The sequence below is a fragment of the Nocardioides sp. NPDC023903 genome (genome assembly GCF_040639295.1).
Classification (GTDB): Bacteria; Actinomycetota; Actinomycetes; order Propionibacteriales; family Nocardioidaceae; genus Nocardioides.
This window is the reverse complement of record NZ_JBEZZS010000007.1, coordinates 1-56467: the sequence shown is the minus strand read 5'-3', so window position 1 is coordinate 56467 and position 56467 is coordinate 1. Positions and strand designations below refer to the sequence as shown.

54 protein-coding genes and 2 tRNA genes (1 of these 56 cut by a window edge) are annotated in these 56467 nt (G+C 69.0%); 26 read left to right on the top strand and 30 right to left on the bottom strand.

The window, feature by feature from the left end:
• The 3 genes in view from AB0F44_RS10330 to AB0F44_RS10320 are tightly spaced (at most 16 nt apart) and all read right to left on the bottom strand, a layout consistent with a single transcriptional unit that may run on beyond the window.
• Positions 1–541, bottom strand: the 5' portion of a protein-coding gene (locus AB0F44_RS10330) for an ABC transporter ATP-binding protein (protein ID WP_357355065.1). The gene continues 215 nt to the left of window position 1, outside the view; only the first 541 of its 756 coding nucleotides appear in the window; its start codon is at positions 539–541; the stop codon falls past the left edge of the window.
• The gene (locus tag AB0F44_RS10325; protein WP_357355063.1) at positions 538–1506 is read right to left on the bottom strand and encodes an ABC transporter substrate-binding protein; all 969 of its coding nucleotides are present in this window, start codon (positions 1504–1506) and stop codon (positions 538–540) included. Before AB0F44_RS10325 ends, AB0F44_RS10330 begins: the two co-directional genes overlap by 4 nt.
• A 16-nt stretch (positions 1507–1522) precedes the next feature.
• Positions 1523–2581 (bottom strand): iron ABC transporter permease, encoded by a 1059-nt coding sequence (locus tag AB0F44_RS10320; RefSeq protein WP_357355061.1) that lies wholly within the window; start codon positions 2579–2581, stop codon positions 1523–1525.
• 126 nt (positions 2582–2707) lie between these two features.
• Here AB0F44_RS10320 and AB0F44_RS10315 point away from each other — a divergent pair, with 126 nt between their 5' ends.
• Both AB0F44_RS10315 and AB0F44_RS10310 read left to right on the top strand, forming a co-directional pair.
• Complete coding sequence (locus AB0F44_RS10315; protein ID WP_357355059.1) at positions 2708–3940, top strand: geranylgeranyl reductase family protein; 1233 nt, start codon at positions 2708–2710, stop codon at positions 3938–3940.
• A gap of 59 nt (positions 3941–3999) precedes the next feature.
• The gene (locus AB0F44_RS10310; RefSeq protein WP_357355057.1) at positions 4000–4884 is read left to right on the top strand and encodes an NUDIX domain-containing protein; all 885 of its coding nucleotides are present in this window, start codon (positions 4000–4002) and stop codon (positions 4882–4884) included.
• Between the two features lie 153 nt (positions 4885–5037).
• Here AB0F44_RS10310 and AB0F44_RS10305 read toward each other — a convergent pair whose 3' ends face one another.
• Together AB0F44_RS10305 and AB0F44_RS10300 are read right to left on the bottom strand one after the other, a co-directional pair.
• On the bottom strand, positions 5038–5997 hold the full coding sequence (locus AB0F44_RS10305) for an ornithine cyclodeaminase family protein (RefSeq protein WP_357355055.1): 960 nt from the start codon (positions 5995–5997) through the stop codon (positions 5038–5040).
• A gap of 17 nt (positions 5998–6014) precedes the next feature.
• The gene (locus tag AB0F44_RS10300) at positions 6015–7373 is read right to left on the bottom strand and encodes an MFS transporter (RefSeq protein ID WP_357355053.1); all 1359 of its coding nucleotides are present in this window, start codon (positions 7371–7373) and stop codon (positions 6015–6017) included.
• A 151-nt stretch (positions 7374–7524) separates the two neighbouring features.
• Between AB0F44_RS10300 and AB0F44_RS10295 the strand changes: the two genes are divergently transcribed.
• Complete coding sequence (locus tag AB0F44_RS10295) at positions 7525–10323, top strand: FAD-binding and (Fe-S)-binding domain-containing protein (RefSeq protein WP_357355051.1); 2799 nt, start codon at positions 7525–7527, stop codon at positions 10321–10323.
• Positions 10324–10335: 12 nt separating this feature from the next.
• On the opposite strand, the gene AB0F44_RS10290 is transcribed toward AB0F44_RS10295, so the two are convergent.
• The gene (locus AB0F44_RS10290; RefSeq protein ID WP_357355049.1) at positions 10336–10707 is read right to left on the bottom strand and encodes a DUF4267 domain-containing protein; all 372 of its coding nucleotides are present in this window, start codon (positions 10705–10707) and stop codon (positions 10336–10338) included.
• Positions 10708–10964: 257 nt separating this feature from the next.
• On the opposite strand from AB0F44_RS10290, the gene AB0F44_RS10285 reads away from it, so the two are divergent.
• Positions 10965–12176, top strand: a complete 1212-nt coding sequence (locus AB0F44_RS10285; RefSeq protein WP_357355047.1) for an SAM-dependent methyltransferase — start codon at positions 10965–10967, stop codon at positions 12174–12176.
• Between the two features lie 10 nt (positions 12177–12186).
• Complete coding sequence (locus AB0F44_RS10280; RefSeq protein WP_357355045.1) at positions 12187–13143, top strand: hypothetical protein; 957 nt, start codon at positions 12187–12189, stop codon at positions 13141–13143.
• 100 nt (positions 13144–13243) lie between these two features.
• Here the strand turns inward: AB0F44_RS10280 and serC are convergent, their stop codons facing one another.
• Positions 13244–14359, bottom strand: coding sequence for a phosphoserine transaminase (gene serC, locus AB0F44_RS10275; RefSeq protein ID WP_357355043.1), 1116 nt, complete (start codon positions 14357–14359; stop codon positions 13244–13246).
• Between the two features lie 43 nt (positions 14360–14402).
• Between serC and AB0F44_RS10270 the strand changes: the two genes are divergently transcribed.
• Positions 14403–14882 carry a GNAT family N-acetyltransferase gene (locus AB0F44_RS10270; RefSeq protein ID WP_357355041.1) on the top strand — a complete coding sequence of 160 codons (480 nt, stop codon included), beginning with the start codon at positions 14403–14405 and terminating at the stop codon, positions 14880–14882.
• 67 nt (positions 14883–14949) lie between these two features.
• Here the strand turns inward: AB0F44_RS10270 and AB0F44_RS10265 are convergent, their stop codons facing one another.
• A complete protein-coding gene (locus tag AB0F44_RS10265; RefSeq protein WP_350663400.1) occupies positions 14950–16053 on the bottom strand; it encodes a citrate synthase 2 in 1104 nt (367 codons plus the stop codon).
• Between the two features lie 69 nt (positions 16054–16122).
• On the opposite strand from AB0F44_RS10265, the gene pdxH reads away from it, so the two are divergent.
• Complete coding sequence (gene pdxH, locus AB0F44_RS10260; protein WP_357355038.1) at positions 16123–16770, top strand: pyridoxamine 5'-phosphate oxidase; 648 nt, start codon at positions 16123–16125, stop codon at positions 16768–16770.
• On the top strand, positions 16767–18776 hold the full coding sequence (locus AB0F44_RS10255) for a beta-galactosidase (protein WP_357355036.1): 2010 nt from the start codon (positions 16767–16769) through the stop codon (positions 18774–18776). Before pdxH ends, AB0F44_RS10255 begins: the two co-directional genes overlap by 4 nt.
• On the opposite strand, the gene AB0F44_RS10250 is transcribed toward AB0F44_RS10255, so the two are convergent.
• The 8 genes from AB0F44_RS10250 to AB0F44_RS10215 form a co-directional block, all read right to left on the bottom strand.
• Positions 18760–20124, bottom strand: coding sequence for an AMP-binding protein (locus AB0F44_RS10250; RefSeq protein WP_357355034.1), 1365 nt, complete (start codon positions 20122–20124; stop codon positions 18760–18762). The two genes, AB0F44_RS10255 and AB0F44_RS10250, sit on opposite strands and share 17 nt — an antisense overlap.
• Before the next feature lie 2 nt (positions 20125–20126).
• Positions 20127–20753: a hypothetical protein gene (locus AB0F44_RS10245; protein WP_357355032.1), complete on the bottom strand. Its 627-nt coding sequence runs from the start codon at positions 20751–20753 to the stop codon at positions 20127–20129.
• Positions 20746–22593 carry a vWA domain-containing protein gene (locus AB0F44_RS10240; protein WP_357355030.1) on the bottom strand — a complete coding sequence of 616 codons (1848 nt, stop codon included), beginning with the start codon at positions 22591–22593 and terminating at the stop codon, positions 20746–20748. Before AB0F44_RS10240 ends, AB0F44_RS10245 begins: the two co-directional genes overlap by 8 nt.
• Positions 22590–23261, bottom strand: a complete 672-nt coding sequence (locus AB0F44_RS10235; RefSeq protein WP_357355028.1) for a hypothetical protein — start codon at positions 23259–23261, stop codon at positions 22590–22592. The genes AB0F44_RS10240 and AB0F44_RS10235 overlap by 4 nt, the downstream gene beginning before the upstream one ends.
• A complete protein-coding gene (locus AB0F44_RS10230) occupies positions 23258–24823 on the bottom strand; it encodes a MoxR family ATPase (protein ID WP_357355026.1) in 1566 nt (521 codons plus the stop codon). Before AB0F44_RS10230 ends, AB0F44_RS10235 begins: the two co-directional genes overlap by 4 nt.
• On the bottom strand, positions 24820–25854 hold the full coding sequence (locus AB0F44_RS10225) for an AAA family ATPase (protein ID WP_357355024.1): 1035 nt from the start codon (positions 25852–25854) through the stop codon (positions 24820–24822). Before AB0F44_RS10225 ends, AB0F44_RS10230 begins: the two co-directional genes overlap by 4 nt.
• Positions 25847–26470 (bottom strand): nicotinamide riboside transporter PnuC, encoded by a 624-nt coding sequence (pnuC, locus tag AB0F44_RS10220; protein WP_357355022.1) that lies wholly within the window; start codon positions 26468–26470, stop codon positions 25847–25849. The genes AB0F44_RS10225 and pnuC overlap by 8 nt, the downstream gene beginning before the upstream one ends.
• 165 nt (positions 26471–26635) lie before the next feature.
• Positions 26636–28348, bottom strand: coding sequence for a S8 family serine peptidase (locus AB0F44_RS10215; RefSeq protein ID WP_357355019.1), 1713 nt, complete (start codon positions 28346–28348; stop codon positions 26636–26638).
• Positions 28349–28529: 181 nt separating this feature from the next.
• On the opposite strand from AB0F44_RS10215, the gene AB0F44_RS10210 reads away from it, so the two are divergent.
• From AB0F44_RS10210 to AB0F44_RS10180, 7 genes are all read left to right on the top strand, one after another.
• Entirely contained in the window at positions 28530–29174 is a 645-nt protein-coding gene (locus tag AB0F44_RS10210) for a helix-turn-helix domain-containing protein (RefSeq protein WP_357355017.1), read from the top strand.
• On the top strand, positions 29175–30923 hold the full coding sequence (locus tag AB0F44_RS10205) for an ABC transporter ATP-binding protein (RefSeq protein ID WP_357355015.1): 1749 nt from the start codon (positions 29175–29177) through the stop codon (positions 30921–30923). It abuts the gene before it with no gap.
• Positions 30920–32911: an ABC transporter ATP-binding protein gene (locus tag AB0F44_RS10200; protein WP_357355013.1), complete on the top strand. Its 1992-nt coding sequence runs from the start codon at positions 30920–30922 to the stop codon at positions 32909–32911. The genes AB0F44_RS10205 and AB0F44_RS10200 overlap by 4 nt, the downstream gene beginning before the upstream one ends.
• A gap of 321 nt (positions 32912–33232) precedes the next feature.
• Positions 33233–34858, top strand: a complete 1626-nt coding sequence (locus AB0F44_RS10195; RefSeq protein ID WP_357355012.1) for an MDR family MFS transporter — start codon at positions 33233–33235, stop codon at positions 34856–34858.
• Between the two features lie 5 nt (positions 34859–34863).
• Complete coding sequence (locus AB0F44_RS10190) at positions 34864–35355, top strand: MarR family winged helix-turn-helix transcriptional regulator (RefSeq protein WP_357355010.1); 492 nt, start codon at positions 34864–34866, stop codon at positions 35353–35355.
• 98 nt (positions 35356–35453) lie between these two features.
• Positions 35454–36140, top strand: coding sequence for a metal-dependent transcriptional regulator (locus tag AB0F44_RS10185; RefSeq protein ID WP_350663433.1), 687 nt, complete (start codon positions 35454–35456; stop codon positions 36138–36140).
• A gap of 228 nt (positions 36141–36368) precedes the next feature.
• Positions 36369–36635, top strand: coding sequence for a hypothetical protein (locus AB0F44_RS10180; protein WP_091042652.1), 267 nt, complete (start codon positions 36369–36371; stop codon positions 36633–36635).
• Here the strand turns inward: AB0F44_RS10180 and AB0F44_RS10175 are convergent.
• The 3 genes from AB0F44_RS10175 to AB0F44_RS10165 all read right to left on the bottom strand — a co-directional run bounded on the left by AB0F44_RS10175 (position 36621) and on the right by AB0F44_RS10165 (position 38731).
• A complete protein-coding gene (locus AB0F44_RS10175) occupies positions 36621–37583 on the bottom strand; it encodes a Sir2 family NAD-dependent protein deacetylase (RefSeq protein WP_357355007.1) in 963 nt (320 codons plus the stop codon). The genes AB0F44_RS10180 and AB0F44_RS10175 overlap by 15 nt on opposite strands.
• An 85-nt stretch (positions 37584–37668) precedes the next feature.
• Complete coding sequence (locus AB0F44_RS10170) at positions 37669–37938, bottom strand: DUF2277 domain-containing protein (protein WP_183542027.1); 270 nt, start codon at positions 37936–37938, stop codon at positions 37669–37671.
• 31 nt (positions 37939–37969) lie between these two features.
• The gene (locus AB0F44_RS10165; protein ID WP_357355004.1) at positions 37970–38731 is read right to left on the bottom strand and encodes a response regulator transcription factor; all 762 of its coding nucleotides are present in this window, start codon (positions 38729–38731) and stop codon (positions 37970–37972) included.
• A gap of 176 nt (positions 38732–38907) precedes the next feature.
• Here AB0F44_RS10165 and AB0F44_RS10160 point away from each other — a divergent pair, with 176 nt between their 5' ends.
• On the top strand, positions 38908–40083 hold the full coding sequence (locus tag AB0F44_RS10160) for a saccharopine dehydrogenase NADP-binding domain-containing protein (protein ID WP_357355003.1): 1176 nt from the start codon (positions 38908–38910) through the stop codon (positions 40081–40083).
• Here the strand turns inward: AB0F44_RS10160 and AB0F44_RS10155 are convergent.
• From AB0F44_RS10155 to AB0F44_RS10145, 3 genes are all read right to left on the bottom strand, one after another.
• Entirely contained in the window at positions 40080–41135 is a 1056-nt protein-coding gene (locus AB0F44_RS10155) for a LacI family DNA-binding transcriptional regulator (protein WP_357355001.1), read from the bottom strand. The two genes, AB0F44_RS10160 and AB0F44_RS10155, sit on opposite strands and share 4 nt — an antisense overlap.
• A gap of 111 nt (positions 41136–41246) precedes the next feature.
• Complete coding sequence (locus AB0F44_RS10150; protein ID WP_357354999.1) at positions 41247–42455, bottom strand: Nramp family divalent metal transporter; 1209 nt, start codon at positions 42453–42455, stop codon at positions 41247–41249.
• Between the two features lie 393 nt (positions 42456–42848).
• Positions 42849–43763, bottom strand: a complete 915-nt coding sequence (locus tag AB0F44_RS10145) for a dihydrodipicolinate synthase family protein (RefSeq protein WP_357354997.1) — start codon at positions 43761–43763, stop codon at positions 42849–42851.
• Positions 43764–44031: 268 nt separating this feature from the next.
• Between AB0F44_RS10145 and AB0F44_RS10140 the strand changes: the two genes are divergently transcribed.
• Positions 44032–44274 (top strand): hypothetical protein, encoded by a 243-nt coding sequence (locus AB0F44_RS10140; protein ID WP_357354995.1) that lies wholly within the window; start codon positions 44032–44034, stop codon positions 44272–44274.
• A 30-nt stretch (positions 44275–44304) separates the two neighbouring features.
• On the opposite strand, the gene AB0F44_RS10135 is transcribed toward AB0F44_RS10140, so the two are convergent.
• A tRNA-Arg gene (locus AB0F44_RS10135) sits at positions 44305–44380 on the bottom strand.
• 554 nt (positions 44381–44934) lie between these two features.
• Here AB0F44_RS10135 and AB0F44_RS10130 point away from each other — a divergent pair.
• Positions 44935–46650 carry an LCP family protein gene (locus AB0F44_RS10130; RefSeq protein WP_357354993.1) on the top strand — a complete coding sequence of 572 codons (1716 nt, stop codon included), beginning with the start codon at positions 44935–44937 and terminating at the stop codon, positions 46648–46650.
• Positions 46650–46853 carry a hypothetical protein gene (locus AB0F44_RS10125; protein ID WP_357354991.1) on the top strand — a complete coding sequence of 68 codons (204 nt, stop codon included), beginning with the start codon at positions 46650–46652 and terminating at the stop codon, positions 46851–46853. Before AB0F44_RS10130 ends, AB0F44_RS10125 begins: the two co-directional genes overlap by 1 nt.
• A gap of 23 nt (positions 46854–46876) precedes the next feature.
• Here AB0F44_RS10125 and AB0F44_RS10120 read toward each other — a convergent pair whose 3' ends face one another.
• The 4 genes from AB0F44_RS10120 to AB0F44_RS10105 all read right to left on the bottom strand — a co-directional run bounded on the left by AB0F44_RS10120 (position 46877) and on the right by AB0F44_RS10105 (position 48949).
• Positions 46877–47227: an MscL family protein gene (locus tag AB0F44_RS10120; protein ID WP_357354989.1), complete on the bottom strand. Its 351-nt coding sequence runs from the start codon at positions 47225–47227 to the stop codon at positions 46877–46879.
• A gap of 67 nt (positions 47228–47294) precedes the next feature.
• A complete protein-coding gene (locus AB0F44_RS10115) occupies positions 47295–47954 on the bottom strand; it encodes an SAF domain-containing protein (RefSeq protein WP_357354987.1) in 660 nt (219 codons plus the stop codon).
• Positions 47955–48056: 102 nt separating this feature from the next.
• Positions 48057–48326, bottom strand: a complete 270-nt coding sequence (locus AB0F44_RS10110) for an FmdB family zinc ribbon protein (protein ID WP_160025529.1) — start codon at positions 48324–48326, stop codon at positions 48057–48059.
• Positions 48327–48385: 59 nt separating this feature from the next.
• Positions 48386–48949 (bottom strand): 5-formyltetrahydrofolate cyclo-ligase, encoded by a 564-nt coding sequence (locus AB0F44_RS10105; protein ID WP_357355331.1) that lies wholly within the window; start codon positions 48947–48949, stop codon positions 48386–48388.
• 77 nt (positions 48950–49026) lie between these two features.
• Between AB0F44_RS10105 and AB0F44_RS10100 the strand changes: the two genes are divergently transcribed.
• From AB0F44_RS10100 to AB0F44_RS10070, 7 genes are all read left to right on the top strand, one after another.
• Positions 49027–50403, top strand: coding sequence for a UTP--glucose-1-phosphate uridylyltransferase (locus AB0F44_RS10100; protein ID WP_357354984.1), 1377 nt, complete (start codon positions 49027–49029; stop codon positions 50401–50403).
• Positions 50404–50413: 10 nt separating this feature from the next.
• On the top strand, positions 50414–51622 hold the full coding sequence (gene glp, locus AB0F44_RS10095; RefSeq protein WP_357354982.1) for a gephyrin-like molybdotransferase Glp: 1209 nt from the start codon (positions 50414–50416) through the stop codon (positions 51620–51622).
• Entirely contained in the window at positions 51622–52107 is a 486-nt protein-coding gene (gene moaC / locus AB0F44_RS10090; protein WP_350663459.1) for a cyclic pyranopterin monophosphate synthase MoaC, read from the top strand. Before glp ends, moaC begins: the two co-directional genes overlap by 1 nt.
• Positions 52104–52583 carry a MogA/MoaB family molybdenum cofactor biosynthesis protein gene (locus AB0F44_RS10085; protein ID WP_357354980.1) on the top strand — a complete coding sequence of 160 codons (480 nt, stop codon included), beginning with the start codon at positions 52104–52106 and terminating at the stop codon, positions 52581–52583. The genes moaC and AB0F44_RS10085 overlap by 4 nt, the downstream gene beginning before the upstream one ends.
• Entirely contained in the window at positions 52580–53179 is a 600-nt protein-coding gene (locus AB0F44_RS10080) for a GNAT family protein (protein WP_357354978.1), read from the top strand. Before AB0F44_RS10085 ends, AB0F44_RS10080 begins: the two co-directional genes overlap by 4 nt.
• A 100-nt stretch (positions 53180–53279) precedes the next feature.
• Positions 53280–54098, top strand: coding sequence for a hypothetical protein (locus AB0F44_RS10075; RefSeq protein ID WP_357354976.1), 819 nt, complete (start codon positions 53280–53282; stop codon positions 54096–54098).
• Between the two features lie 54 nt (positions 54099–54152).
• Positions 54153–54228: transfer RNA gene (locus AB0F44_RS10070), tRNA-Ala, on the top strand.
• Between the two features lie 69 nt (positions 54229–54297).
• Here AB0F44_RS10070 and AB0F44_RS10065 read toward each other — a convergent pair.
• The 3 genes from AB0F44_RS10065 to AB0F44_RS10055 all read right to left on the bottom strand — a co-directional run.
• The gene (locus tag AB0F44_RS10065) at positions 54298–55416 is read right to left on the bottom strand and encodes a site-specific integrase (protein ID WP_357354974.1); all 1119 of its coding nucleotides are present in this window, start codon (positions 55414–55416) and stop codon (positions 54298–54300) included.
• Positions 55413–55652: a helix-turn-helix domain-containing protein gene (locus AB0F44_RS10060; RefSeq protein WP_357354972.1), complete on the bottom strand. Its 240-nt coding sequence runs from the start codon at positions 55650–55652 to the stop codon at positions 55413–55415. The genes AB0F44_RS10065 and AB0F44_RS10060 overlap by 4 nt, the downstream gene beginning before the upstream one ends.
• A 307-nt stretch (positions 55653–55959) precedes the next feature.
• Positions 55960–56467 (bottom strand): DUF3631 domain-containing protein (locus tag AB0F44_RS10055; RefSeq protein WP_357354970.1); only part of this gene is annotated, 508 nt, incomplete at its 5' end.

Here is a 56467-nt window from a genome sequence, read left to right as displayed (position 1 = left end):
TCCGGACCAGGGAGAGGATCTCGTGCTGGTAGCGGATGTCTAGGTGGTTGGTCGGCTCGTCGAGGAGCAGGTGGGTCGCCTCCTGGGCCAGCGCCCTTGCGATGAGCACCCGTTGTCTCTCGCCCCCGGAGAGAGCAGCGAACGAGCGCGGACCGAGGTGGGTTCCGCCGACCCGCTCCAGGCACTCCGCCGCGACGGCCAGGTCGTGCTCACCGGCTCTGGCGAAGGCGGACAGGTGCGGGGTACGTCCCAGCAGGACCATCTCACCGGCGGTCAACGTGGTGTCGGTGCCGGACTCCTGGACCACCACTGCCAGGCGCCGGGCGACCTGCTTGGCGGGGAGCCCGGCGAGGTCGTCGCCGTCGATCTCGACGGTGCCGCTGCCCCGCAGCGCGCCGTAGAGCAGCCGGAGCAGCGTCGTCTTGCCGCTCCCGTTCGGGCCGATCAGACCGAGCACCCGGCCCTCGTGGGAGGCGACATCGACGTCCTCGAGGATCGTCGTGGTGCCGTACGTCCAGGACAGGCCCGCTGCCTCGATCACCGGCCGAACCTGTCGATGATCCGCTCGAGGCCGTCGACGGAGAGGGCTGAAGGCGGCTCGGTGAAGTTGAACAGCTGCGCCATCACGTCGCCGTTCTTGATCGCGGTGAGGTCCTCCGCGCCGGCGAGCTGGGTGATCGACTCCTCGACCTTCGCAGGGTCGCCGGCGTTGTGGAGCAGGATGATGACGTCGGGGTCGCGCTCCAGGAGTTCCTCGGTCGAGACCTCGAAGACGCGCTCGTCGACGTCGGCGAAGACGTCCTCGAACCCGGCCGCCTCCAGCTGCGGATGGGCCATCGACCTGGTGCCGTAGGCGTAGGTCACACCGCCGCCGACGGTGGGGTAGAGCACCGCCGCCGTACGTCCCTCGCCGACCTTCTCCTTCGCCAGATCCGTGACGCGTTTGCGCAGGTCAGCGACAGCCTTGGCGGCTTCGTCCTTGCGGTCGAAGACCTTGCCGTAGGCCTCCAGTTGGCGGTAGACGTCGTCGAAGCCGGGGTCGTCGACGCCGTCGGGGCACATCGCCGGCTCCTCGAGGAGGTCGATGTCGACGGCGTCGAGGGTGTCCCGGGAGAGGTTGTCGACCTCGCCGAGGACCAGGTCGGGCTCCTCGGCGATCACGATCTCCTTGGAGATCTGCAGGTGACCGCCGGTGTCCATCTCGTCAGTGAGCAGCGGGATGTCGTCGAGCTCCGCCTGGGTCTCGGCGTCGTAGTAGTCGGCCGGATAATCGCCGGCCCTGGCCACGACCTGGTCCATCACGCCGAGCGCGTGCAGGTAGGGCACCGCCGAGCTCTTCAGCATCACGACGCGTTCCGGCGGAGCGTCGAAGGTGACCTCGGCGCCGCAATTCTCGATGGTGACCGGGAAGCCGGCGGTTGCGGGCCCGTCGCCGGCCGCGTCGGCGCCGCACGCGGTCGTCGTGGCCAGCACGAGGGCGGCGGTGGCGAGCATGGGGCGGATCATTTCGGCTCCTTGATGGTCAGACGTCGCGCGCCGAGAAGCGCCGGATGAGGACGATGAGGAACGGGGCGCCCAGGAGCGCGGTGACGATCCCGATCGGGATCTCCTGGGGCTGGAGGAGCACCCGGGCGAGCACGTCGGCCCAGACCAGCAGGACCGCGCCCATGAGGGCGGCGGCCGGGATCGCCACGGAGTGGGCGGAGCCGACCGCACGGCGGGCCAGGTGGGGCACGACTAGGCCGACGAAGCCGATGCTGCCTGCGGCGGAGACGACCACTCCCACGGTCAGCGCCACGAGGACCAGCAGCAGGGTGCGGAAGCGGTCGGGGGAGATGCCGAGGGTGTGCGCGGTCTCGTCGCCGATCGCGAGCGCGTCGAGGCCGCGTCCGGACAGGGTCAGCAAGACGGTGGTGGCGAGCACGGCGACGGCGACGACGGCCAGCAGGCCGTCCCACTGGGCCAGGCCGAGCGAGCCGAGCAGCCAGAACATCACCGACCGCGCCCCCTCGGCCGAGCCCGAGGCGAAGATCAGGAAGCTGGTCAGGCCGTAGAGGAGGTAGCCGACCGCGACACCGGAGAGCAGCAGCCGCAGCGAGGTGACCCGGCCACCGCTGCGAGCGAGGGCGAACACCAGGAACGAGGCTGCGAGGGCGCCGAGGAAGGCGGAGCCGGGCAGGGCGTACGCCCCCAGGCCGGTGCCCGCGCCGAAGAGGATCGCCGCCGCGGCGCCGCTGGAGGCGCCGGAGTTGATCCCGAGCAGGTAGGGGTCGGCGAGCATGTTGCGGACCATCGCCTGCAATGCCATGCCGGTGATGGCCAGGCCCGCGCCGACCAGGGCGCCGAGGAGCACGCGGGGGAGGCGTACCTTCCACACGATCGCCTCCTCGGTGGCCTTCCAGCCGGCCTCGGGCAGGCCGAGGAGGTGGTGGCCGAGGATCCGGGCGACCGTCCCCGGAGAGACGTACGCAGCACCCAGCCCGACCGCGACGACGACCGTCACCATGGCGGCTGCGAGGAGGCCCAGGAGCCAGATGACGGCGCGCCGGCGACGGCGGCGTACGCCGAGAGGGTCGTGCACGTGGGGGCCTTCCGAGACTGCTTCGGGACTAATGCGAAGAACTTGCAATAACGTAGCAGAGGCTGGCTTCGACCGGAGGTGAGGGTTCTTTCGCGGGCCGCTGGCCGGTTCTGGGAAGATATGCGCATGACATCGTCCCTTCCGCAGTCAGCTGACGTGCTCGTCGTGGGGGCAGGGCCTGCGGGCTCGGCCGCGGCGGCCTGGCTGGCGCGCGCCGGGGTCGATGTCCTGCTGACCGACGCGGCCGTCTTCCCGCGCGACAAGACCTGCGGCGACGGGCTGACCCCGCGTGCGACGCACGAGCTGGTCCGGCTCGGGCTGGAGGACTGGCTGCGTGCGCACCCGGTCTCGAAGGGCCTGCGTGCGCACGGCTTCGGGCAGACGCTGCACCTGCCGTGGCCCGGCGGAACGCTGCCGTCGTGGGGCTCGGCTGTGCCGCGGACCGAGCTCGACGATCACCTGCGCACGGTTGCCATCAAGTCGGGCGCGATCGCTGTCGACGGCGTACGCGCGGTTGATGTGCGATGGGATGGGGAACGGATCGCCGCTGTCGTCTTCGAGGGCGGCCACGAGGTCGTCTGCCGGTCGGTCGTGGTCGCCGACGGCGTGCGCTCGCCGCTCGGCAAGGTGCTGGGCCGGGAGTGGCACCGCGACACCGTCTACGGCGTCGCCGGGCGGGCCTACATCGCCTCCGACCAGGCCGATGACGAGTGGATCTCCTCCCACCTCGAGCTGCGTGACGAGTCCGGTGAGGCGCTGCCGGGATACGGCTGGATCTTCCCGCTGGGATCGGGCGAGGTGAACATCGGCGCGGGTGCGCTGGCCACCTCGAAGCGGCCGGCTGATGTCGCGATCAAGCCACTGATGAGGCACTACACCGAGCAGTGCCGCGAGCAGTTCGGGCTCACCGGCGAGCTGCGGGCGGAGAAGTCCGCCCTGCTGCCGATGGGTGGTGCGGTCTCCGGTGTCGCCGGCGCCAACTGGGCGCTGATCGGCGATGCCGCCGGGTGCGTGAACCCGCTCAACGGTGAAGGGATCGACTACGGCCTCGAGACCGGACGGATGGTCGCCGACGCACTGATCGCAGGTGAGGACCTGGCCACCGCCTGGCCGGCGACCCTGCGTGAGCACTACGGCGAGGCGTTCTCCATCGCCCGCCGTCTGGCCGGGATCGCGACCCGTCCGCGCCTGGTAGCCACCCTCGGACCTGCGGGAATGCGCTCCGACTGGCTGATGACGCTGGCCCTGCGGTGGATGGGCAACCTGGTCACCGACGACGACCGCGACCGGGCCGCCAAGGTGTGGCGCTGGGCCGGTCGCCGCTCGCTGGCTCTCGACTCCCGACCCCCGTTCAGCTGATGGCGACGCGGAATCGGGGCCGCAGTGGGCGGCGACGCAAGCTTCCGAAGGTGCAGCGGGTGGGGGCGTACGCCGTCATCATCCGGGCGGGTGCGGCCGCTGAGCCGGAGATCCTGCTCAGCCGGCTCTCGGAGAAGGTCACGCCGGAGGAGCGGTGGACGCTGCCCGGAGGCGGGATCGACCACGGCGAGGACCCGCGCGACGCGGTCGTGCGCGAGGTCTACGAGGAGGCCGGGGTGCCGGTCGAGGTCGGCATCGAGGCGCGGGTCTACTCCGTCCATCAGGCCAAGGCCTGGCGGCTGGGCCGTCGGGTCAACTCCCACGCGATCCGGATCGTCTACGACGGCTGGGTGCCTCATGACGCTCCGGAGCCGCAGACGATGGAGGTCGACGGGTCCACCGCGGAGGCGGCCTGGCTGCCCCTGGCCGCGGTGACGAGCGGCGAGATCCCGACGTCTCCGCTGGTCACCGATGCCCTCGAGGTGCACAAGCCGTCGCGGATGCAGCGGTTGGCGGCGTACGCCTTCATCACCCGCCCCTCCGACGACGCGATCCTGCTCACCCGGATCTCACCGCTCGGCTACCACTCGGGCACGTGGACGCTGCCTGGTGGCGGGGTCGACTTCGGCGAGCAGCCGCGGGAGGCGCTGATCCGCGAGGTGGTCGAGGAGTGCGGTCTCACCTGCGAGGTCGGTGCCCTGCTCGACGTGCACGACGTGAACATCACCGGCACGGCCCCCAGCGGTCGTCACGAGGAGTTCCACGGCGTCCACCTGATCTTCGCGGCGACAGTCCCCAACGGCGCCAGCCCCACGGTGGTCGAGCAGAACGGCACCACCGACGACGTCCGCTGGGTGACCCGTGACGAACTGACGAGCCTCCCCCTCCTGGACGTGGTGCAGGCAGCCCTAGTCGCCGAAGCGTCGAAATCTGGCGCCGAGTAGTCGATGTCTGACGCCGAGGCGTCGATTTCTGGCGGTGAAAGGTCAATCCTTGCCGCCGAGTGGCATGGGAAAATCGACTTATCGACGGCATAAATCGACATCTCGACGCCAAGAACTGACGTCTCGGCGTCAGATTCTGACTTCTCGACGGGGTTAATCCAGGGCGGCCTGGGTGCCTACGTTCTGCTTCTCGGCTGTGGTCAGGATTACCTCGGCGGCGGCTGCGTCTTGGACGCCTACGCCTACAGAGAGGTAGGTGACGACGTTCGCCGGGCTGCGGTCGAGGGCGGCGTTGCCGGTCAGGAGCGAGCCGAGGTCGGTGATCCGGTCCGGGTCGACCAAACCCGAGGCGACGGCCTCGACCACGGGGCCGGAGTCGGTCAGTGCCGAGGGGCGGTAGTCGACGACGACGGTGGAGCGGCCCAGCAGCGATGGTGGCAGCTCGACGCGGTCGGGGGCGAAGGAGCCGACGCTGGCAACGGTGGTGCCCTCGGCGATCCAGGCGTCCTCGATCACCGGGGTGAGGGATGAGGTGCAGAGGACGACGATGTCGGCGCTGCGTACGGCCTGTTCCAGGTCTGGCTTCGCGGTGGCGCCGTGCTCGGCGGCGATCTCGGTGGCGGCGGCCGGGTTCCGGCCGAAGACCCAGAGCTCGGCTTCGGGATGGGTCACGGCGAAGGCTGCGAGGTGGGCCCGGGCCTGGGCGCCGGTGCCGACGACGAGCATGCTCTGGGCCTCGGGGGCGACCTGCTGCATCGCGAGGGTTGTCGCGGCCGAGGTACGCAAGCCGGTGACGCTGTCGCCGTTGATGATCGCGCGCGGCGCGCCGGTCTCGGCGTCGAGGACCGTGATGACCGAGTGCACAGCGCCGAGGCCGCGGGCGGCGTTGGCCGGGTTGACGCTGCCGAACTTGCTCACCGCCGGGGCGTCGGGGGCGATCCGGGACGAGTAGCAGAAGGAGACCGACTCGTCCGGTCCAGATACCAGGAGCCGGGGAGGCTGGACGGCCTCCCCGGCTCCTAGTCGGGTGAACGCCTCGCGCTGGGACTCCAGCGCGAGGCGGGGCGTGAAGATGCTGCGTACGTCTGTGGCGGAGAGGATTCTGACGGTCACCCCGCCACGGTAGACGGTCAGACGGTGGTCTTCTCCGGGGTCTCCTCGAGCGCCACGTCCTTGGTCTCCTTGCCGATGACCAGCGAGATCAGGGTGATCACGGCCATCACGGAGAGGTAGACGCCGACCAGGACGGGCGAGCCGTCGGCCTGCTTCCACAGCGCGACCGCGATGAACGGCGCGACCGCGGCGCCGAGGATCGAGGCGACGTTGTAGGAGATGCCGGAGCCGGTGTAGCGCACGCTGGTCGGGAAGAGCTCCGGCAGCAGCGCGCCCATCGGGCCGAAGGTGAGGCCCATCAGGGAGAAGCCGAGGACGAGCCAGAGGAGTACGCCGACGGTGCCGGCGTTGACCAGCGGCACCCAGGCCAGGCCGAAGACGATGATCCCGAGGGTGACCGCGATCAGCAGCCGGCGGCGGCCGTAGCGCTCGGCCAGCGGCCCGGAGACCGTGGTGAAGATGCCGAAGAAGATCACGCCGAAGATCAGCATCAGCACGAAGGTCGTGTAGCCGTAGCCCAGGCCGGGCACCGGGAGGTCCTTGGCGGCGGTGCCGAACGACAGCGAGAACGCGGTCATCAGATAGAAGAGGACGTACGTCGCCAGCATGAAGAAGGTGCCGAGGACCAGCTGCTTGCCCTGGTTGCGCACGACCGAGGCCAGCGGGACCTTGCGGACCAGGCCGGCGTCCTGGCTCTTGGTGAACACGTCGCTCTCGACCAGGCGCAGTCGGACCCACAGGCCGACGATGACCATGACCGCGGAGAAGAGGAACGGCACCCGCCAGCCCCACGCCAGGAAGGCGTCGGAGGGCTTGGTCGGGTCGGCGCCCTCGGCGGAGAGCAGCGCCGCGATGGCCAGGAACAGGCCGTTGGAGAGGATGAAGCCCAGCGGGGCGCCGAGCTGCGGGAACGTACCGAAGATCGCGCGCTTGCCCTCGGGGGCGTTCTCGGTCGCGACCAGCGCGGCACCGCTCCACTCGCCGCCGAGCGCGAAGCCCTGGGCCAGTCGCATCAGCACGAGCAGCGCGGTGGCGACCCAGCCGACGGTCTCGTACGTCGGGAGCGCGCCGATCAGGAAGGTCGCGATGCCCATGGTGAGCAGCGAGATGACCAAGGTCGTCTTGCGGCCGAGCCGGTCGCCGAGGTGGCCGAAGAAGATCGCGCCGACGGGGCGGGCGACCATCGCGGCGCCGAAGACCGCGAAGCTCGCCAGGAGCGCGGTGGTCGGGTCGCCGGCCGGGAAGAAGAGGGCGGGGAAGACGAGGACGGCTGCCGTCGCGTACGCGTAGAAGTCGTAGAACTCGATCGTCGTCCCGATGAGACTGGCGACGAGCACGCGCGAGCGCGGGTTGGCCGGTGCGGGGGTGGCGGACATGGTCTCTCTCCGAGGTCTGGAAGTGCCCGCGCTCTCGCGGGCTGTCCCATTATATGAGAGTCGAATATCGCTCACTGAGACGGGTTCGCGTTGTGGTCGTCGACGGTGGGCGCTGACCGGTGACCGCGCCGAGGTCTGTGACAATGTGCAGGTGAATGCGACTGCCTCGGATCTGGCGAATGAGCTGCGCAACCAGGGGATCAGCAGGGTCGACGACTCGCCGCTGGCCCGGGCGCTCTACTCCAGCGACGCGAGCCTCTACCGGGTCGTGCCCTCCGTCGTCGTTCGGCCGCAGTCCCGCGACGAGCTGCTCGCGGTGCACGCGGTGTCCCGTTCGACCGGGGCGCCGGTGACGATGCGAGGTGCGGGCACCTCGATCGCCGGCAATGCCGTCGGGTCCGGGATCGTCGTGGACACGCGCGACCTGCGAACCATCTACGAGATCGACCCGGAGGCGCGGACCGCGCGGATCGACCCCGGTGTCGTGCACGCCGACCTGCAGCGGGCGGCGGCGCCGCACGGGTTGCGCTTCGGGCCCGACCCGTCCACCCACACCCGCTGCACCATCGGCGGAATGATCGGCAACAACGCATGCGGCAACCGCGCGCTGGGGTACGGCCGTACCGTCGACAACATCGAGGCGCTGACCGTGCTCTTCGGCAACGGCGAGCAGGCGAGCTATGCGGATGGCGTCTCCACGGGGGAGACCGCAGAGCGGCTCCAGGCGCTCGTCGGCGCCAACCTCGGGCACGTGCGGACCGAGTTCGGCCGGTTCGGGCGCCAGGTCTCCGGCTACTCGCTCGAGCACCTGCTGCCCGAGAAGGGCGGTCGGGTCGACCGGTTCCTGGCCGGCACCGAGGGCACCCTGGCGACCATCCTGGAGACGACGGTGCGGCTCGTTGAGGACTCGCCCGGTCGGCTGCTGCTGGTGCTCGGCTACCCGACGATGGCAGACGCCGCCGACGCGGTGCCTGCGCTCCTGCAGGTGGCGCCGGGGCGACTGATCGCGTGCGAGGGGATGGACGCCCGGATCGCCGACCTGGTCCGCGCCAAGGGCCGCGCGGTCCCGGAACTCCCCAAGGGAGCCGGCTGGCTGATGGTCGAGGTCGCCGGACAGGACGCTCCTGACCTGGTGAAACGTATCGCCGCCGAGTCTGGCGCGCTCGAGTCGCGGGTGGTCATCGATCCCCTCGAAGCGGCCGCGCTGTGGCGGATCCGCGAGGACGGCGCCGGCCTGGCCGGGGTCTCGCTTCCTACGCCGGCCCACTCCGGCTGGGAGGACGCCGCGGTTCCGCCGGAGCATCTCGGTGCCTGGCTGCGCGACTTCGAGGGGATCCTGGAGTCCTTTGGTCTGCACGGCTACCCCTACGGCCACTTCGGCGACGGCTGCATCCACTGCCGCATCGACTTCCCGTTCGCGCCGGACGCGCCGGAGTCGGCCCAGGTGTTCCGGGAGTTCATGACCGCGTGCGCCACGCAGCTGGTGACCTACGGCGGCTCGCTATCGGGTGAGCACGGCGATGGGCGGGTGCGCTCGGAGCTGCTGCCTCTCATGTACGACTCGACCTCCATCGACCTCTTCGAGCAGGTCAAGGGCATCTGTGACCCCTCGGAGCTGCTCAACCCGGGCAACATCGTGCGGCCCGCGTCGATCACCGACGACCTGCGTCCGGTGCGGCCGCGTGCCCTTCCCCGGACCGGCCTGCGGCTGATCCACGACTCCGGTGACCTCGGCGCTGCCGTGCACCGCTGCACCGGCGTCGGCAAGTGCGTCGCCCCGAAGACCGTGGGGGTGATGTGCCCCTCCTACCTCGCGACCCGCGAGGAGAAGGACGCCACTCGTGGGCGTGCGCGGGTGCTGCAGGAGGCGCTCGACGGGTCGCTCGTCGGCGGGCTCGGCGACCCGGCGGTGAGCGAGGCGCTCGACCTGTGCCTGGCCTGCAAGGGGTGTGCGTCCGACTGCCCCACGGGCATCGACATGGCGACGTACAAGTCCGAGGCGCTCTACCAGAAGCACGACGTCCTCGGGGAGCGGCGGCCGCGCTCGCACGCTCTGCTCGGGCAGCTGCCGAAGTGGGCACGCCTCGCGGCGCCGTTCACCGGCATGGCCAACGCGTCGCTGAAGATCTCGCCGCTCGCCAAGATCGCCAAGAAGACCGCCGGCATCGACCAGCGGCGCTCGATCCCCGCGTTCGCGCCGAAGACGCTGAAGCGCTCGGCACCGACCGCGAAGCTGCCCGAGACCCCGGACGTGTGGATCTGGGCCGACTCCTTCACCGACCACTTCTTCGCCCAGTCCGGCCACGGCGCGATCGCCTGGCTCGAGTCGCAGGGCCTGACCGTCCGCGTGATCGGCGAGAAGGCCTGCTGCGGGCTCACCTGGATCACCACCGGCCAGCTCGACGACGCACGGAAGATCATGGAGAAGACCGTGCGTACGCTCGCCCCCTATGTCGCCTCCGGCGTCCCCGTCGTCGGTCTGGAGCCGTCGTGCACCGCGACGCTGCGGTCGGACTCGGTGGAGCTCTCGGCGCTGCCCGAGGCCGAGGTCGTACGCGACGGGATGCTCACCTTCGCCGAGCTGGTGAAGCGGCTGGTGGGCGAGGGGCGCGCGTCCCTGCCCGACCTGACCGGCGTCGAGATCGTCGCCCAGCCGCACTGTCACCAGCACGCCGTCCTGGGCTGGGTCGACGACGAGGCGCTGCTGACCCAGGCCGGCGCGAAGGTCACCCGGGTCTCCGGCTGCTGCGGCCTGGCCGGCAACTTCGGGGTCGAGGAGGGGCACTACGAGGTGTCGGTCGCGGTCGCGGAGACCCATCTGCTCCCGGCCGTCCGCTCCCACCCCGACGCCGTCATCCTGGCTGACGGGATGTCGTGCCGCGTGCAGCTCGACGACCTCGCCTCGGTCCCCACGATGCACCTCGCCGAGCTCTTCGCCTCGCGGGTCTGAGACCCGGCTGGATCAGCCCAGCCAGAGAAGTGCCACGGCGATGAGCATCATCGCCGCGGTGAGTCCGTGGACCCCGAAGGCGCGCGCCTTGCTCCCGCGGTTGCCGAGGATGACGAGCATGTCGCCGATCGGGATCATGGCCTCGACGAGCACCACCCAGGGCACGGCGTCGGGTTCCACGAAGATCAGCGGGATCAGGACGAGGCCGCTGGCGATGTCGCGTACGCCCTTGAGCTGCCACCAGGCGCGGGCCTCGGGCGAGGGCAGGACCGGCAGGCCGAAGCCGGCCGCGTTGGCCTCGTTCCTCAGCAGGTACATCACGCCGATGTAGATGATCCCCAGGGCGACGATCCAGATCAGGACCATTCCGATGGTGTACAGCACTTTCCGCTCCTCTGATTAGCCATGCAAGATTTGCTAGCAATGCTAGATCACGGATCGGCTTTCGTCTAGCGCTGCTAGATTTTCGATGCGTAGGTCCGGGGCATCGGCCTGTTCTCCGCGTGAGAGGGCGGCGACGATGGGTGCTGGTGCCCGGGCCGCGCCTAGACTGGAGCGGTGAACCCGCGTTACCGCCGAATGATCATTCCCGGCGCGCTGGTCGCCCTTCTGCTGTTGGTCGTCATTGCCGGGGTGCTGAGTTGAGCAGGGAATCCGAGCCGCTGTTGCGGGCGCTGAACCGGATGCGATCGGTGATCCTCGATCCCGACCAGCTGGTCAAGGCGGTCGCGTCGGGCAAGCAGCGTGGCAGCGAACCGAAATGGCGTCGCGCCGAGATCCGCTACGTCGACCTGAAGGCCGGACGACACCTGCAGATCACGACGTACGACGCGACTCAGGCGTTCACCGCGAACCACCCGGCCGGCGACCCCACCGCCCTCGACGACCTGCTCGACGTACCGTTCGCCAACTGGATCGTGACGACCGCAACTGAGCAGACCCAGATCCAGGCCAAGACCCCGACGACGGCGCTCGTGTCGACCACCGAGCTGACTGCGCCGGTCGAGGTCGAACGCGGCCATGACCAGGCGAAAGAGCGGCTGCTGCCGGAGTCCGACCCGGTCTTCCGGGTGCTCGGGCTCTCGGACAAGGACGGGAAGCTGAAGCCGTCGCGCCAGGCGAAGTACCGCCAGGTCGAGGAGTTCCTGCGCCAGCTCGACGCCGCCCTGACCGACGCGATGAAGTCCGGCAAGGTCCGCAAGCCGACCGCCGAGGAGCCGCTGCGGATCATCGACCTCGGTGCGGGCAACGGCTATCTCACCTTCGCGGCGCAGCGCTACCTGACCGAGGTCCGCGAGCTGCCCGTCGTCGTCACCGGCGTCGACGTCAAGGAGCAGTCGCGGGAGCACAACTCGAAGATCGCTGACGAGCTGGGAGTGCACGCCGAGTTCGTGGCCGGGACGATCGAGGGCGTACAACTCGACGAGAAGCCCGACGTGGTGCTCGCCCTGCACGCCTGCGACACCGCCACCGACGACGCCCTTGCTCGCGCGATCGAGTGGGAGGCGCCGCTGGTGCTGGCCGCGCCGTGCTGCCACCACGACATCGCCGCCCAGCTGCGCAAGGCCCCGACCCCGGCGCCCTACTCCATGCTCACCCGTCACGGCATCCTCCGCGAGCGCTTCGCCGACACGCTGACCGACGCCCTGCGCGCGAGCCTTCTGCGCCTGTCCGGCTACCGCGTCGAGGTGGTGCAGTTCGTGGAGAGCCAGCACACCCCGCGCAACACCATGCTCCGCGCGATCCGCACGGGCTCGCCGGTCAAGGGCGGCTCGGTGAAGAAGGAGTACGACGAGCTCGTGGCCGAGTGGGGCGTACGTCCGAAGCTCGGCGAGCTGCTCGCGGAGCGATGAGATCCGGGCGATGAAGGCGGTCGTCGCCGCGGGCGCACTCGGGCTGGTGCTGATCACCTCCGTGCCCGCGAGCGCCGCCGGCGACGACGTGCTCTTCGCCTTCACAGACCCGACCATCAGCGAGGCCAGCGCGCTGACGCCGCTCGGCAAGGGCCTGTACGCCACCACCAACGACTCCGGGGACAGCGGACGCGTCTTCACCGTCGACTCGAGCGGTGACACGGTCGGGGTGACCCACTGGGCCGCCGACCCGGTCGACGTCGAAGGTCTCGCCCCTGCTGGCGGCAACCACGTCTGGGTCGGCGACATCGGCGACAACAACAGCGTCTGGGACTCGATCAGGATCGCGAAGGTACGCGTCGGGCGGGGCGAGCGCACGGTCTCGCCGACCGTCTACGAGCTCGTCTACCCCGACGGGCCGCACAACGCCGAGTCCCTGCTGGCCCACCCCGACGGCCGCGTCTTCGTCGCCACGAAGGACTGGGGAGGCGGGCGGCTCTACGCCGTGCCGAGGCGCCTCGACCCCAACGGCCCGAACCGGTTGAAGGAGGTCGCCCCGGTCATCCCGATGGCCACCGACGGCGCCTTCTTCCCTGACGGCAAGAACCTGGTCGTACGCGGCTACTACTCCGCCACCATCTACGACTGGCCCTCGATGGACCGCGTGGGCTCGTTCCGGACCCCCGACCAGGAGCAGGGCGAGGCCATCGGCGTCACTCCGAAAAGCGAGGTGGTCGTGACCAGCGAGGGCATCCGCGCCGAGGTGATCAGGGTCGACCCCGAGCTGGTGGGTGAGGTGCTCGGCGACGAGCCGTCCCCGACCGCCGACCCGACCCCGGACGCAGACGAGCCGGCGGCTGAGGACGAGGGTGGGGACAAGGGTGGCGACGACGGCGGTTCCGCCGGCCCGATCGCCCTGGTCGCGCTCGCTGTCGCGGCGTACTTCATCTTCCGCAAGCGCAACTGACGCCGAGTCGGCTCGTCCTGACCGAAATCCCCGCCGAGTCGGCTCGTTCTAACGAGCCGACTCGGCAGGGTTCTGCGTCAGGATGCGCCGACTCGGCGAATCAGAGGCGCTCGACGACCCAGTCGATGCAGGCGGTGAGGGCCTCGATGTCGGCGGCTTCGACGGAGGGGTACATCGCGATCCGGAGCTGGTTGGTGCCGACCCCGCGGTAGGCGTCGAGGTCGACGACGCCGTTCTCGGCGAGCACGCGGCGCAGCTCGTCCTTGTCGATGCCGGCGTCGAGTTCGACGGTGCCGACGACGAGGGAGCGGTGGGTCGGGTCCTCGACGAACGGCCGGACGTACGGAGTCTTCTCGGCCCACGCGTAGAGCGCATCGGAGGAGGCGGTGGTGCGGGCGACCATCGCGTCCAGCCCGCCGGAGGAGTTCATCCAGTCGAGCTGCTCGGCCATCAGGAAGAGCGTCGCGACCGCCGGGGTGTTGACGGTCTGCGCACTGCGGGACTGCTTGATCGCCTCGGTCAGCGAGAAGAACGACGGGATGTGCCGGCCGCTCGCCGCGATCTCCTCGGCGCGCGCGATCGCGGCGGGGGAGAGCAGGGTCAGCCACAGGCCGCCGTCGGAGGCGAACGACTTCTGCGGCGCGAAGTAGTAGACGTCGCTCTGGGTGACGTCGAGCGGCAGCCCGCCGGCGGCCGAGGTCGCGTCGACGATGGTGAGCTGGTCCGCGCCTGCGCCGGCTGGACGTACGACCGGGGCCATCACACCCGTCGAGGTCTCGTTATGTGTCCAGGCGTAAACATCGACGTCGTACTCGTACGCCGGCGCGGCCAGCGATCCCGGATCGGCCGAGATCACCGATGGGTCGGCAAGCCACGGCGCCGCCTTCGCGGCGGAGAGGAACTTCTTGCCGAACGCCCCGAAGACGGCGTGCTGGCTGCACTCGCGCACCAGGGCATACGTCACCAGGTCGAAGAACGCCATCGAGCCACCGTTGCCGATGACGACCTCGTAGCCCTCCGGCAGCGAGAACAGGTCGGCCAGCCCGGTCTGGACGCGGCCGACGAGATCCTTCACCGGCTGCTGCCGGTGAGAGGTCCCCATGACCGAAACCCCGGTCGCGGCGAGTGCCTCCAAGCGGCCGGTGGGCACCTTGGACGGCCCGGACCCGAAACGTCCGTCGGCGGGCAGGAGGTCGGCGGGGATCTGCAGCGTCATAAACCCATTCTCGCAAGTTGCGGGCATCGGCCAGAATACCGACGTGTCTGTTGAGATTCGCCGGGTCGCGTACGACCACCCTGATGCGCAGAAGCTGGTCGACCGGGTCCAGGAGTTCTACGTCGAACGCTACGGCGAACCCGACTACGACCCGACCGTGCCGGAGATGTTCGAGCCGCCCGCGGGCGCGTACTTCCTGGGTTACCTCGACGACGTCCCGGTCGCTTCCGGCGCCTGGCGACGCTCCGGCGAGCCCGCCCTCGGGACCGTCGTGACTGCCGAGATCAAGCGGATGTACGTCGTGCCCGAGGCCCAGGGCCAAGGCCTCGCCAAGCGGATGCTCGCCCACGTCGAGGCCTCGGCCCGCAGCGCCGGCTTCGAGGCCATGGTCCTCACCACCGGCGGCCTCCAGCACGAGGCCATCGGGCTCTACGCCGCCAACGGCTACGTCGATGTCGAGCCCTTCGGCTTCTACAAGGACGACGACCTCGTGGTCTGCATGGCCAAGCGGCTCGACGGCTGACCTCCACCGACCCGCACAACGCAGGAACCGACCGGCTGAAGCCGGTCGGTTCCTCGAGTGACAGTGTCTACTTCGCCCAGTCGGCGTTCCAGCCCTCGACCGCGTCGGCGGGGCGGGGGGAGGGGCCGGTGTAGATGGCGCTCGGACGGATCAACCGCCCGGTCTTCTTCTGCTCCAGGATGTGCGCGGACCAGCCGCCCGTGCGTGCGCAGGTGAACATCGAGGTGAACATGTTGGCCGGGATCTGGGCGAAGTCGAGGACGATGGCGGCCCAGAACTCGACGTTGGTCTCCAGGACGCGGTCGGGGCGGCGGGCGCGCAGCTCCTCGAGCGCGGCCTTCTCCAGAGCCTCGGCGACCTCGAAGCGGGGCGCGTTGAGCTCGCGGGCGGTGCGGCGCAGGACGCGCGCACGGGGGTCCTCGGCGCGGTAGACACGGTGGCCGAAGCCCATCAGCCGCTCGCCGGAGTCGAGCAGCCCCTTCACATAGGCGGAGGCGTCGCCCGTCTTCTCGACGTCCTCGATCATGCCGAGCACGCGGCTCGGAGCGCCACCGTGCAAGGGTCCGCTCATCGCGCCGATCGCGCCGGAGAAGGCCGCGGCCACGTCGGCGCCGGTGGAGGTGATCACCCGGGCGGTGAAGGTGGAGGCGTTCATGCCGTGCTCGGCGGCCGAGGACCAGTAGGCGTCGATCGCGTGGGCGTGGGCGGGGTCGGCCTCGCCACGCCAGCGGATCAGGAAGCGCTCGGCGAGGGTCTTGCCCTTGTCGACCTCACGCTGCGGCACGATCGGCAGGTGGATGTCGCGGGCCGACTGGCCGGCGTAGGAAAGAACCATGACGGCCACGCGGGCGAGGTCCTCGCGGGCCTGCTCGTCGGAGATGTCGTAGGTCTGCCCGAACCCGAAGGCGGGCGCGAGCATGGGGATGGCGGCCTGGACGTCGACGCGCACGTCACCGGTGTGCACCGGCAGGTTGTAGGCCTCTGCGGGCGGCAGGCCGGGGCCGTATGAGCCGTCGATCAGCAGGCCCCAGACGTTCTCGAACGGCACTCGGCCGACGATGTCCTCGATGTCGACCCCGCGGTAGCGAAGTGCCGATCCCTCTTTGTCGGGCTCCGCGATCTGGGTCTCGAAGGCCACGACGCCCTCGAGACCGTGCTGTACCTGGCTCACTGCCGTCTCCCATTCTCCTAGTGTCGTTCCGCATTCTGCCCCACCCGCCCAGAAGATAGGCTCGACGGCATGGATCTGGCGGCTGAGCTGGCGGCAGCACGAGAGAACTACACCCGCAGCGGGCTGCACGAGGACGACCTCGCGAGCGACCCGTTCCTGATGTTCGAGAGGTGGTACGCCGAGGCTCGGGACGCGGGCATCGTCGAGCCCAACGCGATGGTGGTCTCGACCGTCTCGCCGGACGGCGCGCCCTCGTCGCGGACCGTGCTGCTGAAGGGCTTCTCGACCGAGGGCTTCACCTTCTTCACCAACACCGCCTCCCGCAAGGGCTCCGACCTCGCGCACAACCCGCGCTGCGCGGTGCTCTTCCCGTGGCACCCGCTGGAGAGGCAGGTACGCATCGACGGGCTCGCCCACGAGCTCTCCCGAGAGGACGTCGAGGCCTACTTCTCCCAGCGTCCGCGCGGCTCCCAGCTCGGCGCGCACGCCTCTCACCAGAGCCGCGTCGTCTCCGGGCGCGAGGAGCTGGAGGCAGCCTACGAACGGATCGAGGCACACTTCGATGGCCGGCCGGTCCCGGTGCCCGAGGAGTGGGGCGGTTACCGGGTCGAGCCGGAGCGGGTGGAGTTCTGGCAGGGCCGGCCGGGGCGGATGCACGATCGGCTCGTCTACCTCCGCGAGGGCGACAAGTGGCGCACCGAGCGGCTGGCCCCGTGACGGGTCCGACCGGGATGGAGCGGGTCACCCAGGCGCTCGGCGGGCGGATCGCCTACGGCGCCGACTACAACCCGGAGCAGTGGCCGGAGGAGGTCTGGGACGAGGACGTACGCCTCATGCGGGAGGCCGGGGTCAACCTGGTCAGCGTGGGGATCTTCTCCTGGGCCCTGCTCGAGCCCGAGCCGGGGACGTACGACTTCGGCTGGCTCGACCGGGTGCTCGACAAGCTGCACGAGGGCGGGATCGCCGTGGACCTGGCGACCGCGACCGCGAGCCCGCCGCCGTGGTTCCTCGAGCGTCATCCGGAGGCGACACTCGTCGACCAGATCGGCACTCCGCGCGCGTTCGGTGCGCGCCAGGCGTACTGCCCCTCGTCGGTCGCCTACCGCGAGGTCGCCACGACCCTCATCACCGAGCTGGTCAAGCGCTACGACGACCACCCGGCGGTGGTGATGTGGCACGTCAACAACGAGTACGGCTGCCACAACGACCACTGCTTCTGCGACGCCAGCGCGGTGGCTTTCCGGCGGTGGCTGCAGGAGCGTCATGGCTCCGTCGAGAAGCTCAACGAGGCGTGGGCGACGGCCTTCTGGAGCCAGCGCTACACCAGCTGGGAGCAGATCGGACCGCCGCGTCAGGTCTCCTACGGCAACTTCGCCAACCCCGGTCAGCAGCTGGACTGGTGGCGGTTCTGCTCCGACGAGATCCGCGACATCCTCCGGGTCGAGGCGGCGGCGGTGCGGGCGCACTCGGACAAGCCCCTGACCACCAACTTCATGGGGTTCCGCAAGTCGCTGGACTACCGGAGCTGGGTCGACGTCGAGGACCTGGTCTCCAACGACCATTACCTGATCGCAGCCGACGAGGACCGCACCCCGCAGCTCGCGATGACCGCCGACCTCACCCGTTCGTTGGCCCACGGTGAACCGTGGCTGCTGATGGAGCACTCCACCTCCGCGGTCAACTGGCAGCCGCGCAACATCGCCAAGACCGCCGGCGAGATGCGCCGCAACTCCTTCCAGCACGTCGCGCGCGGCGCGGACGGCGCCCTGTTCTTCCAGTGGCGTGCCTCGCGCGGTGGCGCGGAGAAGTTCCACTCCGCGATGGTCCCGCACGCCGGCACCGAGAGCCGGCTGTGGCGAGACGTCGTACGCCTCGGGGCGGATCTCTCCGCGATCGCGGAGGTCGCCGGCACCCGGGTGGAGCAGGCCAGTGTCGGGATCGTCTTCGACTGGGAGTCGTGGTGGGCGGCGACCTTCGACTCGCACCCCTCGGTCGACGTCGACCCGATGGTGACCGCCAGGGCCTGGCACCGGGCTTGCTGGGCCCGCAACCTCGGCGTCGACATCATCGGGGTCATCGATCCGCTCGACGGCTACGACGTAGTGGTGCTGCCCGTGCAGTACCTGCTTTCCGACGACACTGTCGACCGCCTCACCGCCTTCGTCGAGGCTGGCGGCACCCTGGTCGCCACCTACTTCAGCGGGATCGTCGACGAGCACGACCACATCCGGCTGGGCGGCTACCCGGGCGCGCTGTCCGACCTTCTCGGGGTGCGGATCGAGGAGTTCTGCCCGCTTCCCGAGGGCGACGAGATTCCGCTGACCGCCTACGGCTCCGGCACGATCTGGAGCGAGCGCGGCCGCGCCGTCGGGGCCGATGTCGTGGCTGCGTACGCCATCGGCGACTGCGTCGGCGACCCGGCCGTCACGCGCCGACGGGTCGGCAAGGGCACCGCCTGGTACGTCGGCACCGAGCTCACCCCCGACGCCCTCGACACCCTGGCCACCCAGATCTTCACCACGACCAAGCCGGTCGTCGGGGGCCTCCCCGAGGGCGTCGAGGCGATCCGGCGGGTCGGTGAGCAGGGGACGTACGTCTTCGTCATCAACCACACCCATGAGGCCGTCATCGTCCCCGTCCGCGGCACCGACCTTCTCTCCGGCAACGAAGGCGGCCCCCACCTTGTGCGCGCGGGTCAGGTCGCGGTCATCCGGGAGGGGTGACGGCGCCCCGGGGAATGGACGACCGGTAGCGGCGGGGCTTGCCCTCGCCCAGGTCGGCGAGGGTGTTGACGCGGCGGACGGTGATGTCGCGGGCGAGCATGGCGCCGAGGCGGTTGGCGACCGCGCCGGCGTCGCCGCCGGCGATGGTCGCGACGACGGCGCCGTCGGCGGCCTGCTCCACCGACCAACCACGGGCGCCCGCGTCCTGGAGGTGCTGGGTGAGGTCGACGCAGGGGACGAGGGTGCCGGCCGGGGTGGTGAAGACGGTGGCCTCGCGCCCTTCGAGGGCGTCGATCGCGAGCCTGCCGCCGACGCGAACCAGGCGGCCGGTGTCGCCGGTGCGGTAGCGGACCAGGGGCAGAAAGGCGTTCTCACCCGCGGTGACGACGATCTCGCCGATCTCGCCTTCGGGGAGGGCGGAGCCGTCGGGACCGAGGATCTCGACGTGCACCCGGCGGTCGGCGACGACGAACGGGCCGCCGTCGGTGCTGACCGCCACCGGCCGGGTCTCGTGCAGCCCGTAGACGTCGATCACCGGGCATTGGAAGGTCCGCTGCAGCTCGGCGCGCAGGGTCGCGCTCAACGCCATCGCGGAGGAGATGATCGCGATCGGGCGTACGACGTCGCGGAGGTCGAGGAGATGCTCCAGCGATGTGGGGTGGCCGGAGATGACCTGCGGGTCGGCGTCGCGCAGGAACGCCCGCTGGCTCTCGAGTGGCCACTCGCCGGGGTGCAGGTTCACCCGCGCGACCAGGCTCTCGCCGAAGCCGGGAGCGACCGAGACGTACGTGAACGCCTGGCGTTGCCACACGACCTGCACCACGGCGAAGCGAGCCGGATCCGGCACCCAGCTGCCAGTAAGGCCGGCGATCAGGTCGCGGAGCCAGTGGAACCCGCGGGCCAGCTCGTCGGGATCGTCGGGCATCACCAGCGCCGCCCCGGTGCTCCCCGAGGAGGTGCCGTGCAGCATCCGCCCGTAGTCGGCATCCAGCGGCACGAACCCGCCGATGTCGTCGACCAGGTTCTGCCGCGTGATCAGCGGAAACTCGGCGAGGGTGTCGAGCGACCCCCGATGCCGACGGTACGCAGGCAGTGACCGCGCCACCGCCAGGTGCTGCTCGAGCCAGCCCGTGAGCGGAAGCTGTGACCGGGCCGCCTCCTGCTCGGCAGGAGTGAGCCGGTGGCCGACCCGGTGTCGCCAGACCGGCGCGGCGGGATGACGGTCCGCCGCGGCCATGCGAGCTTCTCCGGCGGCCGAGAGCCCCGGCCAGCGCTCGGCGTCGGTGAGGGCGGCCGAGGCCATCGGGGTGTATTCGGCCAGGTCAAGCGGGTCCTGTGTCTCGCTCACGGTCACTCCGGGCTGTAGCGGCTGGCGGCCTCGCGCGCTCGCGCGTCCTCCAGGCGCCGCCGGATCTCGGAGCGGTGCTCACGGTCGCGCCGGGCCCGTTCGAGCGCCTCGGCGCGGGCGGCGGAGTCGAGGCGCGACAACAGGGCGCGGGCGTTGCGCTCGTCCTCGCGCGCAGGCAGTTGCCCGTTCCACAGCAGGAAGGTCCGCGCCGCCTCCTCGCGGCGCTCGGCCTCCTCGACCCAGCGTTGCGGCTCGACGACCGCGGCCAGGCGCAGCGACAGCGTCACCAGCGCCCGGTCGAACCGGTCCTCACGCAGCGCGGCCGAGAAGGGCCCGGCCAGCTCTTGCGACGCGACCAGCCACAGGACGACTCCGGCTCCCTGGCGCGCGACCGCTTTCCCGGTCGCTGCCACTCTCCGAGCAGCCGCGATGAACCGCCCATCGGAGGTGTCGAGCACGTCCCCGGCCAGCGCGACGATGTCGATGGTGTCGTCGAGGAACCACGACGGCGTGGTCGAGATCCGGGCCATCACCTCGTCGACCGACGGTCCCGGCGCCAGCCCGTTCCAGGCGGCGTCGGGATCGAGCTCCTCATCGAGCCAGGCCTCGAACAACTCCTCGTCAGCCACGGGTTGCTCCCTCTGGGGTGTAGACGGCGATCCGGGCGGCGAGCGCCGCGCATGCCGCGGGCGCCTGCGCGACGTCCGGGATCTCGGCGACGTCGTAGCCGAGCCGTTCGGCCTGCTCGCGCGACTGCCCGCGCCAATGTCCGATGATCATCAGTGACCCGGTGTCGATCACGCGCCGTACGGCGGGGGCGACGTCGGCGTACTCCTCCTGGCCGCGGCCCACGAACGTGTCCAGCCCGGCGTCGGAGAGCACCACGAGGTGGCGCTGCCCGTCTGGTCGATGAGACTCGGGATAGCGGGCACGGAGCAGGTCGAGCGGGAAGGTCGTGCCGCCGCCGAAGTAGGTGGTCAGCTGTCGCATGATCTCGACCCGGTCGCGCGTGTAGGCGCTGTCGCCGGCGACCTGGCCGGCCGAGCTCCACGAGGTGACCCGTACCCGCCCGCCGCCGCGCAGCACCGAGAGCGACAGGATCGTCCCGGCGACGATCGCGGCCGAACCTCGCTGCGGGTTCGTCATCGACCCCGAGGAGTCGAGGTAGAGGTCGAGCAGGACCGGCTCGTACGCCGGCTCGGGCTCGTCCGCGATGAACGTACGCCGCCGCGTGGTCACCCCCGGCACGAACACCGCGCCCGTGGTCAGCGTCGCCGGCCAGTCCAGGTCGGCCAGGTCGTCGCCGAGTTCCCACTCCTCCAAGGGACCGGGGATCGCGGGCCCTGCGGGAGCGAGTCCGCGCTGCACCAGGGGTGCGACGTGTGGGCGGGCCTCGGCCTCGTACCAGGCTGCCATCACCGCGTTGGGGTCGGCGCCCGCCATCAGCTCGAGCGTTCTGGCCAGCCCGAGCGCTTGCCCGCTGCCGTCGGAGGCGGCCGCGTCGGCGTCACCCTCGGCGAGGACGACCTCGGCGTCGTCGGGATGCACCAACGGCGTCTGCAGCCGCGGGTCGCCGATCGCTCCGGCGAGCTCGGCCGCGCTGGGTGCGCCTGGCGAGTCCTCGTGGCACCCGCTGCTCTTGAAGCCCAGCAGCAGGTAGGGCGCCATCACCATGGCCCAGGGCACGGCCCCGCTGACCGGGTCGGCGGCGAGGGTACGCACCACGTCGGCCACCGTCGTCGCGTCGTGAGCCGGGTCGAGGCCTGCTCGCGGGTCGTACTCGAGCTCGGCGACCTCCCGTTTGGCCTGATAGGCCTCGTTCCGCTGCTTCGGCTTCGAGCCGCGCAGGCGGCGCCGGGCATTGCTGAGCTGTTGCTCGTAGTCCGTCTTCCACCGCGTCGGCGGCTCGGGCCACGCGAGGTCGCCCTCGGGGAGCCGCCAGAGGAGCTCGTACGCCCGCTGCACCACCCACCACAGCTCGTTGTCCTCCGCGCCACGCAGACCCTTGGCCAGCGTGGGCGCGGCGAGAGCTCGGGTGAGCTGCACCATGTCGGGGGTCTCGTCCGGGCCGAGCCGCGCGCGCTGCAGCTGCATCACCCGGTCGTTGATCAGCATGTCGGACCACAGGTTGGCGCAGAACCCGCTCGCGGCGACCAGATCGAGGCGGTGCTGCCGGTCGTAGAGATCGATCACCCGTGCCATCTGCTGACGGATCTTCAGCGAGTCGACCCGGGTGCTCGGGGAGAGCACGTGGTGGCCGATCTCGTGAGCGAAGACGCTGGTCAGGTGGCCTTCTCCACCGTGGCGGGCGAGCTCGCCGGGGTCGACGTTGACCTCCGGTGGAAACCCGAACCAGGCGAAGCTGCCCTCGTCGGAACGGATGTGCACGACCGGGTCATGGAGGTCCACGCCCCACAGGTCGAGGGCTGCCTCCCAGGCCTCGCGCTCAGTCGCGGTCGGCGCTCTCACGCGGCCTCCCGCACGACCTCGAGCAGGTAGGAGGTGGGCACGCTGACCACCCGGACACCGTCGGTGCCCGCAGCGTCGCCGGCGTCCGTCGGATCGTCGTCGGCCAGCGACACCGAGTGACCGAACAGGTCGGCGTCGACCGCCCACAGCTCCTCACCGACCTCCACCAGCCACCGTCGCTCACCCGCCGAGATGACGTCACCCGGGTGCGCCAGCCACGGCCCGCCGAGCCCGGCGAAACCGCCGATCCTCGCGATCAGATAGGCGCGGCCGAGGCGCTGCCAGGCGGGCCAGAAGAACCGGTCCGTACGCTGCCCCTCGACGAATCCGGCCACGTCGGGCCCCGGCATCCCGAGGGTCGCGCCGACCGCGTCCGCCAGTCCGGCGTCGAGACAGGACGAGGCCGCTCGGAGGGCGTCCGTGCGCAGTCCGATGACTCCGGCGCGCCAGGCGGCTACGGCGGCGAGATCCTGGACCGCGGCGGTCTCGGGCGCTTTCGGCGCGGCCGCTAGGCCGGCGGTCAGCGACGTCCCGAAGAGCCCGGTGTCCCCGCCCCAGCGGGCGACGTTGGCGACGGCCAGATCCAGGTCCAGCCCGGCGACGGCGGGCAGCGCGACCGGCTCGCGAGCCACCGAGGCGTTCACGGAGTGCCCAGGACGCCGGATCATGAACCCTCCAGCCAGTGGAGGTAGTTGGAGTAGCGCTGATGGAGATACTTCAGCGCGACCAGGTCGTCGTAGTCGCGGCCGTAGATCTTGCCGACCTTCGAGATCCGGCCGACCTCCGACTCGATCCGGGTCAGCCGCTGCGAGACGGTCAGCCGGTCGAGCCCGTCCAGCCCGCCCCCGAGCTCGGCGATCAGGTCGCCGACCGGGTCGGAGGCTTCGAGGCCGAGCGCGACGAACTGCTTCATCGCGGTGTCGAAGAGGTCGACGAGCCAGGAGGCCGGGTCGTGGGCGAGCTCCTTGTCGCCGGCCTCGAAGCGCGGGTGCTGCGGGTTGGGCAGCAGCTTCCCGCGGAGCACGAACGGCACCATGGCGCGCACGTCGTCGAGCCCGACGGAGGCGGCGCCGCGAAACCACGCGGACGCCTTGGCGTACATGATCAGGGTCTGCAGCGCTCGCACGGAGAGACCGTTCAGGGTCTGCGCGCCGAGGTCGACGACCAGGTCGGCGCCGGAGTTGGCGTCGATGACCGCGCTCACGTCGCCGCCGGCGGTCGCGACGACGTCCTTGGTGCGGTACTCGAACCGCCGCCCGCCGTGCTGCACGAACTCGAACTGCCCGGTGAAGTACTCCAGCTTCCGGCGTACGTCCGCAGGCAGCGGCACCGCCCGGATGGCGGCCAGCATCTTCGACTGCTCGTCGGGGGAGAAGACCAGCGAGGACGGCACGTGCTCCTCCGGCCGCTCACCGGCCTCGACCCGGGTGACCAGCTCGTCGAAGAAGCGGCCGTTGAAGCCGAACGCCTGCACGGTGACGTCGAGCCGGTCCTTGAGGGCCTGGATGACCTGGAAGGTCCCGCCGCCGGAGTCGTCGTTGGCGGTGAAGAACCAGCTCTCGACGCCCTCGTCCGGAGCAGTCCGGCGCAGCTGGTCGTGGCTCTCCACATAACCCTCGGCGACCATGGTGAGCAGCGCCGACTGGGTCTTGGTGGGGATGCGGTTGTACTCGTCGACGATCTTGACCTTCTGCGTCAGCCACGACTTCCAGGCGATCGTGATCTCCGCCAGCGACCCGGCGGTGACGAGGTCGCGCGGCAGCGGCAGCCCGACCAGATCCGACACGGTCAGCTGCGGCTGCCCCTGCTGGAGGTGGCGGCGTACGTCCTCCGGGGTCGCTCCGGACAGCACCCCCATCAGCACAGCGAGCGTCGTCTTGCCGCGGCCCGGCCCGCCGATCATCAGGCACTTCCCGCCGACCGCGAAGGTGAGCAGCGGCAGCAGCACGTTGGAGGAGTAGGCCGGCTGGGTCGGCAGCGTGATCTCCGCCCCGGCATCGCCGAGCGGGAACCGGTTGGCCTTCGCGGCATCGAACTCGACGTCGTAGAACGGCGAGATCACCGCCTTGTTGACCAGCCAGAAATAGGTACGCCGCAGCTTCTCGTCCAGCTCGACGGTCTCGTCCGGGGACCTGAAGAGGTCGGCGGCGGTGAGCCCGTCGCGCGGCCCGCCGTGCTGGACGTGCGGCACGGTCGGCGACGCCGATGTCTTCTGCCAACGGTCGCTCATCTACCCAGCTCCTCCAATGACGGGCCGATCCGGTTGCTTCGCCCGAGCAATGGCTCGAGGAACTCTTTGGTGGCGGCGAGCCGCTCCGGCACGCTGCCGCGGACCTCGATCCAGGGCACCGGCTGCTCGGCCAGCACCTCTCGGAACCGCTCCTGCATCCCGTGCCGGACGTGCTCGCCGTCGCGCATCCCATCCTGCACGAACGGGATCTCGTCCCCGGTCAGGACGTACGCGACCGGCTGGTGCGTGGCGGCGCGCTCGACCAGGTGGTCGGGGGTCGGGCCGACGTAGCGCTCGTGCCACAGCGTCGTCGCCAGCACGTCGGTGTCGCAGACCAGAACCGGCTTCGGCACCCGCCTCCGGGCGGCGTCCTCCCAGCCGATCTGCCGGTCGACGATGAGGTCGAACTCGTCGCTGCGCCACGGGGCGAACAGGCCACCGGGGCGGATCTCCGACCAGAGCCGTCCGTACTCCGGAACGCAGTGGGTGCCCAGGTCAGCGGCCAGTTTCTCGGCCAGTGTCGTGGTGCCGGTCGACTCCGCGCCGAGCACGACGACCCGCTCGGTGAGCCAAGCGCGGACCGGCGCCGGCAGCTCGGCCCAGTGGTCGGTCAGGTCGGGGCGTACGGCGGTGCCGGAGACGGGGTTGAACACCCGCCCGGGATCGACCTGAACCCAGGTCGCGTTCAGCCGCCGGGCGAGTTCCTCGCCGTAGGCGTCGGAGGAGAAGACCGCGTCGACGGGCGCCGGGAGCAGCTCGGAGATGACGATCATGTGCTCGTCCCAGGCCGCCGGGTCGTCGAAGTCGACCCGGGCCTCGTCCATCGCGGCGACCACGTGGGCGGTCGGGTGCTCCTCGCGCAGCCACTCCGCGCGCACCTCGAGCGGGATGGTCTCCACCTGCGAGCCGAGGAGCTCGACCGTGACCCGGTCGCACGCCCGCAGCGCCGCGCGGATGAGCGCCTGGTGGCCGGCGTGGAACGGGTAGAACTTCCCGAGGACCAGGCCGTGGCCGTATGCCTTCTCAGACACCCGCGACCTCCGGCTCGCGCTGGCCGACCAGCACCCGGCGCCAGTCCCGCAGCGCGACCAGGACGATCACACAGAAGCCGAGGTAGAGCACCGCGGTCGGCCACAGCCCCTTGTAGGCGTACAGGCCGACGGAGACGACGTCGACGGCCAGCCAGACCAGCCAGCACTGCCACCAGCGCCGGTTGAGCATGATCTGAGCGATCACGCTGCCAGCGGTCACCGCCGCGTCGGGAAGCTCGGTCGTGGAGTCGGTGAAGGCGAACAGGACGTACGCGATCGCCGCCAGCGCCACCACGAACCCCAGCGCCAACAGCAGCAATGTCCGGGCCGAGGCGACCCCGACGAACGCCTCGTCACGGCGCAGGTGCGCCTCCGACTCCCGCCGCCGCGCCAGCGACCAGTCGACCCAACCGGTCACCGAGAGCACCATGAACATGATCTGCAGCGCCGCGTCGGCGTAGAGCGCACTCTCGGCGAAGACGACCAGGTAGAGCGCGGTGTTCGCGATCCCGATCGGATACGTCCACATGCTCCGCCGCGCCGCCAGGATCACGCATGCCGCCCCCGTGACGACCCCCGCGATCTCGACCCAGTGCGCCACCAACCAACTCTGCATGGCCGAACCCTATGGGACGCGAAGAGCCCGGATGCTCGGGTTGAGCATCCGGGCCCTTCGGGGTGGTAGGAATCCCCGGTTAACCGGGGAAACCTGCACTTCTCAGGTGTTGCATTGCCAGAGAAGTGCAGGGATACCCTGTTAACCGGGTATCCCTGCAGCGCCTCAGTGGCTGACCGCAGCCTTCGCGTTCACGATGCCAGCGCCGTAGAAGCCGTTCGGGGCCTCGCCACCCTCACAGGTGTGGGTCGAGGTCGCCGTGTTGCCGTTGGGCAGGTGGCGTACGTAGGTGAAGTCCGCCGGGACCGGGCACGCCTTGTCGGTGGCCGACTTGAGCAGGATCTTCTCGACCTTGTTGGGCGAGAGGGTCTTGCCGGAGAAGTCGCGGTTGCCGTACTCACCGACGATCAGCGCGGCCACACCAGCAGCGTGCGGGGAGGCCATCGAGGTGCCCTGCAGGTACTGGTAGTAGGAGCACTCACCGCTGGAGCAGTCCGAGACGGCCCAGGGCACCAGCACCTCGCCGGTGGCCGGGTCGATCGCGCCCTCGGCCACACCCAGGTCGTACGGGTAGGCGGCCAGGATGGTGGCGGCGTAGTCGCGCGTGCCGTCCGCAGTGTCGTACGCATCCCCACCAGGCGCCGCGACGTCGACGAAGCCGTCGCCGTAGCTGGAGTAGTAGGACTTGCGCTCCGACGGACCGGTGGAGCTGACCGCGATGACCCCGTTGCCCTCGGTCGGCATCGAGACGCACGACTCCGGGTCGAGCAGGTCACGGACGTAGGCGGCCTCGCCGGGCTCGCTGGCGTAGTCGGGGCTGCTCGCGTCGGTCTGCGGCTTGGTGTAGTCGATCGCCTGGTTGCCGGCGGCCGCGACGAGGGTGACGCCACGGGCGCGGGCGTAGTCGAGGGCACGCTGCATCGCGGTGATGATCGTGACCTGCTCGGCCTGGTCCGCGGCCGAGTCGGCCGGGTGGTTGGTGCAGTTGAACAGCCACGGGTCGACGTAGTAGCTCATGTTGACCACGTCGATGCCGTTGCGGCCGGCGTAGGTCAGCGCGTCGACCGACGGCTGCAGGAAGAAGTAGCCGGAGTCCTGGCCGGCGCGCAGGTTGACGATGTCGGCCTGCGGGGCGACGCCGGTGATACCGACGCCGTTGACCGGCGAGGCGATGGTCGAGGCGACGTGAGTGCCGTGGCCGTTCTCGTCGACGTCGGCCGCGTCCGAGCAGGACGCGTCGGGCTCGTCCTCACACGGACCGTCGACCACGGCGCCGTTGGCGTCGACCGGGATGTCGGTGGTGAAGTTGCGGCTCAGGTTCGCGTCGAAGTTGGGCGCGATGTCAGGGTGCGACCCGTCGACACCGGTGTCCAGGATGCCGACGCGGACACCCTTGCCACGCTCGGTGCGGTTGGCCTCGGCGGCATCGATCTGCTTCATGTCCCACTGCAGACCGGAGAGCGGCTCCGTGGACCCCTTGGGCTTCGGGGTCTTGGGTGCGGTGCCCTTGGTGCCGCTGCGGAACTCGGTCTCGACCTTCGACACCTCCTGCTTGCGGGCCTTGCTGGCCGCGTCCGGGGTCGTGGCGCCCACGATCCTGTCCTGGGCCGCGCCGACGAGGGCGTTCGAGGCGTTGGCCGCCTCGGCGAATCCCTCACCCGCGGTGACCGTCGCGACTCCGATGGCACTGTTCTCCGAAACGATCTCGCCCCCCGCGGCCTTCACCGCGGCACGGGCGCTGGCGGCCGAGGATCCCTCGGCATATGCCACGACATAGCGAACCTCCTGGTCAGAGGTGGCGTTGCCCGAGTTCGCCATGACGAGGGTGCCGGTGACCCCCAGCGCGACTGCGGCCGCGCCTGTCAACAACCTACGCATGCTGTCTCCATTCCTGGATTCGGTGGTCGAGATTGTCGGGACCACCCGCTGCCACGGCCCTTGTCGGCCCGACAGTGGGCCCAGCATGCCCTAGTCGGCATCGTGTCGAACAGGGTTTGGAGGCAGCATCCACCCATAATTGGGTTTGTGAGTGAGTGCTCACTCACTTAGGCTGGTCCACGTGGACGAACGACGTACGCGGGCCAAGCCGATTCCCGCAGCCGACCGGCGAGCAGCGATCATCGCGGCGACCGAGACGCTGCTGATCGAGCACGGCACGTCGACAACGACCAGGCTCATCGCCGAGGCGGCCGGAGTCGCCGAAGGCACGATCTTCAGACACTTCCGCGACAAGCGGGAGCTCTACCGGGCGGTCGCCGAGAACGTCTTCGACCCGACCAGGGGTGGCCAATCCATGGCGGACGTGGTGGAGGGCAAGGCCGACATCGAGGACAAGCTCCGTGCGGTCATCGACCTGCTCGCCGCGACGTCGCAGCGCGGCCTCCTCGTCATGATGGCCGTGCGCTCGGCCGTGACGGAGGAGCCCCATTCCGAGGGCGTCCGTCATCCACCCGGTCCTCCGAAGTTCCTCATCGAGGCCAACAAGGCCCTCATCGACAACCTGACGAGGCTCGTCTTCGAGCCGCACGTAAACGAGCTGCGGCTGCCGCCGCGCAAGGCCGCGCTGGTGCTGCGCAGCCTCACGATCGGGGCCTGGCTCCCTGGTCTGAACCGAACGAACCAGCCGCTGAGCAGCGAGGACGTCATCGACGTACTGCTCGGTGGGATTCTTATCGAGCACAGCCTGACCAGAGAGACCCCCTGAATGCTTCTCCGACTCCTTCGGGACTACCTGCTCCCGTACAAGAGATTCCTGGTCGTCATCGCGATCCTGCAGCTCGTCTCGACGTCGGCGTTCATGCTGCTGCCCAGCCTGAACGCCGACATCATCGACAAGGGCGTGACCGAGGGCGACACCCGCTACATCCTCGAGATCGGCGCGATCATGCTCGGCGTGGCGCTGGTGCAGATCCTCGCCTCGATCACGAGCGTCTACTTCGCCGCACGCAGCTCGATGAGCTTCGGCCGTGACCTGCGGGCGGCGATCTTCGCGAAGGTCGGCTCGTTCAGCGCTCGCGAGGTCGGCCGCTTCGGCGCCCCGTCGCTGATCACCCGGACCACTAACGACGTCCAGCAGGTCCAGATGCTCGCCGTGCTCACCTGCACGCTCGCGGTGATGGTGCCGATGATGATGGTCGGCGGCGTCGCGATGGCGATCCGCGTGGACGCCGGGCTCTCCTGGCTGCTCGCGGTCGTCATCCCCGTGCTGCTCATCTCCATGACCGTGGTCGTGCGCGGCATGGTCCCCAACTTCCGCAAGGTGCAGGAGCGAATCGACGCGGTCAACCGCATCCTGCGCGAGCAGATCACCGGCATCCGGGTGATCCGCGCGTTCGTACGCGAGCGTCAGGAGACCGAGCGCTTCGCGAAGGCCAACGACGACCTCACCGACGTCGCGCTGCGAGCCGGACGCTGGATGTCGACGATGTTCCCGCTGATGATGCTGGTCATCAACGTCGCCAGCGTGGCGGTGATCTGGTTCGGCGGCATCCGGGTCGACAACGGGTTGATGCAGGTCGGCCCGCTGACCGCGTTCCTGCAGTACCTGATGCAGATCCTGATGTCGATCATGATGGGCACCTTCATGCTCATGCAGGTGCCGCGCGCCGCCGTCTGCGCCGACCGCATCGCCGAGGTCCTCGACACCGAGTCCAGCGTGACCCCGCCGACGGCCGGAGTCACCGAGATCTCCCGGCACGGCTACGTCGACCTGACCGGAGCCGGCTTCACCTACCCCGGCGCGGACCACCCCGTTCTCCACGACCTCACCTTCGAGGCCCGCCCCGGGCAGACCGTCGCGATCATCGGCTCCACCGGCGCCGGCAAGACGACCCTCCTGGGCCTCATCCCGCGGCTCTTCGACGCGACGGCCGGTGTCGTCCGCGTGGGTGGGATCGACGTACGCGAACTCGACCCGGCCACGCTGCGCAGCTCGCTCGGGCTGGTCCCGCAGAAGGCGTTCCTCTTCACCGGCACCATCCGCTCCAACCTGCTTCACGGCAAGCCGGACGCGACCGATGAGGAGCTCTGGCATGCGCTCGAGGTCGCCCAGGCGCGTGACTTCGTGGAGCGGATGGCCCCCGAGGACGGCACCGGCCTCGACGCCGAGATCGACCAGGGCGGCACCAACGTCTCCGGTGGTCAGCGGCAACGTCTGGCCATCGCCCGGGCGCTGGTGAGGAGGCCCGACATCTATCTCTTCGACGACTCCTTCTCCGCGCTCGACGTCGCCACCGACGCCCGGCTCCGCGCCGCGCTCGCCCCCGAGACCCGCAACGCCACGGTCATCGTGGTCGCCCAGCGCGTCTCCACCATCCGCGACGCCGACAAGATCCTCGTGCTCGAGGACGGCGCCATCGTCGGCGAGGGCACCCATGAGGAGCTCCTCGCCGCCAATGCCACCTACCAGGAGATCGTCTCCTCCCAGCTCAGCGCAGAGGAGGCCGCGGCATGAGCGACCAGAAGGCCAGCCAGACGAACGGCCAGATGAAGAAGACCGAGCGGATCGTACGTCCCCAGGGCGGCCCCGGCCCGATGGGCGCAGGCGGCGCGGTGGGGGACAAGGCGATGAACTTCGTCCCCTCGGCCAAGCGGCTGCTGCGCCGGATGGCGCCCTACAAGGTCCATGCCTACGCCACCATCGGCCTGGCGGCGATCAGCGTCACCCTGATGTCGCTGGGGCCGTGGCTGCTGGGCAAGGCGACCAACATCATCTTCGGTGGCGTCTTCTCCAGGGAGCTGCCGGCGGGGGTCACCCAGGAGGAGGCCGTCGAGGGTCTGCGTGCCCAGGGCGACGACAAGCTCGCCGACATGCTCTCCGGGATGGAGTACGTCACCCCGGGCCAAGGTGTCGACTTCGACGCCCTGCGCAGCGCGCTGCTCGTGGTGCTCGCGGTCTACCTTGTCGCCTCCCTGCTCTCCTTCGTGCAGGGCTGGATCCTCAACTCCGTCGTCCAGGGCACCGTGAAGGGCCTGCGCGAGGACGTCGAGAAGAAGGTCCACAGCGTCCCGCTGTCCTACTTCGACAAGCAGCCGCGTGGCGAGCTGCTCAGCCGGGTCACCAACGACATCGACAACATCAGCCAGACCCTGCAGCAGACCTTCAGCCAGGTGCTGACGGCTCTGTTCACGCTGGTCACGGTGCTGTTCATGATGTTCTGGATCAGCCCCGTGCTGGCCCTGATCGCGCTGCTCGCGGTGCCCGTCTCGCTGGTGGTGACCGGCGCGGTGATGAAGCGGTCTCAGGGCCAGTTCGTGGCCCAGTGGCGCCACACCGGCAAGCTCAACGGTCACATCGAGGAGACCTTCTCCGGCCACGACCTGGTCAAGGTCTTCGGGCGTCAGGAGGAGGTCGAGAAGACCTTCGCCGAGGAGAACGACAAGCTCTTCGCCGCGTCCTTCAAGGCGCAGTTCATCAGCGGGATCCTGATGCCGCTGATGATGTTCGTCGGCAACCTGATGTTCGTGGTGGTCTGCGTCGTCGGGTCCCTCCGGGTCGCCAGCGGAGCCCTGAGCCTGGGTGAGCTGCAGGCCTTCATCCAGTACTCGCGCCAGTTCACCCAGCCCATCACCACCCTTGCGTCGATGATGAACCTGCTCCAGTCGGGCGTGGCCTCGGCCGAGCGGGTCTTCGAGCTGCTCGACGCCGAGGAGCAGACACCCGATGTCGGCATCCCCCGGAACGGCGCCGGTTCCGGCGAGGTCCGGTTCGAGCACGTGAGCTTCTCCTACGACAAGGACAGGCCGCTCATCCAGGACCTGTCCCTGGTGGCCCGGCCCGGGCAGACCGTCGCGATCGTCGGGCCCACCGGTGCCGGCAAGACCACCCTGGTCAACCTGATCATGCGGTTCTACGAGCTCGACGCCGGCCAGATCACCCTCGACGGCGTCGACATCGCCTCGGTTCCCCGTTCCGACCTGCGCGAACGCACCGGGATGGTGCTCCAGGACACCTGGCTCTTCGAGGGCACGATCCGCGATAACATTCGCTATGGCCGGCCGGACGCGACCGAGGAGGAGCTCCTCGAGGCGGCCCGGGCGACGTACGTCGACAGGTTCGTGCACTCGCTGCCGGATGGCTACGACACCCTGATCACCGACGAGGGCGGCAACCTCTCGGCGGGCGAGCGGCAGCTGATCACCATCGCGAGGGCCTTCCTCGCCGAGCCGTCGCTGCTGATCCTCGACGAGGCGACCTCCTCGGTCGACACGCGCACCGAGCTGCTCCTGCAGCACGCCATGGCGGCGCTGCGCTCGGACCGTACGTCCTTCGTGATCGCCCACCGGCTCTCCACGATCCGCGACGCCGACCTGATCCTGGTCATGCGCGACGGCGCGATCGTCGAGCAGGGCACCCACGCCGAGCTGCTCGAGGCCAAGGGCGCGTACGCCGAGCTCTACCAGTCGCAGTTCAGCCACGCCCTAGTGGAGGAGCCAGCCTGACAAATAAACCCTTTGATCCCGATATGGCCCGACGCCTACCGTTGAGCCACACGGGAAAGGAGGTGATCCGATCAGATGAAGAACGATTGGATGCGTGAGGTGGCTGCTCGCTAGCAGCTTCCCCAACTACGGATGGGGGCTGGCAATTCACTAGCAGCCACCCGACCCGCAGGCGTACCGGACTCATCCACCGGGTTGGCCACCAGGCCCGCCTGCGGGTCGCCCCGTTTTAGCGACCGGCGACAAGTTGCGTTTAGCAACTAATCCGACGTACATTGGTTGTCGATGTTCAACCAATTCGCGTGAGAGCCGAGTCCACACTTGTCAGAGTCCCAGCAGTCCTCGCAGGCCATCGCGGCGCCGCAGATGACCCATCGCCAGATCATGGAGGTCCTCTCCGGCCTTCTGATGGCGCTCTTCGTCGCCATGCTGTCGGGTACGTCGGTCGCCAACGCCCTGCCGCGGATCGTCACCGATCTCGGCGGCACCCAGGGTGGCTACACCTGGATCGTCGTCTCGAGCATGCTGGCGATGACCGCGACGATGCCGATCTGGGGCAAGCTCGCCGATCTCTACAACAAGAAGGTGCTGGTCCAGGCCGCGCTCGGCCTGTTCATCGTCGGCTCGGCGATCTGTGGTCTGGCGCCGTCGATGCCGGTGATCATCACCGGCCGGGTCATCGCCGGCCTCGGCATGGGCGGCATCATCGCGCTGATCCAGGTGATCATCGCGATGATCGTCTCCCCGCGTGAGCGCGGTCGCTACTCCGGTTACATCGGCGCGGTCTTCGCGCTGGCCACCGTCATCGGGCCGCTCGTCGGCGGCGTGATCGTCGACTCCCCTCTGGGCTGGCCCGGCGTCTTCTACGTCGGTGTGCCGTTCGCGGTGGTCGCCTTCATCCTGCTCCAGAAGACCCTGCACCTCCCGCACGTACGCCGCGAGGTCAGCATCGACTACCTCGGTGCGTTCCTGCTGGTCGCCGGCGTCTCCACCCTGCTGATCTGGGTCACCCTGGGCGGCGACTCCTTCGCGTGGACCTCGCTGATGTCGTACGCCCTGGTCGCCGGCAGCGTCGTCGTGCTGGCCCTCGCAATCCTGGTCGAGGGCAGGTTCGCCAAGGAGCCGATCATCCCGCTGCGCCTCTTCCGCGACCGCACGATGGTCTTCTCCACCATTGCCTCGTTCTTCGTCGGTGCCGGGATGTTCGGTGCGACGGTCTACCTGCAGCAGTACTTCCAGACCGCTCGCGGGATGACGCCGACCCACGCCGGCCTGATGTCGATCTGCATGGTGTTCGGGCTCTCCGGTGCCGGGATGGTCACCGGACGCCTGATCAGTTCCACCGGACGCTGGAAGCGCTACCTGATCTTCGGCGGCATCATGCTGCCGATCGGGCTCTACCTGCTCAGCACGATCGACGAGCACACCAACCTGGCCATGGTCGGCGCCTTCATGGCCATCCTCGGTCTCGGCGTCGGCGCCACCAACCAGAACCTCGTGCTCGCGGTGCAGAACAACCTCGACAACAAGGACATGGGTGCGGGCTCCTCGGTCGTCGCCTTCTTCCGGTCGATGGGCGGCTCGATGGGCATCGCCGCTCTCGGCGCCGTGCTCTCCCACCGGGTCGAGGACGTCATCACCGACGGCATTCCCAAGCTGGTGGCCAGCGGAAAGGTCACCCCTGAGGAGCTCCAGAGCCTGCAGGGCGGCGGGCTCGCCGACCCGGCGAGCATGCCGAGCGCGGTGCAGGCCCTCTACGAGCACGCCTTCGCCGTCGCCACGGCCGATCTCTTCCTGGTGGCCATCCCGTGCGCGGTCATCGCGCTGGTTGCGATCCTGGGTATCAAAGAGGTTCCGCTCAAGACTACGATCGAGGACCTCGCCGACGATGAGATCGCTCCTGAGGTCGCTGTGGAGCTCGAGGCGGGGGGAGCGGGCCGGAGATGACAGGGATGACAGCGATGGACGACGCCGCTCAGGGCGAGCAGTTCGAGGACGGCCCTCGTGGTGAGTCGCTCAGCCGACTCGAGTCCGAGGTCGGCGTGCTCGTGTGGAGGGCCAAGCGGGCGATGAAGGCACGCGGCCGGATGCTTCACCCGGATCTGCCGCCCGGCGGCTACATGATGCTGACCTGGATCGCCGAGCGTGGCCCCGTACGCGCCTCCGCGCTCGTCGACGGACTCGGGATCGACAAGGGAGCCGTCAGCCGGATGGTGCAGGCCATGATCGACCTCGGCCTGCTCGAGCGTCATCCCGATCCCGAGGACGGGCGGGCCAGCCTGGTCTCGGTGACCGCCGAGGCCCGCGACGGGCTCGACCGGGTGGCACGGGAGCGTCGCGTACGTTTCAACGACCGGCTGGCCGACTGGAGTCCCGACGAGATCGACCGGCTCAGCGCTATGCTGTCCAGATACAACGAGGCCCTAGAACGCCAGGGCTCTTAGGGGATCACGGCGTGATCTCTCCTGCAGGCCGACGTCGTTCGGGACACACCCTGCTGGGTTCGGTTTTTCTGACTGATTCAAGGATGTAGGATTAGCCTGTGAGCGATCTCATCGACACCACCGAGATGTACCTTCGCACGATCTACGAGCTGGTCGAAGAGGGAATCGTTCCGCTGCGCGCCCGCATCGCCGAGCGTCTCCACCAGTCCGGCCCCACGGTCTCCCAGACCGTCGCCCGGATGGAGCGCGACGGCCTGCTCACCGTCGAGGGTGACCGCCACCTGCAGCTCACCGACGAGGGCCTTCGCCTGGCCACCCGGGTGATGCGCAAGCACCGCCTCGCCGAGCGGCTGCTCACCGACGTCATCGGCCTCGACTGGGAGCTCGTCCACGAGGAGGCGTGCCGCTGGGAGCACGTCATGTCGGACACCGTCGAGAAGCGACTGCTCGATCTGCTCGGCGACCCGACCGAGTCGCCCTACGGCAACCCGATCCCCGGTCTCGACGAGCTCGGCGGCAAGCCTGCCGACGAGGACTTCATGGCCGGCGTCCAGTCGCTCACGGCCGCGGCGGGCTCCGACCGCGCCACCGTCCTGGTGCGCCGCATCTCCGAGGAGATGCAGAAGGACGAGTCGCTGATGAGCGCCCTGCGCCGGGTCGGCGCGACCCCGGACCAGACCGTCGCGATCAAGGCGACCCCCGACGGGGTGCTGCTCGGCTCCGGTGGGGAGACCGCGGAGATCATCCCCGAGGCTGCGGACCATATCTTCGTGAAGGCTCTCTGACCCGCATATTGATTGTCGGTCGGCTCCACGAGTCGGCTTCGGTGTGGCAACGTCGCGCCCACTTTTGTAACCGCCGGTGAAATTCTCTCGACGTCGGCAGATTCTGGCACATGACTCTGGACCGATTACGTCATAGATGCTTATGTTTGACGTGCAAGGCCTGCTGGAGGGAGACGTTCAGCAGTTGTCATGTCGAGACTTGCGGGGGTCTCCGGAGGGGAGAGCTCTATGGAGGTCGTTCATCTGCCCGCTCGCGGTCGCGAGCTGGATGAGACGTTCCGCCCAGTCGCCGTCCACCACACCGACACCGGCCTGACCCGTCACCTCGAGCGCGGCGAGGAGATCGTGCTCACCGACCTCGGTGGTGACTACCACAGCGCCAAGGTGCTGCTGATCGACGAAGGCCCGGTCTACCATTTCTTCATCGGCGCCAGACTCTCCGTCGACGAGGCCGCCGGCCGCATGGCCGACCTGCCGCAGTCACGTTCTGCGTGACGCCAAGGTGGTGAGGAACTCGCTGGTCCCGACCTCCAGCTTGTACGCAGCCTCCCCATCGCCTCTGGTGGCGCCGCGGTTGACGATGATGACCGGGATCCCGGCCTTGGCCGCCCTGCGCACGAACCGATAGCCACTCATCACCGCCAGACTCGAGCCCGCGACGAGCAGCACGCCCTCCCCCTCGTGCCGCTCGCCGCGGAGCTCGAGGCTTTCCGGCTCGGCGAGGGCGTCGACCGCCGCCATGCACCGAGCGACCCGGTCCTTGGGGACGTTCTCCCCGAAGAAGACGACGTCCGGCTTGAGGATGCCGCCGCAGATCTCGCAGTCGGGCACGACGAAGTCCTGCGTCTCCTCGAGTGCGACGTCACCGTCAGGCCGGGTCTCCACATCCGCGTGCGCCTCGGCCCATCCCGCGTTGAGCGCCTCCATCCGCTCCTGGAGGTCGCGGCGCGGGCTCAGCGTGCGGCAGGACAGACAGATCACGTCGGCCACCCGCCCGTGCAACGTCACGATCCGCCCGCTGCTGGCGAGCTCGGGTGCCGCCTGCTCGTGCAGACCGTCGACGTTCTGGGTGATCAGCAGCTCGGGCTCGATCGCGGCCAGGGCGCGATGGCCGGCGTTCGGCACCGCGCTGCCCATCCGCCGCCAGCCGAGGTGGCTGCGCGCCCAGTAGCGCTGCCGCTCTTGCGGGCCCGAGATGAACTGCTGGTACGTCATCGGCTGCCGTGACGGGCTGCCCGGGCTGCGGTAGTCGGGGATGCCCGAGTCGGTCGAGACGCCGGCCCCGGTCAGCACCACGAGGCGCCGGTCCTGGAGGAGGGCCAGCGCCGCGGCGTACGAATCGGTGTTGCTCGCCTCCGGGGCCGGGGTCGCGCGCCTCAATTCCGCACCGCGAGCCGCCCGCTGCGCACGCACCTCGCTGCGTTGGCACCGCTCGGAAGACACCCGGTATACCGTCGCGATGCCGCCTTGCGATGCACGCGCGCATCGCACGCCTCGCGACACGGACTTTCGGCTTGCGACCCCGGGGTCACGAGGCGTACCTGCCCTCGGCGCGAGCCTTGCGCTTCGCGGCCTCGACCTCACGGTTCTTCTTGGGGGCGTTGGTGACCAGATCGTCGAGGAGATGCCGGGTGATGTGGGCGATCTCGGCGACGGCCTGGTCGAAGGCCTCCTGGTTGGCGGCAGACGGCTTGGTCGTGCCGCTCACCTTGCGTACGAACTGCAGGGCGGCAGCGGTGACCTCGTCGTTGGTGGCGGGCGGCTCGAAGTTGTGGAGCGGGCGGATGTTGCGGCACATGCCTTCAACGGTACCTGGATCGAGGCGACGGTCAGCGCGATCGGCCAGGGGAGTGGGAGGGGGCCTGGCCGCGCGGATGCGGGGGCATCGGCCCGCCGTTGGGTGCGGCGCCCTTGGCCTGCCTCACGTCGTCGGCCGGGGGAGCCGGCCGCGGCACGACGCCGTCCTCGAGCAGCTGGCTCGCCATGAGGGCGGCCTGGGTGCGGTGGCTGACGCCGAGCTTGGCGAGCAGACCAGTGATGTGGTTCTTCACGGTCTTCTCCGCCAGCACCAGGCGGTCGGCGATCTGCCGGTTGGAGATGCCCTCGGCGAGCAGCACCAGGATCCGGCGCTGCTGCGGAGTCAGGTCGGCGACCACCTCGTGCATCCGACGGCGCTCCTCGACGTTGTGGACCACCTTGGCGGCCGCCTCGGGGTCGAAGAGGGTGTGGCCGCTGGCCACCAGGCGTACGCCGGAGACCAGGCTCGTCGCCTCGATCTGCTTGAGCACGTAACCGGCCGCCCCGGCCATGATCGCCTGGCTCATCACCTCGTCGTCGGCGTCGGTGGCCAGGATCATGCAACGGATGTCGCTCTTGATCGCGAGCGCCTCGCGGCACAGCGCTACGCCTGAGGCGTCGGGCAGGTGGGCGTCGAGGATGAGTACGTCAGGACGGAGCGTCGCGATCAGGGGCCGAGCCTCGGCGGCGGTGCGGGCCTCGCCGACGACCTCGATGTCGGGTTCGGGCAGCAGGACCGTACGCACGCCGACACGCACAACGTCGTGACCGTCGGCCAGCAGAACGCTGATCACCGCGTCGCCCACAGGCTCGTCTCACTCATCTCGTGGTTGGGGATGGTGCCTGGTCGTTCACTCAAATGCTGATTCACCGAAAGAAACCGCTCAAGAGTATCCCTATTGATGCAACATTTGATCACTGAGAGACCCGTGCCGTCTCGGATTTCGTTGCTTCTGGAAAGGTAGCGGTTATGACGTCTTCTCGCGATCTCGACATCGTTCTGTTCGGCGCGACCGGATTCACGGGCGGGCTGGTGGCCGGATATCTCGCCAAGCACGCGCCCGAGGGACTGCGATGGGCGCTCGCCGGCCGCTCCCTGTCGCGCCTCGAGGCCGTGCGTGACGGGCTCGGCTCCGCCGACGTCGAGCTCCTCCAGGCCGACGTGCACGATTCCTCGTCGCTGGCCGCGCTGGCGGCTCGCGCTCGCGTCGTGATCACCACGGTCGGGCCCTATCTGGAGTACGGCGAGCCGCTGGTCAAGGCCTGCGCCGAGGCCGGCACCGACTACGTCGACCTGACCGGAGAACCCGAGTTCGTCGACCGCATGTTCGTGAAGTACGACGCCACCGCCCGCGCCAACGGTGCCCGGATCGTGCACGCGTGCGGGTTCGACTCGATCCCGCACGACCTCGGCGCCTTCTTCACGGTGCGCGAGCTCGCCGCCGGCGGCGAGATCACCGGGCCGTTGACGATGAAGGGCGTCGTCCGCTCCAACGCCACCTTCTCCGGCGGCACCTTCCACTCGGCGCTGGGGCAGATGTCGCGGCCCCGGGAGATGGCAGCCGCGTCGCGCGAGCGTCGCGCGCTCGAGGAGCGGCCGAAGGGGCGTACCTCTCGACCGGCGAAGCCGTCGCTCGGCCGTGACAGCGAGCTGGGTTACTGGCTGCTGCCGCTGCCGACCATCGACCCGTTCATCGTCGCCCGCTCCGGGCGGGCGCTGGAGGCCTACGGCCCCGCGTTCACCTACTCGCACTTCGCCGGGACCAAGACACTGAGGTACGCCGCCGGCGGCGTGGTCGGCGTCGGCGCCCTCGCCCTCGCGATGCAGGTGCCGCCGCTGCGGGCCAAGCTCGGCGAGCGGGTCAAGCAGGGCACCGGACCCTCCGAGGGCCGCCGGGAGAAGTCGTGGTTCACGGTCGACTTCGTCGCCGAGTCCGGCGGCCGGAAGATCCACACCAAGGTCTCCGGAGGAGACCCCGGCTACACCGAGACGGCGAAGATGCTCGCCGAGTCGGCGCTCTGCCTGGCCTTCGACACGCTGCCCGAGACCTCCGGTTCGGTGACCACCGCCGTCGCGATGGGCGACGCGCTCCTAGATCGCCTTCAGGCTGCCGGGATCCGGTTCGAGGTCGTCGACGCGTCCTAACGCGGGTCGCGTGCGCCCCGCGGAGGCGCAGTTGAGGCGCGTGGGATCAGGGAGGGCATCAGCGTGGTGGTGGTGCCGGGTCGAACCTCGTCGGGTGTGGCGATCAGGCGGGCGAGCGCAGCGATGGCGCGCGCGGCGATCTGATCGAACGGCACGTGGACCGTCGTGAGAGGTACCGGAAGTCGCGCTGCCAAGGGGATGTCGTTGTAGCCCACGACCGAGAGCTGGTCCGGAACGCTCAGCCCGGCTGCTCGCGCAGCGGCCAGGACGCCGACGGCCGTGTTGTCGTTGACGGCGAATACGGCGGTGGGGCGTGGTGAGGTCGAGAGGATGCGGCGGCCGACTTCCTCGCCGGACTCCATCCCGAAGGTCGAGGGGTGGATGTGGCGGTCGATGTCGTCGATGCCGGCTTCTGTCATCGCCCGCCTGAACCCAGCGACACGTCCGGCCGCGCTCGTCGCGTATGCCGGTCCGGCGACCAGCGCGATCTCGCGGTGACCCAGATCCAGGAGGTGGCGAGTTGCGAGGTAGCCGCCTAGCTCGTCGTCGCCGACGACTGCTGGTGTCACGCCGTCGTGTCGTAGTGCAAGGACCAAGGGGATCCCGCGCTCGCGCAGGTCCGGAATCACGGCATCGTCCGGTCGTGCGGTGGTGAGGACGAGACCGTCGACGTGTTGGTCGAGAAGGCTCTCCACCGCCGACCGTTCGGAGTTCGGGTCGTCGGCGGTCGTGGCCACGATCGCGAACATCTGTCGCTCGGCGGCAGCGGCGGCGATGTTCTCGAAGAGGATGGCCATCACCGTGTCCGTAAGTCGGGGTACGAGCACGCCGATGGTCCCGCTCTGCTGGCGACGCAGGGCGGATGCACGGGAGTCCTTGCGATAGCCCAGACGGGCAGCGACCTCGCGTACGCGTTCGGCGGTCTCGTGACGGGAAGGCGGCAGTCGTTCGTCCAGCACCCGGGAGACGGTCGAGGTGCTGACGCCGGCCTCTCGAGCGACGTCGCGGATCGTTGCACGCGCGGATCGTGCCTGGCCTGCTGTATCCGTCATGTTCGCCTCCTCCCCGTCGGCGTGAGCATAACCGCTCCAGAAGCACGAGACCGCGGAGCAGAACGGCCCGGCCGGCAGTGGTGCCGGTCGGGCCGTACGTCCGCTACCGGGTCACAAGGTGGAGAGCATGGTGGTGACGGTCTCGATGAGCTGGTAGCACATGGCGATGATGGTGATCAGCCCGAACGATGCAAGCACGTTCTGCCACCAGTGGTTGCGCAGGCCGCCCATCAGCCGCCGGTTGTTCGCGAGAATCACGAGCAGGACACCGAGAAGCGGGGCGATCAGGACGGTCATCGCCTGTGCGGCAATGATCAGCTGCACAGGCGATGTGCCCGCGGCGAGGATGGTGACGCTCGCACCGAAGGTGAGTACGCCGACGATGCCGATCCGCACTCGGCTGGACGCGATCTGATTCCCGAGCCCCAGACCGTCGGCGAGAAGCGTTCCGCCCGCGGTGGCGTTCGCGATCATGGCGGAGAGGGCGGCGCCGAAGAATCCGAGGGCGAAGATCGTCCGGCCGACCTCGCCCGCCACAGGCTCGAGGACGGCAGAGAACTGCTCGATCGTGGCCCCTGCCGGTCCGCCCTCGCCAGCGAGCGTTGCCGCGGCCGCGGCGATCACGAGTGCGGTCATGATGCCGGGAGCGAGGATTCCGGGGATCGTGTCGGCGAGCGTCGTGTCGCGGTAGTCCTCGGCCCGGAGGCCACGCTCGCGGCTGGCGTAGCCGCCGTAGAAGGCGGCGTTGAGGGAGAAGTTGGTGCCCACCAGGGCAACGATGAGGAGTCCGACGCCGTCCGGCACGGTGGGCACGACTGCGCCCTCGGCTACTCCCATCCAGTCCGGCTTCGTGACGATGGCCGTGACGATGAAGGCGGTCGCCATGAGAGCGACGATGGCAAGTACCAGCTTCTCGATCACCTTGTAGGCACTGCGCGTGAAGAGAATCGCGACGACGAGGACGCTGCATGCGATCGTCCAGATCACCGGGTTGCCGCCGAGCACCAGCGAGAGGCCGAGGCCGGTGCCCACGGCGTTCCCGACCGAGAAGCACAGCGTGATGCCGAAGACTCCTAGTCCGGCCGCGACGCCTGTGGGCTTACCGAGGGTCTCCTTGATGGTCGCTACGACGGAACCGCGTGAAGAGATGCCGATGCGGATGCTCATGTCCGCGAAGACGAGCATCAGCACGGTGGAGAGCACGATGACCCAGATCAAGTCGTAGGCGTACAGACTTCCTGCCTGGACGGCAGAGACGAGATTGCCCGGCCCGAACTGCCATGCGCCGACGATGAAGGCGGGGCCCATCAGCTTCAGCATCTGGAGGACTCCACGCCTGCGAGGCGGGGAGACGGGGTGGCGCGAGGCGCTGAGGGCATCGGATGACACGGTGACTGGTACATCAGTGGGGCGGGACATTGAAAAGGTCCTCTCATCTCGGCACGTCCCCGACACCAGCGGAGATGTGCGAAAGAACGCTCACGACGCAACTGGCGTCGGGCGGGACGGCAGCCGAGCGTGACAGTCGCCATGATGCCGTCGATGGCTACTCCGCGAGAAGCCTGTCGGTGACGACGGGGTGCGGAGCGCTGGGCGGGCGGGCGACCCCGAGGTATCGCCGGTCGTGTGGTGCGTGCGGGGTGGGTGCCGGCCCACGCGGATTGCGGCTGGGCCGGCACCGTGTTGCGCGAGTTCGGGTGCCTGAGGTCGGTCTCAGATGATGCCGGCGTGCTTGAGCGCGAGCGAGATCTCGCCTTGGGCCTCGGGCGCCAGTGGCAGCAGCGGCGGGCGTACGGCGGCGTGCTCGAGCTTGCCGCGCTCGACGAGGGCCAGCTTGAGTGCGACGGTTCCTTCCATGTGTGAGCCCCGGTGGTAGACGTTCTTGGTGACCGGGAGCAGGGTGTCGTGGATGCGGCGAGCCTCGGGGTAGTCCTTTGCCTTGCCGGCCGCGATGAACTCGACAAGCAGCTCCGGCGCGATGCCGCCGTAGCCGACCAGCAGACCGTCGACATCGAAGATGGTGTGCAGCAGGTACTCGTCGTGGCAGCTCAGGATCTGCAGGTCCGGGAGCTCCTGGCGAAGGACAGGGATCTCGGTGTCCCAGCGGCGCATGTTGCGCACCCCGTTCTTCGTTGCGAAGACGCCGGGCTGGGCCCCGATCTCGAGCTGAGTCGCGAGGTCGTAGCTGGCCTTGGTGGCATCGGGGTACTGGAACAGGATCAACGGGAGTCCGGATTCCTCGTGCACGATGCGGTAGCGCTCCTGCGGAGCGCCCTTCTGGTAGCCGAAGCGCAGCCAGCCGTGCGAGGGGTAGAGAAGACCGGCACGTGCGCCGGCGTCGGCTGCCCGCTTGGCCTCGAGTCCGGCGACTTTGTCGCCCTCTCCGGTGATCCCGGCGATCACAGGTACGTCGCCGGCGTTCTCCACGGCGACCTCGATCACCCGCACCTGCTCCTCGGGGGTGAGGTAGGTGCCCTCTCCGGCGTGGCCCAGGTAGACGAGACCGGTGATGCCGGGGATCGAGGCGTACCACCGAGTGAGTGAGGCGAGTGCGTCGTAGTCGACCTCGAGGTCGCGAGTGAATGGTGTGATGGGCGCGGGAGTGAGGCCGCGAAGGTCGAGGTTCATGAGCTGGGCTCCTCGTGTCTGAATCGGATGGGAACGTTATCGGGAACGTTCCTATCCATGGTGTGTGACGGACCTCATATGAGTCAAGGGGCCGAAGAGAACTTTGCTTGGTGAGCACGCGCGTAGATAAGGCCGGACGTTGAACTACGCGGCCGGGGCGTGGTCGGCGTCAGCGGGCTGGCGCTCGGGTTTCAGGTGCCGCCGCTGCGCCGAGATCGGCGAGAGGGTCAAGCAAGGCACCGATCTCCGAGGGCTGTCGGGAGAAGTCGTGGTTCACGTCGATCTCGTCGCCGAGTCCGGCGGCCGGAGGATCCACGCCAAGGTCTCCGGAGGCGACCCCGGCTACACCGAGACGGCGAAGATGCTCGCCGAGTCGGCGCTCTGCCTGGCCTTCGACACGCTGCCCGAGACCTCCGGTTCGGTGACCACCGCAGTCGCGATGGGCGACGCGCTCCTCGATCGCCTGCAGGCTGCCGGGATCCGGTTCGAGGTCATCGACAACGCGTCATAGGGCGCGGTGCGACGGGGAAATATCTGGAATTGGTGCCCCAGGCAAGAGTCGAACTTGCGACCTTTCGCTTAGGAGGCGGCTGCTCTATCCACTGAGCTACTGGGGCATTCGCGAATATCTTGCCATGGTGACGGGTGATACTACGGTTTGGGGTTCGGTGTGCTCAGGGGCCAAACTTGGGGCCCTCGCGTAGGTTGAGTCACCGTCGACTCAACCCGAATCCCCCTAAAGACAAGCGACGAGTGACGGTGATCTATGCCTGACGCCTCCATGCCTCCCCGACGTGGGGGTGCGGATTCAGGCTCCGGCGTGTCCGGATTCGAGTGGATGTACGGCGCCGACGAGCCTGAGAGCTCTGAGTCTGGGGGGACTCATGCCGGCCGTGGTGCTCGAGTCGCGGACGTACCGACCGACCAGCCGTCGGCGGAGCCCGGCGGTGGCCGGCGAGCTGCGCGTCCGCAGTCCGACTTCGTCTCGCCGCCGCCTCCTGGGCCTGGTTCATCGGGCGGTGGCCGTCGGGCTGCCCGTCCTGCCCGCCAGGAGCCGGCTCAGCCCGAGCGTCCCGCCGTCGAGCCGCTGCACGCAGAACCGGTGCGGCGGGAGCCGACCCGCGCCGAGCGCTTGCAGGCGATGGGCCGGGGGGCCCCTGGGTCGTCGCCGATGCCTCCCCCTCCTGCCCCTCAGGAGTGGGACCCCGACGCGACGGCCGTGGCCCCTCCGCTGCGTGAGACCCCGCGCCCCGAGCGCCGAATACCTCCGCCGCCCGCCCCCGCTCCCTCCGCTGAGGAGACCGCAGTCGCGCCTGCGCCGGAGTGGTATCGCCAAGATCCTCACCCGGCTCCTCCCGCACCCCAGGTCCCCGACCAGCAGCTGGCCCCGCCGGCCGCGCGCGAGTTCGACTGGAACGACCCCGGCGCGACCGCTGTCGCGCCCCGGCCTGACCCGGCCGATCGGCCCCGAGGGCGTACGGCCTCACGTGATGAGCTGCACGAGGCCCGCCACGAGGCCTATCCCGCCCCGGGCCGCAGGAGCGCTGCGTACGCAGCGGGTTACGACGACGAGTCCTACGACGACTATCCGCCCCAGGATGGCTACCAGGAGCCGTACGCCCCCTACCCGGACGACGAACGGGAGGACCGCGACAAGTCGCGGATCAGTGTGTGGCAGGTGCTCAGCTCGACCTTGCTCGTGCTGGCGCTGATCGTCGGGCTGTTCACGGTCTACACCTACCGCAGCCTGCGGTCGAACATCAGCACCGTCAGTCTCGGCGAGAAGGCTGCCGACGTCGGCCCGAAGGAACCGATCAACATCCTCGTGATGGGTTCGGACAGCCGCGACTGCGAAGGATGTGGCCTGGACGGCGAGAGCGGTGGCGGCTCGGACACCACCATCCTGTTGCATCTTTCGGCGAACCGTAAGTTCGCTTACGGCGTCTCCATCCCACGCGACACGATGGTCAACCGACCTTCGTGCAAGACGGAGGATGGGAAGACCGCTCCGGCTGACTATGTTCAGTGGAACGCTGCGTACGCCGCCGGGGGTCCGACTTGCACCGTTGAACAGGTGGAGTCAGTGGCTTCCGAGATGTGCGGTGACAAGTGCGACATCACCATCAACCATGTCGTCGTAGTGGACTTCGGAAGCTTCAAGGGGATGGTCGATGCCATCGATGGTGTCGACGTGTGCCTGCCCGAGGCCGTGGAGGACAGCTACACAGGCGCGAAGTTCAAGGCCGGCCCTCAGACGCTGAACGGCAAGGAAGCGCTTCAGTACGTTCGTATGCGTCACGTCTTTGGCGACGGAAGCGACTTGTTGCGGGCGAAGCGCCAGCAGGCGTTCATCGGCTCGATGGCGGCGAAGCTGCTCTCCGGTGACACCTTGTCGAGCCCTACGAAGGTGCTCGGCTTCCTGAACGCGGCGACCAAGGGCCTGACGATGGATGAAGGCCTCAAGGACAACCTCGACACGATGGCCAAGATCGGCGCTGGATTCCAGAGCATCGGGATGGAGAACATCAAGTTCCTCACCGTCCCAGTCGTCACCGACCCGCAGGACGAGAACCGGGTTGTCCTCGATAAGGAGAAGGCCAAGAACGTCTGGCGGGCCATCGCCAACGACAAGCCGCTGACCAAGAAGATCGCGGCGGGCTCGCTTGATGCCGGGCAGGCCGCGGGCGACAAGGACAAGAAGAAGCCCGAAGACTCCGGTGAAGGCACCGACGGCGAGACCGCTGGTTCGGAGCCCTCCGACAATGCGTCCTCGGGCGACTCCTCCGGCGACGCGTCGGGCAATGCCAGCAGCGGCGCGACCGAGGAGGAGCTCGCCGAGATCGCCGAACAGGCGAAGGCTGAGCGAGAGCGTGCGGGACTCTGTTGATGGCTGAGGACACCTCACCCGAACCGGAAGCGCCGGACGAACCGGAGGAGCCGGAGTGGAAGCGCAAGCAGAGGCTGGCGCGGATCTTCGGTGACGTACTTCCCGAGACGACCAGCGACGAGCGGGAGTCTTCGGCGGAGTCGGAGGAGTCGGCGTCGGATCGATGGCTGAAATCGCAGGTGCCGCCTCACCACGGTGGGTGAGACGGCACCTGGGCGCGAATGCGTCAGCGAACGGCGATGCTGTCGCGGATCTGCTTGAGGATGTCGATCTCGGTCTCGCCCGGGTCGGGGTCCGGGAAGTAGCGCTCCTTGGCGGCGGTGTAGGGCTTCACGATCATGAAGTAGACGACCGCAGCCATGATGACGAAGGCGATCACTGCGGTGAACCAGTCGCCGAAGTGGATGCCATAGGGCTTCCAGTTGGAGAAGTCAGGCGTGCCGCCGAGCTTGCCGATCAGGTCCATGATCACCGCGACGGTGGCTGTGACGACCGTGGCGAACGCGCCACCCATGATGAAGGCGACCGCGAGTTTGATCAGGTCGCCCTGGAGCAGGAACTTCTTGAAACCGTCCATGTCTTGCTTTCTCCTGTTGCTCATTGTGTGAGGTGAAGGAGACCCCGGATATGGCGCGCGTTGGCCGTCAGTACGCAAAGGTGAGGTAGCCACCCACCCCTGCCGATGTGACGTCCTCGACGCTGTTCTCGGCGACTCCGACGATGACCAGACGTCCCGCCGAAGTGTTCGTGACGCCAAACCCCTCGGTCTTTCCCTGTGCCATGGAATCATTGCGGCTCGGCTCCGCGGCCTGAGGGAGGCTGAGGATCAGCGTGTCGGTGGTGACGAGGGCGGTCTCGGCGGTGGCGGGGTCGGTGGCGTAGAGGTCGACGGTGTCGCCCACGTGGAGCAGCCCGGCCATCTCGGCGTCGGGGAGCCGGACGGGGACGGCCACCAGGTCGGGGTGACCCTCGGTCAGCGCGGGACCCACGAGACGTACGTCGGTGACGGGCTCTCCGCGCCGCAGGGGCGCTGCGAGGCGCTCACCGAGTGGCGCTTCGGCCAGGTCGACGGGCACGTTGGCGGGGTCGGTCGAGACGTCGGTGAGGTCGGCGGCGGTGAGGACCGTGCCGACCGGCAGATCTCGGGAGGCGACGGCCATCGTCGAGGTGTCGGGTGGGTCCGGCCGGGTGGCCGAGAGCCCGATCGCGACCGCCGATGCGGTCAGCAGGAACGCCAGCAGGCGTCGATGGGCGAGGACACCGCGGCGTACGCGGCGGGAGAAGGACGTGATTCGAGTGAACATGCGGGCACGCTAAGTCGCCCGCGCGATTCCCGCATCTCGCTATCCACAACCCAGGTCACGTTGTGGATGACCCTGTGGATAACCCGCCGCAGCGGGTGGGTCTCAGTCCGAGGAGCTCGAGGCGGCCGGCGCCGGGGAGGAGGTGCTCGAGGACGACGTCGTCGAGGACGTGGAGGACGTCGACGAGGAGGACCCGGAGCGGGAGTCGGTCCGGTAGAAGCCGGAGCCCTTGAAGACGACGCCGGCCGCGCTGAAGACCTTGCGCAGCTTGCCGCCGCACTCGGGGCACTCGGTCAGCGAGGCGTCGCTGAAGCTCTGGAACTGGTCGAAGGCGTGGCCGCACTCGGTGCAGGCGTACTGATAGGTGGGCACGTTTCTCCTAGAACAGAATCTGGCACTCGACGGGCGCGACTGCCAATATTAGCGAACGCCTAGGAGAAGCGCTGCATTCCCTCCGCGCTCGCGGCCGCTCCGACCGTCCGATCGTGCGCCTCCACGGGCACCGGGACGCCGATCTCCCACGGATAGAGAAGCGCGCAGGTAAAGGTTCCGACCGGCACCCGAGCCAGCACGCGGTCGTAGGAGCCCCCGCCCCGTCCCATCCGATGGCCCCGCGAGTCGACGGCCAGGCCGGGGACGAGCACGACGTCGGCGCCGGCGATCGCGGAGGTTCCCAACCGCTCCCCGCCAGGCTCCAGCAGCCCGCGCGGCGCCCGGACCAGATCTCCGTCGTAGACGGCCCAGTCCAGGTCGTTGTCCGGCAGGAGGCAGGGCAGCAGGATGCGTTTCCCGGCTGCGTCCAGCTCGTCGATAAGAGGTCCGGTGCCCGGTTCGGTGCCGATCGAGACGTAGAGCGCAACCGTTGCGGCGCTTCGTACGTCTTCAATATCAGTGACCACCTGCGACAGGGCACGCGCGAGCGAACCCAACCGGGGGAGCCCGATGCGCCCCCGGGTAGTCAGCAACTGGTCGCGTAAGGCAGTCTTGCGCCCCACGAAGTCAGCGGGGGCTGGACTATCAGAACCCGGAGGGGTGTGTGAACCCGACACAACGACAGCCTAGGCTTTCCTCTATGGGTAGCCCAGGTTTGGCCAAGGCAATGGCGAAGATGCGCGATGCCGGCGTAGATGACGTCGCGGTGCAGACATTCGCACATTACTACCGCCAGCTCGAGCACGGTGAGACCGGGATGATCCCGGAGGAGACCATTGAGCCGGTCGACATCCCGTCGATCAGCGACGTCGCGGTCACCGATGAGGAGGCGCACGCCGCCATCTCGACCACCGCGGTGATCAAGCTCAACGGCGGCCTCGGCACCTCGATGGGCATGGACCGCGCGAAGTCGCTGCTGTGCGTGCGCAAGGGCCTCAGCTTCCTGGACGTGATCGCCCGCCAGATCCTGCACATGCGCGAGAAGTACGACGTACGTCTCCCGCTGCTGCTGATGAACTCCTTCCGCACCTCCGAGGACAGCCTGGCCGCGCTCGAGCGCTACCAGGACCTGCCGGTCGAGGGTCTGCCGCTGGAGTTCCTGCAGAACCGCGAGCCGCGCCTGCTCGTCGACAATCTGACCCCGGTCGAGTGGCCCAAGGACCCCGAGCTCGAGTGGTGCCCGCCGGGCCACGGCGACATCTACACCGCCCTGCTCGACACCGGGCTCCTCGACCAGCTCATCGAGCAGGGCTACGAGCGCGTCTTCGTCTCCAACTCCGACAACCTCGGCGCCGTCCCCGACGAGAAGGTCGCCGGCTGGTTCGCCAAGTCGGGCGCTCCCTTCGCCATCGAGGCCGTACGCCGCACCCCGAGCGACCGCAAGGGCGGTCACTTCGCACGCCGCAAGTCCGATGGCCGCCTCATCCTGCGTGAGACGGCGCAGACGCTCGACGAGGACAAGGTCGCGCTGCAGGACCTCAACCGCCACAAGTACTGCTCGACCAACAACATCTGGTTCGACCTCAAGGCGCTCAAGAAGGTCCTCTCCGAGCGCGACGGCATCCTCGGCCTGCCGCTGATCCGCAACGAGAAGACCGTCGACCCGGCCGACCCGAAGACCCCGAAGGTCGTCCAGATCGAGACCGCCATGGGCGCCGCGATCGAGGTCTTCGAGGGCTCGCAGCTGATCGAGGTCGGCCGCGACCGCTTCGTGCCGGTCAAGACGACCAACGATCTCCTCGTCCTCCGCTCCGACGTCTACGACATCGGCGAAAACTTCGTGCTCGACCAGATCGCCGACGAGGTGCCGTTCATCGACCTCGACGGGGACTACTACAAGTACGTCGCGAACTTCGACGAGCGCTTCCCCGAAGGCGCTCCGTCGCTGCGCAAGGCGTCCTCGCTCACCGTCACCGGCGACTGGACCTTCGGTAAGGGCGTCCAGGTCATCGGCGCCGTCTCGCTCGACGGCGCCAACGCCGAACGCGTCGCGCCCGCGACAGTTCTCTCCGACTAGTGTTGGCGGGGTGACCCCCGCCGAGTACCGCGACCGAATCCTGGCTGACCTCGAGCCGATGCCGGCCTACCCGCAGCCCCTGATGGACTGCCTCGGGCTGGCGGTGGCGGAGGACATCCATGCCGAGGTCGCCCTGCCGAGCTTCGACAACTCCTCGATGGACGGCTACGCGGTCCGCTACGCCAATGTCGCGACCGCTTCGGCCGAGGCTCCGGTGCGGTTGCCGGTGCTCGGTGAGATCGGTGCCGGGCAGGCCTCGCTGCTGGCGCTCCCGCCGGGCGCGGCGGCGAAGATCATGACGGGCGCTCCGCTGCCGGCGGGTGCCGACACGGTCGTGCCGTACGAGTGGACCGACCGCGGCGTCGCCGAGGTCGAGATCCGGCAGATGCCGGAGGAGGCTCAGCACGTCCGCTACGCGGGCGAGGACGTCGCCAAGGGCGACCTGCTCATCCCCGCTGGCACGGTGCTCGGCCCGCGCCATCTGGGCCTGATCGCCTCTGTCGGCCGCGCCCAGGTCGCGGTGCGCCCTCGGCCCCGGGTGGTCGTGCTCTCGACCGGCACCGAGCTGCGCGAGCCCGGAGAGACCCTGGGTCACGACTCGATCTACGACGGCAACTCCTTCCTGCTGGCCGCCGCTGCCCGCCGGGCCGGCGCGATCGCGTACCGCGTCGGTATCGTGCCCGACGAGCCGCGGGCGTTCATGACCGCGCTCTCCGACCAGCTCGTCCGTGCCGACCTGGTGGTCACCTCCGGCGGCGTCTCGATGGGCGACTACGACGTGGTCAAGGAGGCCCTGACGCCGGAGGGTGTCTGGTTCGGCCCCGTGAACATGCAGCCGGGCAAGCCCCAGGGATTCGGCCGGATCGGCGAGGAGCGCGTGCCGGTCCTGTGCCTCCCTGGCAACCCGGTCTCCTCGTTCGTCTCCTTCGAGCTCTTCGTGCTCCCGGCGCTGCGCCGGCTGATGGGCATGACCCCCGAGGCCAGGCCCGTACGCCGCGCCGCCCTGACCCATCCGGTGCGGTCCCCGAAGGGCAAGGAGCAGTACCTTCGCGGTTGGTACGACGGCTCCCGCGCCGGCGTCTCGCCCATCGGTGGCCCGGGGTCCCACCTGATCGGGGACCTCGCCGGCGCCAACTGCCTGATCGTCATCCCGCCGGAGACGACCTCACTGGACAAGAACGCCGAGGTGGACGTGATCGAGCTGGACGTGGAGTTCTGATGGCTGACCGACTCACCCATGTCGACGAGACCGGCGCGGCTCGAATGGTCGATGTGTCCGAGAAGGCGGTCACGGCTCGTACGGCGACCGCGTCCGGGCGCGTGCTGGTCGCACCGGAGGTCATCGAGCTGCTCCGCGGCGAGGGCGTACCCAAGGGCGACGCGCTCGCGGTCGCCCGCATCGCCGGGATCATGGGCGCCAAGAAGACCCCCGACCTGATCCCGCTGTGCCACCCGCTGGCGGTCTCGGGTGTCAAGGTCGAGCTGAGCGTCGCCGACGACGCCGTCGAGATCACCGCGACGGTGAAGACCACCGACCGCACCGGTGTCGAGATGGAGGCACTGACCGCGGTCGCGGTCGCCGGCCTCACCGTGGTGGACATGATCAAGGCCGTCGACAAGCGGGCGGTCATCACCGATATCCGGGTCGAGAAAAAGACCGGCGGAAAGTCGGGTACCTGGGAAATCGGGCAGAGCCAGCGATGAGCCTCAAAGCGACCGTCGTTGTCGCCTCCAACCGCGCCTCGGCCGGTGTCTATGAGGACACCACCGGACCCCTCCTGGTGGCATTTCTGCAAGAGCTCGGTTTCGTGGTCGGCCCTCCCGAGGTCGTACGCGACGGAGACCCGGTCGGCGAGGCGATCGCCCGCGCGGCCGAGGAGGGTGCGCGGGTCGTCCTCACCACCGGCGGCACGGGGCTGACCCCCACCGATCGCACCCCTGAGGTCACCCGCCCGCTGCTCGAGCGCGAGATCCCCGGGATCGCCGAGGGCATCAGGGCGGCCGGAGTGGCGAAAGGGATCCCGACGGCGCTACTGTCCCGCGGTCTGGCCGGTCAGATCGGAGCGTGTGTGGTGGTGAACCTTCCCGGGTCCCGGGGTGGCGTGAAGGACGCGATCGACGTGCTGCGTCCGGTGCTGCCCCACGCCGTCGAACAGTCCGTGGGAAGCGACCACCGGTGACCGATCCCGGCTGGCCCGCCGTCCTCTCCCACGGCGCGGTGACCCTACGCCCCCTCGACCGTCTCGACGCCAAGGCATGGACCGAGGCTCGCCGCCGCTCGGCGGCCTGGCTGCACCAGTGGGACGCGACCGTGCCCCCGGGATCGAGCGCGCGGCCCACGACTTTCGCCAGCCTCGTACGTCGTCTCAGGCGTCAGGCCAAGCGTGGCCTGACCTATCCGTTCGCGATCGAGGTCGACGGCGTTTTCGCTGGTCAGGTCACGGTCAACAACATCGTGCGCGGCTCTGCGCAGTTCGCCTCGATCGGCTACTGGATCGACCAGCGCTTCGCCGGCCGCGGCGTGATGCCGCTGTCCGTGGCGCTGGTCATCGACCACTGTTTCACCGCCGCGCGGCTGCATCGGATCGAGATCTGCATCCGGCCCGAGAACTCCAACTCGCTCCGCGTCGTGGAGAAACTGGGCATCAACGAGATCGGATATGCGCCCCGATTTCTGCATATCGACGGGGCCTGGAGAGATCACCGTATCTTCGCGATAACGGTTGAAGAATGTCACCAAGGAATGCTGGCCAGGCTCGGTTTGTCACCTGAATGAGGCATTGACTCGGCGTGTCCTGCTGAAATCACACAAGTCACACGCGACACACCACTGCACGTCCGCCTACGGGCTGGTAATGGCTCCTACGCTTCTTAACGTGGACCCGAGCGCACTCATCTTCGTCGCCCTCGCCGTGGCGTGGGCGGTGTACTTGGTGCCCAAAGCGCTCGAGCAGACGGCGACGGCCGAGGACGGAACGAAGAGCCGGGCCAGCGCCGCCATCTCCAAGTCCCGCCGGATCCTCGCACGGCGAGAAGCCACGGGCAAGGACTCCACCGACCTGGTGACCGAGAAGTCGCCGAAGAAGTCTGAGGTCGAGGTCGAGGCGACCGCGGAGCCTGCTCCGCGACCCGTCCCGATGGCCGTACGCCGCCGCGCGGCCCGCGCCGCGGCCAAGCGCCGCAGCATCGTGCTCGGTGTGCTCGTCCTCGGTCTGGCCGTGGTCGGCGCGCTCGCCGGCTTCGGTGTCTTCGGGCCGGTGTGGATCGCGATCCCGGGCGTACTGGTCGCCGCCTGGCTGGTCACCTGCCGGCTCAGCGTGCGTCACCAGCGGGAGGTCTGGGCACGGATCCCGTTCCCCGAGGACCTCCCCGAGCCCGAGCCGGTCGCCCCGCCCCGGGTCACCTTCGACATCGACCAGGACACCGGCGACCTGGTGGCCGTCGTCGAGCACGACGACACCGGCGAGCACCTCCCCGCCGGTTCCTGGAAGCCGGTGGAGACACCGCTGCCGACGTACGTCTCCAAGGAGGCGGCGCCGCGACGCACCGTCCGCACCATCGACCTGGACGCCACCGGCGTGTGGAGCTCGGGTCGCAACGCCGCCGACTCCGAGCTCGTCCGCCAGGCCGAGGAGGCCGAGCGTGCCGCGGCCGAGGCCGCCGAGGCTGCCCGCGGCCGCGCCACGGGCTCCTGAAGCCATACTGATTGGGTAACACCCGCGACGAGATGCTAACGTTTCTCATCGCTTGGGGCTGTGGCGCAGTTGGTAGCGCGTCTCGTTCGCAATGAGAAGGCCAGGGGTTCGAATCCCCTCAGCTCCACCAAAGAAGAACTCCGTCTGACCTGCGGAAACGCAGAAGTTCAGACGGGGTTCTTGCTTGTTTGCGCTGCCGTTATTCGGCGGATTCCCCCCGGATTCCCCCCGAGCCGTTCAGGCGAGCCAATCCGGCCTCATCTGCGACGGTCCCGAGGTGGTGCAGGTAGATGTTTGTGGTCGCGATTGAGGCGTGCCCCATCCAGGCCTGAACCGTGGTCGCGGGTACGCCCTTTGCCAGCCACAGGCAGGCAGCCGTGTGGCGGAGATCGTGAATTCTGCGTCCGTGCGAGATCAGATCCCAGTCGACGGCCCGCTTGACCGCACTCGCGTGCAATCGGTGACCAGTGGCGGTGACGAACACCAGGTCGCGGGTGGTGCGTCCGGCGAGCAGGTCTTTGACGGTCGGGAGGATACGGTCCGCCAGCGGCACGAATCGGGACTTCCCGGACTTGGTCGTCTTTGCTTCGCCTCCCTCGGGTGCTGCGCGTCGAACGTAGATGCCCGGCATGGGGTCGAACACGATGTCGCTCACTCGGACCTCGCGCAGCTCCGACCAGCGGAGCCCGGTCCATCCGGCGATCAGCAGAATGTCGGAGAGCCGGGCGAGGTCGCGTGTCCGCTCTGCTGCTCGAATTGGGCTGACCGAATCCCTCGATGCGAGGTGGGCAGCATCGAGAACGAGGGTCTCTAGTTCGGTTTCGCTGAACGGGTGCATTTCGGTGGCTACCTCACTTGCCTTGGGTACTCGGGTCGGTGTGACGGGGTTGTGCTGGACCATGCGTTCGCGGACTGCCCAGGCGAAGAAGGACGACAGCGACGCCCGGTAGCGCTTGACCGACTTCTCGGCGAGGCCTCGGCGACGGAGCGCGATCAACGCCCGGGAGACCTCGCGCTCGGTCACGCTGCCGATCTGCAGCGCTGACAGTGCGGGCGGTGTCAGGCGCGGGAGCGCTGCATCTGCGGTGAACGTCTTCGGGGCGACGGTCGCCTTGCGCTCATCGAGCCACATAGGCAGGGCCTTACGGACGGTGATCTGTCCGGCGCGGCGGTCGAACCCACCCGCGAGTGCGGCACGCTCGCGGGTGAGCCAGTCGACAGCCTCGCGGCGGGTGTCGAACATCTTTGTGCCAATGTCGGCCCGGCCTTGCTTCAGTCGCGCTTGCCAGCGACCGTTCTTCATCTTCCGGACGTTCACGCGGCCACCTCCTCAAGCCAGGCGAGCACGTCGCTACGGCGATAGCGGGGCGAGTCGGGAGAGAGCCAGTAGACGCGAGGTCCCTTGCCTGTTGCCCGCCAACGGCAGAGCGTCGACGGTGTCACCTTGAGCGCTTCGGCGACCTCGCGCGACGTCCAGAGGATCGGCAGAACGTCGTTGGGATCGTCGGTCGAACCTGCGACAGCCAGGTGATCACGGCGGGTTGTCTTGCTCATCGGTAGGCCTCCGTATCGCGCTTCTGCTGAGAGTGAGTGGAGTAGATCGGGAGGGGGTGAGCCGTACCAGCCGTACCAGCCGTACCAATCAGGTGTTTGGGCTGGTCAGATGCTGTTTTGGGGTGGTACGGCTTTGGTACGGCTGGTACGGCTTGGGGATTTTGGTACGGCTTTGGTACGGGCCGATTTTTCAAGCCGTACCACCTGAAATCGGGGTCTGACCTGGGCAAACAGGGTCTTGGTACGGCTGGTACGGCTGGTACGGCTTGTGCCCCCATACCCGTCGTTGCGGTGCTCATCGGTGGGCCTACTCCGGGTCACAGGTCGGGTGGGTTTGGGTGCCGTCGTCGTGGGTCATCGGCAGGTGGCACACGACGCAGGTTGGGGTGGTGCAGTAGCGAGCCCAGGCGTCGGCGAACGTGGTGCGGCGGTAGCCCTTGGCCTGAGTGCCCGCGAACCGGATGGTGTCGGAGCGGATGTCGAAGTCACGCAGCAGGAATCCGAGCTTCATCGCGGTCAGACCGCCGTTCTGGTAGGTCGCCCAGGGGGCCTCAGGGTCCGCGTGGAGCCGTTCGAGGAGGACCGTGGTCGGCAGTGCCTCGGCGTCGCCGAACGCGGCCTTGCAGTCGGTCAGAAGGCGGGTCTGCAGGGTGGTCTGGGCGTTGGCGTCGCGGGTCTCGGTCAACGTGATGCACGCGTCTCGGGCGATGTCGGGCCAGGCACCTCCGGCGAGGTCGGCCAGGGCGATCAGGGGCTCCCAGGTGTCGGCGGCGCGGTCCTCGACCGGCATCTCAGGCATGGCGGTGCCGAGGTGA

What these genes read in the sequence shown, in the direction of transcription:
- AB0F44_RS10115 (WP_357354987.1), bottom strand. Translation starts at nt 47,954, where the DNA reads ATGTTCACTCGAATCACGTCCTTCTCCCGCCGCGTACGCCGCGGTGTC.
- AB0F44_RS10160 (WP_357355003.1), top strand. Translation starts at nt 38,908, where the DNA reads ATGACGTCTTCTCGCGATCTCGACATCGTTCTGTTCGGCGCGACCGGA.
- AB0F44_RS10170 (WP_183542027.1), bottom strand. Translation starts at nt 37,938, where the DNA reads ATGTGCCGCAACATCCGCCCGCTCCACAACTTCGAGCCGCCCGCCACC.
- AB0F44_RS10145 (WP_357354997.1), bottom strand. Translation starts at nt 43,763, where the DNA reads ATGAACCTCGACCTTCGCGGCCTCACTCCCGCGCCCATCACACCATTC.
- AB0F44_RS10060 (WP_357354972.1), bottom strand. Translation starts at nt 55,652, where the DNA reads ATGAGCAAGACAACCCGCCGTGATCACCTGGCTGTCGCAGGTTCGACC.
- AB0F44_RS10200 (WP_357355013.1), top strand. Translation starts at nt 30,920, where the DNA reads ATGAGCGACCAGAAGGCCAGCCAGACGAACGGCCAGATGAAGAAGACC.
- AB0F44_RS10300 (WP_357355053.1), bottom strand. Translation starts at nt 7,373, where the DNA reads ATGTCCGCCACCCCCGCACCGGCCAACCCGCGCTCGCGCGTGCTCGTC.
- AB0F44_RS10215 (WP_357355019.1), bottom strand. Translation starts at nt 28,348, where the DNA reads ATGCGTAGGTTGTTGACAGGCGCGGCCGCAGTCGCGCTGGGGGTCACC.
- AB0F44_RS10235 (WP_357355028.1), bottom strand. Translation starts at nt 23,261, where the DNA reads ATGATCCGGCGTCCTGGGCACTCCGTGAACGCCTCGGTGGCTCGCGAG.
- AB0F44_RS10155 (WP_357355001.1), bottom strand. Translation starts at nt 41,135, where the DNA reads ATGACGGATACAGCAGGCCAGGCACGATCCGCGCGTGCAACGATCCGC.
- AB0F44_RS10190 (WP_357355010.1), top strand. Translation starts at nt 34,864, where the DNA reads ATGACAGCGATGGACGACGCCGCTCAGGGCGAGCAGTTCGAGGACGGC.
- AB0F44_RS10280 (WP_357355045.1), top strand. Translation starts at nt 12,187, where the DNA reads ATGAAGGCGGTCGTCGCCGCGGGCGCACTCGGGCTGGTGCTGATCACC.
- AB0F44_RS10100 (WP_357354984.1), top strand. Translation starts at nt 49,027, where the DNA reads ATGGGTAGCCCAGGTTTGGCCAAGGCAATGGCGAAGATGCGCGATGCC.
- AB0F44_RS10130 (WP_357354993.1), top strand. Translation starts at nt 44,935, where the DNA reads ATGCCTCCCCCTCCTGCCCCTCAGGAGTGGGACCCCGACGCGACGGCC.
- AB0F44_RS10180 (WP_091042652.1), top strand. Translation starts at nt 36,369, where the DNA reads ATGGAGGTCGTTCATCTGCCCGCTCGCGGTCGCGAGCTGGATGAGACG.
- AB0F44_RS10230 (WP_357355026.1), bottom strand. Translation starts at nt 24,823, where the DNA reads ATGAGCGACCGTTGGCAGAAGACATCGGCGTCGCCGACCGTGCCGCAC.
- AB0F44_RS10150 (WP_357354999.1), bottom strand. Translation starts at nt 42,455, where the DNA reads ATGCTGAAGCTGATGGGCCCCGCCTTCATCGTCGGCGCATGGCAGTTC.
- AB0F44_RS10125 (WP_357354991.1), top strand. Translation starts at nt 46,650, where the DNA reads ATGGCTGAGGACACCTCACCCGAACCGGAAGCGCCGGACGAACCGGAG.
- AB0F44_RS10205 (WP_357355015.1), top strand. Translation starts at nt 29,175, where the DNA reads ATGCTTCTCCGACTCCTTCGGGACTACCTGCTCCCGTACAAGAGATTC.
- AB0F44_RS10315 (WP_357355059.1), top strand. Translation starts at nt 2,708, where the DNA reads ATGACATCGTCCCTTCCGCAGTCAGCTGACGTGCTCGTCGTGGGGGCA.
- AB0F44_RS10120 (WP_357354989.1), bottom strand. Translation starts at nt 47,227, where the DNA reads ATGGACGGTTTCAAGAAGTTCCTGCTCCAGGGCGACCTGATCAAACTC.
- pdxH (WP_357355038.1), top strand. Translation starts at nt 16,123, where the DNA reads ATGGATCTGGCGGCTGAGCTGGCGGCAGCACGAGAGAACTACACCCGC.
- pnuC (WP_357355022.1), bottom strand. Translation starts at nt 26,470, where the DNA reads ATGCAGAGTTGGTTGGTGGCGCACTGGGTCGAGATCGCGGGGGTCGTC.
- AB0F44_RS10325 (WP_357355063.1), bottom strand. Translation starts at nt 1,506, where the DNA reads ATGATCCGCCCCATGCTCGCCACCGCCGCCCTCGTGCTGGCCACGACG.
- serC (WP_357355043.1), bottom strand. Translation starts at nt 14,359, where the DNA reads ATGACGCTGCAGATCCCCGCCGACCTCCTGCCCGCCGACGGACGTTTC.
- AB0F44_RS10085 (WP_357354980.1), top strand. Translation starts at nt 52,104, where the DNA reads ATGAGCCTCAAAGCGACCGTCGTTGTCGCCTCCAACCGCGCCTCGGCC.
- moaC (WP_350663459.1), top strand. Translation starts at nt 51,622, where the DNA reads ATGGCTGACCGACTCACCCATGTCGACGAGACCGGCGCGGCTCGAATG.